Annotated in this window: 49 protein-coding genes (1 of these 49 running past the window's edge); 13 read left to right on the top strand and 36 right to left on the bottom strand. The window is 63.5% G+C overall.

Features of this window, described 5'->3' with window-relative positions; all coding sequences use genetic code 11:
- The 13 genes from Mgrana_RS07280 to dnaB all read right to left on the bottom strand — a co-directional run.
- Positions 1–513, bottom strand: the 5' portion of a protein-coding gene (locus tag Mgrana_RS07280; RefSeq protein ID WP_119356947.1) for a glycosyltransferase. 672 nt of this gene lie to the left of the window's left edge; 513 of the gene's 1185 nt are visible here — the first part of the coding sequence; its start codon is at positions 511–513; the stop codon falls past the left edge of the window.
- An 81-nt stretch (positions 514–594) separates the two neighbouring features.
- Positions 595–1776, bottom strand: a complete 1182-nt coding sequence (locus Mgrana_RS07275; protein ID WP_119356946.1) for a glycosyltransferase family 4 protein — start codon at positions 1774–1776, stop codon at positions 595–597.
- Between the two features lie 10 nt (positions 1777–1786).
- On the bottom strand, positions 1787–2938 hold the full coding sequence (locus Mgrana_RS07270; protein ID WP_119356945.1) for a glycosyltransferase: 1152 nt from the start codon (positions 2936–2938) through the stop codon (positions 1787–1789).
- Positions 2905–4092 carry an O-antigen ligase family protein gene (locus Mgrana_RS07265; protein WP_119356944.1) on the bottom strand — a complete coding sequence of 396 codons (1188 nt, stop codon included), beginning with the start codon at positions 4090–4092 and terminating at the stop codon, positions 2905–2907. Before Mgrana_RS07265 ends, Mgrana_RS07270 begins: the two co-directional genes overlap by 34 nt.
- 42 nt (positions 4093–4134) lie before the next feature.
- On the bottom strand, positions 4135–5265 hold the full coding sequence (locus tag Mgrana_RS07260) for a glycosyltransferase (protein WP_206075062.1): 1131 nt from the start codon (positions 5263–5265) through the stop codon (positions 4135–4137).
- A 13-nt stretch (positions 5266–5278) separates the two neighbouring features.
- Entirely contained in the window at positions 5279–6526 is a 1248-nt protein-coding gene (locus Mgrana_RS07255; protein ID WP_119356942.1) for a flippase, read from the bottom strand.
- Positions 6527–6790: 264 nt separating this feature from the next.
- Positions 6791–8632, bottom strand: a complete 1842-nt coding sequence (locus Mgrana_RS07250; protein ID WP_119356941.1) for a transcriptional regulator — start codon at positions 8630–8632, stop codon at positions 6791–6793.
- A 388-nt stretch (positions 8633–9020) separates the two neighbouring features.
- Positions 9021–12365, bottom strand: coding sequence for an efflux RND transporter permease subunit (locus Mgrana_RS07245; RefSeq protein ID WP_119356940.1), 3345 nt, complete (start codon positions 12363–12365; stop codon positions 9021–9023).
- Complete coding sequence (locus tag Mgrana_RS07240) at positions 12362–13645, bottom strand: efflux RND transporter periplasmic adaptor subunit (protein WP_170146422.1); 1284 nt, start codon at positions 13643–13645, stop codon at positions 12362–12364. The genes Mgrana_RS07245 and Mgrana_RS07240 overlap by 4 nt, the downstream gene beginning before the upstream one ends.
- A gap of 242 nt (positions 13646–13887) precedes the next feature.
- Positions 13888–14994, bottom strand: a complete 1107-nt coding sequence (locus tag Mgrana_RS07235) for a TolC family protein (protein ID WP_119356938.1) — start codon at positions 14992–14994, stop codon at positions 13888–13890.
- The gene (locus tag Mgrana_RS07230; RefSeq protein ID WP_119356937.1) at positions 14991–16340 is read right to left on the bottom strand and encodes a TolC family protein; all 1350 of its coding nucleotides are present in this window, start codon (positions 16338–16340) and stop codon (positions 14991–14993) included. Before Mgrana_RS07230 ends, Mgrana_RS07235 begins: the two co-directional genes overlap by 4 nt.
- Before the next feature lie 246 nt (positions 16341–16586).
- Positions 16587–17243 carry a hypothetical protein gene (locus Mgrana_RS07225; RefSeq protein WP_119356936.1) on the bottom strand — a complete coding sequence of 219 codons (657 nt, stop codon included), beginning with the start codon at positions 17241–17243 and terminating at the stop codon, positions 16587–16589.
- A 142-nt stretch (positions 17244–17385) separates the two neighbouring features.
- Positions 17386–18723 carry a replicative DNA helicase gene (gene dnaB, locus Mgrana_RS07220; protein ID WP_119356958.1) on the bottom strand — a complete coding sequence of 446 codons (1338 nt, stop codon included), beginning with the start codon at positions 18721–18723 and terminating at the stop codon, positions 17386–17388.
- Between the two features lie 281 nt (positions 18724–19004).
- Here dnaB and Mgrana_RS07215 point away from each other — a divergent pair, with 281 nt between their 5' ends.
- The gene (locus Mgrana_RS07215; RefSeq protein WP_119356935.1) at positions 19005–19472 is read left to right on the top strand and encodes an iron chaperone; all 468 of its coding nucleotides are present in this window, start codon (positions 19005–19007) and stop codon (positions 19470–19472) included.
- A gap of 8 nt (positions 19473–19480) precedes the next feature.
- Here Mgrana_RS07215 and ilvD read toward each other — a convergent pair whose 3' ends face one another.
- Genes ilvD through leuC form a run of 6 tightly spaced genes read right to left on the bottom strand, consistent with a single transcriptional unit; the run spans position 19481 to position 25300 of the window.
- Positions 19481–21145 (bottom strand): dihydroxy-acid dehydratase, encoded by a 1665-nt coding sequence (gene ilvD / locus Mgrana_RS07210; protein WP_119356934.1) that lies wholly within the window; start codon positions 21143–21145, stop codon positions 19481–19483.
- A gap of 45 nt (positions 21146–21190) precedes the next feature.
- Positions 21191–21925: an SDR family NAD(P)-dependent oxidoreductase gene (locus Mgrana_RS07205; protein ID WP_119356933.1), complete on the bottom strand. Its 735-nt coding sequence runs from the start codon at positions 21923–21925 to the stop codon at positions 21191–21193.
- A 2-nt stretch (positions 21926–21927) separates the two neighbouring features.
- Positions 21928–22980: a 3-isopropylmalate dehydrogenase gene (leuB, locus tag Mgrana_RS07200; RefSeq protein ID WP_119356932.1), complete on the bottom strand. Its 1053-nt coding sequence runs from the start codon at positions 22978–22980 to the stop codon at positions 21928–21930.
- A 14-nt stretch (positions 22981–22994) separates the two neighbouring features.
- Positions 22995–23600, bottom strand: coding sequence for a 3-isopropylmalate dehydratase small subunit (gene leuD / locus Mgrana_RS07195; protein ID WP_119356931.1), 606 nt, complete (start codon positions 23598–23600; stop codon positions 22995–22997).
- A gap of 9 nt (positions 23601–23609) precedes the next feature.
- Positions 23610–23846 carry a hypothetical protein gene (locus tag Mgrana_RS07190; RefSeq protein ID WP_240631280.1) on the bottom strand — a complete coding sequence of 79 codons (237 nt, stop codon included), beginning with the start codon at positions 23844–23846 and terminating at the stop codon, positions 23610–23612.
- Between the two features lie 29 nt (positions 23847–23875).
- Complete coding sequence (gene leuC / locus Mgrana_RS07185) at positions 23876–25300, bottom strand: 3-isopropylmalate dehydratase large subunit (protein ID WP_119356956.1); 1425 nt, start codon at positions 25298–25300, stop codon at positions 23876–23878.
- 208 nt (positions 25301–25508) lie between these two features.
- Between leuC and Mgrana_RS07180 the strand changes: the two genes are divergently transcribed.
- From Mgrana_RS07180 to Mgrana_RS07165, 4 genes are read left to right on the top strand one after another with little or no spacing between them, the layout of a single operon-like run.
- Entirely contained in the window at positions 25509–26309 is an 801-nt protein-coding gene (locus Mgrana_RS07180) for a phosphotransferase (protein WP_119356930.1), read from the top strand.
- A 51-nt stretch (positions 26310–26360) separates the two neighbouring features.
- The gene (gene miaB, locus Mgrana_RS07175; protein ID WP_119356929.1) at positions 26361–27683 is read left to right on the top strand and encodes a tRNA (N6-isopentenyl adenosine(37)-C2)-methylthiotransferase MiaB; all 1323 of its coding nucleotides are present in this window, start codon (positions 26361–26363) and stop codon (positions 27681–27683) included.
- A 25-nt stretch (positions 27684–27708) separates the two neighbouring features.
- Positions 27709–29052 carry an FAD-binding oxidoreductase gene (locus tag Mgrana_RS07170; protein ID WP_119356928.1) on the top strand — a complete coding sequence of 448 codons (1344 nt, stop codon included), beginning with the start codon at positions 27709–27711 and terminating at the stop codon, positions 29050–29052.
- Positions 29052–29705 carry an HAD hydrolase-like protein gene (locus Mgrana_RS07165; protein ID WP_119356927.1) on the top strand — a complete coding sequence of 218 codons (654 nt, stop codon included), beginning with the start codon at positions 29052–29054 and terminating at the stop codon, positions 29703–29705. The genes Mgrana_RS07170 and Mgrana_RS07165 overlap by 1 nt, the downstream gene beginning before the upstream one ends.
- Positions 29706–29724: 19 nt before the next feature.
- Here the strand turns inward: Mgrana_RS07165 and Mgrana_RS07160 are convergent, their stop codons facing one another.
- On the bottom strand, positions 29725–30306 hold the full coding sequence (locus tag Mgrana_RS07160) for a LutC/YkgG family protein (RefSeq protein ID WP_119356926.1): 582 nt from the start codon (positions 30304–30306) through the stop codon (positions 29725–29727).
- Positions 30307–30350: 44 nt separating this feature from the next.
- Positions 30351–31646: a serine hydrolase domain-containing protein gene (locus tag Mgrana_RS07155; RefSeq protein WP_119356925.1), complete on the bottom strand. Its 1296-nt coding sequence runs from the start codon at positions 31644–31646 to the stop codon at positions 30351–30353.
- Between the two features lie 260 nt (positions 31647–31906).
- Between Mgrana_RS07155 and Mgrana_RS07150 the strand changes: the two genes are divergently transcribed.
- Positions 31907–34714, top strand: a complete 2808-nt coding sequence (locus Mgrana_RS07150) for a hypothetical protein (protein ID WP_119356924.1) — start codon at positions 31907–31909, stop codon at positions 34712–34714.
- A 23-nt stretch (positions 34715–34737) separates the two neighbouring features.
- On the top strand, positions 34738–35709 hold the full coding sequence (locus tag Mgrana_RS07145) for a nucleoside hydrolase (RefSeq protein ID WP_119356923.1): 972 nt from the start codon (positions 34738–34740) through the stop codon (positions 35707–35709).
- Positions 35710–35715: 6 nt separating this feature from the next.
- On the opposite strand, the gene Mgrana_RS07140 is transcribed toward Mgrana_RS07145, so the two are convergent.
- Both Mgrana_RS07140 and ftsH read right to left on the bottom strand, forming a co-directional pair.
- Positions 35716–36198: a hypothetical protein gene (locus Mgrana_RS07140; RefSeq protein ID WP_147021184.1), complete on the bottom strand. Its 483-nt coding sequence runs from the start codon at positions 36196–36198 to the stop codon at positions 35716–35718.
- A 103-nt stretch (positions 36199–36301) separates the two neighbouring features.
- Positions 36302–38176 (bottom strand): ATP-dependent zinc metalloprotease FtsH, encoded by a 1875-nt coding sequence (ftsH, locus tag Mgrana_RS07135; RefSeq protein WP_119356921.1) that lies wholly within the window; start codon positions 38174–38176, stop codon positions 36302–36304.
- 280 nt (positions 38177–38456) lie between these two features.
- Here ftsH and dnaK point away from each other — a divergent pair, with 280 nt between their 5' ends.
- The 4 genes from dnaK (at position 38457) to Mgrana_RS07115 (ending at position 42973) form a co-directional block, all read left to right on the top strand.
- Positions 38457–40334: a molecular chaperone DnaK gene (dnaK, locus tag Mgrana_RS07130; protein ID WP_119356920.1), complete on the top strand. Its 1878-nt coding sequence runs from the start codon at positions 38457–38459 to the stop codon at positions 40332–40334.
- 79 nt (positions 40335–40413) lie between these two features.
- A complete protein-coding gene (locus tag Mgrana_RS07125) occupies positions 40414–40989 on the top strand; it encodes a nucleotide exchange factor GrpE (protein ID WP_119356919.1) in 576 nt (191 codons plus the stop codon).
- Between the two features lie 48 nt (positions 40990–41037).
- Positions 41038–41922: a DnaJ C-terminal domain-containing protein gene (locus tag Mgrana_RS07120; protein ID WP_119356918.1), complete on the top strand. Its 885-nt coding sequence runs from the start codon at positions 41038–41040 to the stop codon at positions 41920–41922.
- 103 nt (positions 41923–42025) lie between these two features.
- Positions 42026–42973 (top strand): dienelactone hydrolase family protein, encoded by a 948-nt coding sequence (locus tag Mgrana_RS07115; RefSeq protein WP_240631279.1) that lies wholly within the window; start codon positions 42026–42028, stop codon positions 42971–42973.
- Here Mgrana_RS07115 and Mgrana_RS07110 read toward each other — a convergent pair.
- Genes Mgrana_RS07110 through Mgrana_RS07095 form a run of 4 tightly spaced genes read right to left on the bottom strand, consistent with a single transcriptional unit; the run spans position 42954 to position 46956 of the window.
- Entirely contained in the window at positions 42954–44153 is a 1200-nt protein-coding gene (locus Mgrana_RS07110) for an MFS transporter (RefSeq protein WP_119356917.1), read from the bottom strand. The two genes, Mgrana_RS07115 and Mgrana_RS07110, sit on opposite strands and share 20 nt — an antisense overlap.
- A gap of 7 nt (positions 44154–44160) precedes the next feature.
- Complete coding sequence (locus tag Mgrana_RS07105; protein ID WP_119356916.1) at positions 44161–45327, bottom strand: aminotransferase class I/II-fold pyridoxal phosphate-dependent enzyme; 1167 nt, start codon at positions 45325–45327, stop codon at positions 44161–44163.
- A 51-nt stretch (positions 45328–45378) separates the two neighbouring features.
- Positions 45379–46443, bottom strand: coding sequence for a type IV pilus twitching motility protein PilT (locus tag Mgrana_RS07100; RefSeq protein WP_119356915.1), 1065 nt, complete (start codon positions 46441–46443; stop codon positions 45379–45381).
- Positions 46444–46458: 15 nt separating this feature from the next.
- Positions 46459–46956, bottom strand: coding sequence for a MogA/MoaB family molybdenum cofactor biosynthesis protein (locus Mgrana_RS07095; protein WP_119356914.1), 498 nt, complete (start codon positions 46954–46956; stop codon positions 46459–46461).
- Between the two features lie 41 nt (positions 46957–46997).
- Here Mgrana_RS07095 and Mgrana_RS07090 point away from each other — a divergent pair, with 41 nt between their 5' ends.
- Positions 46998–47600 (top strand): GNAT family N-acetyltransferase, encoded by a 603-nt coding sequence (locus Mgrana_RS07090; protein ID WP_119356913.1) that lies wholly within the window; start codon positions 46998–47000, stop codon positions 47598–47600.
- 2 nt (positions 47601–47602) lie between these two features.
- Here Mgrana_RS07090 and Mgrana_RS07085 read toward each other — a convergent pair whose 3' ends face one another.
- The 8 genes from Mgrana_RS07085 to Mgrana_RS07050 all read right to left on the bottom strand — a co-directional run bounded on the left by Mgrana_RS07085 (position 47603) and on the right by Mgrana_RS07050 (position 55621).
- On the bottom strand, positions 47603–48016 hold the full coding sequence (locus Mgrana_RS07085; protein ID WP_119356912.1) for a barstar family protein: 414 nt from the start codon (positions 48014–48016) through the stop codon (positions 47603–47605).
- Positions 48016–48423: a guanyl-specific ribonuclease gene (locus Mgrana_RS07080; protein WP_119356911.1), complete on the bottom strand. Its 408-nt coding sequence runs from the start codon at positions 48421–48423 to the stop codon at positions 48016–48018. The genes Mgrana_RS07085 and Mgrana_RS07080 overlap by 1 nt, the downstream gene beginning before the upstream one ends.
- Before the next feature lie 32 nt (positions 48424–48455).
- Positions 48456–49337 (bottom strand): N-carbamoylputrescine amidase, encoded by an 882-nt coding sequence (gene aguB, locus Mgrana_RS07075; RefSeq protein WP_170146421.1) that lies wholly within the window; start codon positions 49335–49337, stop codon positions 48456–48458.
- Positions 49334–50386 carry an agmatine deiminase family protein gene (locus Mgrana_RS07070; RefSeq protein ID WP_240631278.1) on the bottom strand — a complete coding sequence of 351 codons (1053 nt, stop codon included), beginning with the start codon at positions 50384–50386 and terminating at the stop codon, positions 49334–49336. Before Mgrana_RS07070 ends, aguB begins: the two co-directional genes overlap by 4 nt.
- Before the next feature lie 89 nt (positions 50387–50475).
- Positions 50476–51744: a Na+/H+ antiporter NhaA gene (gene nhaA, locus Mgrana_RS07065; RefSeq protein WP_119356908.1), complete on the bottom strand. Its 1269-nt coding sequence runs from the start codon at positions 51742–51744 to the stop codon at positions 50476–50478.
- Between the two features lie 156 nt (positions 51745–51900).
- Positions 51901–52635 (bottom strand): esterase family protein, encoded by a 735-nt coding sequence (locus tag Mgrana_RS07060; RefSeq protein ID WP_119356907.1) that lies wholly within the window; start codon positions 52633–52635, stop codon positions 51901–51903.
- A 23-nt stretch (positions 52636–52658) separates the two neighbouring features.
- A complete protein-coding gene (locus tag Mgrana_RS07055) occupies positions 52659–53819 on the bottom strand; it encodes an ATP-grasp domain-containing protein (protein ID WP_119356906.1) in 1161 nt (386 codons plus the stop codon).
- Positions 53820–53926: 107 nt separating this feature from the next.
- Complete coding sequence (locus Mgrana_RS07050; protein ID WP_119356905.1) at positions 53927–55621, bottom strand: long-chain-fatty-acid--CoA ligase; 1695 nt, start codon at positions 55619–55621, stop codon at positions 53927–53929.
- A gap of 146 nt (positions 55622–55767) precedes the next feature.
- Between Mgrana_RS07050 and Mgrana_RS07045 the strand changes: the two genes are divergently transcribed.
- The gene (locus tag Mgrana_RS07045; RefSeq protein ID WP_119356904.1) at positions 55768–56937 is read left to right on the top strand and encodes a M20 metallopeptidase family protein; all 1170 of its coding nucleotides are present in this window, start codon (positions 55768–55770) and stop codon (positions 56935–56937) included.
- Positions 56938–56943: 6 nt separating this feature from the next.
- On the opposite strand, the gene Mgrana_RS07040 is transcribed toward Mgrana_RS07045, so the two are convergent.
- On the bottom strand, positions 56944–57402 hold the full coding sequence (locus Mgrana_RS07040) for a DinB family protein (protein WP_240631277.1): 459 nt from the start codon (positions 57400–57402) through the stop codon (positions 56944–56946).
- Positions 57403–57494 lie beyond the last annotated feature (92 nt).

Here is a 57494-nt window from a genome sequence, read left to right as displayed (position 1 = left end):
ATAGCGCAGGCGGTTTTGCGGCACGATGTTGTAGCGCAGGGTGGCCTGCTCATCCTCGCGGTTGATGACCACCAGATAATCGGTCCAGGGTCCGGCCAGTTTTTCGATCCCCAAAAACACCAGGTTCTTGAGCGGATGGCCGCGTTTATGGAAGTGGTAGCCGTGGACGGTGTAGATGATCTTGGGCCGCCGCTGCGGAGGAATTCCCCGCAAGGCCAGCCGGGCTAAGAAGGCCGATACCGGGGTGTGGATGTGAATCAGGTCGTAGCCCCCCTCAGCGATCAGGCTGCGCACCTGATGTAGCCCTCGGAGAAAGTTCTGGGTGTCCAGAGGGTTGCGGCTCCACTCGAGGTCAAAGGTGCGATCAAAATGCAGGGGGCATTCGGTGCAGCCCGTCATCTCTGCGGCGGCGGCATCTACTTGCCAGCCCAGGGCCCGGAAATGGTCGGCGAAAGGCAGCAGAAAGTCGGTGAAAAAGCGAGCGATGTTGGCGAGAAACAATACCTTGGGCATAGGAGATCTTAGCGGTTATGACCGCCCGATGGCAGAAGCCTAGGGATTATATGGCCGGCGGGGGGCTGCGTAAATAGAAGGTCAGGCATGAAAGGCCTCGGTTTTGGAGGAGCGTCCGCTGCCTTCGCCCAGGGCCTGGGCATAGAGCTGCTCGTGCAGCCCGAGGATGTGGCGGATGTCATAGGGCTGCATGCACTCCTTGGCCCTAACCCCCATGGCCTGCGCCTCCTGGGGGTGCTCGAGCACCCAGCGCATGGTTTTGGCAATTCCGGCCACGTCCCCCACCTCGAGCAGGAAGCCGCTATCGGGGTAGAGCAGCTCGTGGACCCCCCGGATATTGGTTCCGATGACCGGCACACCCAAGCACAGGGACTCCATCACCGCGCGGGGCAGGCCCTCTTGCTGAGTAGGCAGCAGGGTGGCCACCGAGGCTTTGATCAAAGCCGGGATATCCTGCCGCCAGCCCAGAAACAACACCCTCCCCTCCAGCCCGAGCTTGCGGGTGAGGGCCCGCAGCTCCGGCTCGAGCCGCCCAGTACCGGCCAGGGCCAGTCGCGCGCTAGGGTGGTTCAGCTGGGCAAAGGCCAGCAGGGCGTCCCGATGCCGCTTGCGGGGGATGAACTCGGCGATCACGGAGAACAAAGGCTGTCCCGCGGTGAGCCCCAGCTCCGCCCGCACCCGCTCTACCTCACTCGGGGGCACCGCTTCGGCGGTGTAGCGGTTGAGATCGAGGCCGATTCCCGGCATGTAGTGCAGCCGCCCCGGCGGCACAATCCGGTAGCGCCGCGCCGCGCTCTCGTCCTCGCGGTTCATGACCACCAGGTGGTCGGTCCACCTCCCTGCAAGCCACTCGAGGCCCAGAAACACCGCATTGCTCAGGGGGTTGCCCTTGGGATGAAAGTGGAAGCCGTGGGCGGTGTAGATCACTCGAGTGCCGGTACGCTTCCGCAGATTGCGCAAAGCCAAGCGGGTGATAAAGGCCGGAACCGGGGTGTGAACGTGGACGATATCGTAGCCTTCCCGCTCCACCAGCTGCTGAATTTGATGAATGCCCCGCAGGATGTTTTTAGGGTCGAGTGGATTGCGGGACCATTGGATATCGAACACCTGGTCAAAATGGCCCCGTGAAGGCTGCCACCCGGTGGCATCGGGGGCGGCCCCGTCCACCTGCCAGCCCTGAGCCCGGAAGTGGTCGGCCAGGGGCAGCAAAAATTTGCTGAAAAACAGCGAGACGTTGGCGGCAAACAATACTTTGGTGGGCATCAATTCTCTCCTAGGGCGAAGGTTTTCCAGCCGGGGGGGCTGGGAGGGGGGCCAGTTCACGATAGAGGGTTTCCCACTGGGTGAGGATCGCCTCGAGGCCATAATGCTCGGTCACAAAACGACGGCCAGCCTCGCCCATTTCCTGCCGCTGGCTGGGGGGTAAGGCGGCGAGCTCGAGCATGCCCTTGGCCAGGGCCGGTGAATCCTTGGCGGGAACCAAAACCCCCGTAATGCCGGATTGAAGGGCCTCAGGGTTCCCCCCTACATCGGTAGCCACCACCGGTAGGCCGCTGGCCGCGGCTTCCAGGAGCACCATCGGTAATCCCTCCCAGGCGGAAGAGAGCACGAAGCCGTCCGCGGCGCTCATCACCGCGGCCATATCCTTGCGTAGCCCCAAAAACTGAACCCGTTCCCCCAGGCCCAGCTCGCGGCTTAGGGTTTGCAGCGCCCCCAACAGCTCCCCCGTACCACCGATCAGCAGGCGTGAGTTTGGCTGCTGAGAGAGCACCTGGCGGAAGGCCTGGAGCAGGTTGGGGTAGTCCTTGGCCTCGGTCAGCCGCCCTGCCGCCAGCCAGACAAACTCCCCCCCCAGCCCCAGTTCGTCCCGCAGGCGCTGGCGGGTCAGGGCATCAGGGTGGAATTCAGCGGTGTTGATGCCGTTGGGGATGAAGCGGATTTTATGCGCCGGGACAGCCCCAACCTGTACGTAGCGCTCTAAACCGGCCTGGCTGACCTGGGTGGTGAGGTTGCAGAGCGGATCGGTGAGACGATAGGCCAGTTCGCGCCAGCGCCCACCCTCGATGACGTTGTGGGCAGTACAGATGACCACCCTCACCGGGGCCAGAAGCCGCACCACACGGGCCAGCAGGTTGGCATGAACCATGTGTGCGTGCAATATGGTGGGTTGTTCCTGCCGCAGAAAGCGGGCCAGGGCCAGCACCGCCCTGGGATCGGGCAAGCTACGGCGCATCTCCAGCGAATGTACCGGGATACCCTGCCCTTGCAAAATTTCGGCATTGTGCCCCTTGGGCAACATGGTGACCACCGAAACCCGCCAGCCTCGAGCCTTGAGCCCAGTGGCCAACCGCACCACTTGGGTTTCGGCCCCCCCCAACCCCAGGGTGGTGATTAAGAAGACAAGGCTCGGCGGCTTGGCTTCCATGGCGCCTCCAGATAGGTATGCAGCACCTTCCAGTGGGTGAGAATTAGCCCCAACATCAACCAGGTTTGCTTGCGCCACTCCCAGTTTTGGGAGTTAAACACCAGCATCAAGATCACGAACACCGTGAGCCATAGCAGGCGCTCGAGGCTGGGTAGCTCGAGGATGCTCCAGACCACCCCCAGCAGGAGCAGGATAAATAGCCCCACCCCCACCAACCCCAGCTCGGTGCTCAGGCTCACAAAGAGGTTGTGGGGGGCCATCCATTGGCGAAACATGGGCTGGTCTTCCATCGAGGTGCCGAATGTTCCGGCCCCGGTTCCCAGCCAGAGGTGGTCGTTGAAGGTCTGAAACCCAGCCTGCCAGATGTTGGTTCGATCGTTGAGGGTGCCCGAGCGCAGTTCCTCGGCGATGGTGGCCAGGCGGGAGAAGTTTTCCGGAGGGACCAGAACCGGAATCAACCACAAGGCTGCCAGCCCCAGCACGGTTACCATGACCTTGAGCCGGGTCGAGGCCCGAGGTAGGGTCACGAATACGAACAGGAGCCCTGCCGCAACCCCCAGGAGCCCGGCTCGAGCAGCAGCCAGGAAGTTCACGATCAGGGCCAGTACAGGATAAAGCCGGTACAGCCAGACCAGGCGAGAGCGTTCTTTGGTGAGGGCCAGGTACCAAGCCAGAGGGATACCCAGCGCCAGGACAAAGGCCAGGTCATTGGGGTCGAAGCCGTCGGCGGCGTAGCGTTCATAGGCCACCTCACTGCCGCTGAGGAAGTTTTGGAAGGTGTTGGCGACCCCGATCAAACACCCCAGCACGTAGGCGATCAATAAACCGCGTATTTGCGCGGGGCTTTCCACTACGTTGAACATCAGGAGCATGAACAGCAGCAGCAAGATGTACTGGAAGTTGCGGTCTTGGGTATCGGAGGGGCTAATCGTCCAGAAGAAACTGGCCAGCGCAAGCAACACAAAGGCAATGGCGGGGATGTGAACCCGGTGGAGCTGCACCCGCCCCACCAGCAGCACGTGTAAAAACCCCACGCCTACGGCGGTGATCCCCACCAGGCGGCTCAGGGTACCTAAGCCCGGGAGGGTGATGATGTTCTCCCAGGGGATGGTGAACACATAGAGCCACAGCAGGTAATAGGCCAGCCTAGGCATAGCGCCTCCGGAGGGGCTGTTCGGATGGATACAGGATAAGGATCATACTGGGTGTTTTCCCTCGATCAACACTTGGGGGACTTTGCCCCGCAGCAGCCGCAAATAGGTTTCCACAACGACCCCTTGGGTATAGCTCGAGTAGACCTCGGGAGGCACCTCTCGCCTCGGCTCGGTGAGGGCGGCGGCTATGGCAGCGGCCAGAGCCGAGGCGTCTCCTACTGGCACCAGCCGCCCCCAGCGCCCCCCGTCCAAGATTTCCCGGGGCCCGCTCTTGCAGTCGGTAGCGACAATTGGAGTGCTCAGGGCCAGGGCTTCGATGAGCACGGTGGGTAGCCCTTCCCAATCCGAGGAGAGGACGAACAAAGCGGCCCGCTTGATGTATGCCAGTGGGTCGGGCACAAAACCCGGCAACTCGACGTCCGCGCTCAGCCCTAGCTCATGCACTAAGGCCTCGAGTGCCGCACGCTCTTCGCCCTCCCCCAAAATCATCAACCGGAGGGTCTGGGTTTTGCGCACCTCGGCAAAGGCTCGGATCAGGTTAGGGAAGTTTTTTTGCCGAGTCAGGCGACCTACTCCCAGCACCACTGGGGGCTGCCCAGGGGCCAGCCAGGGGTGGTTTGGGGGGGCTTCAGCCTTGAGCCCAAAATCGGGTGAAATGACCGGGTTATAGACCACCTCGAGCCGGTCCCTGATTCCAGTCAACGCGGTGAAATCCTCAGCCACCCCCCGGCTGACGGCCACAATGCGGTCTGCCCAAGGATAAAACAGCCGCATAGACAAGGGGATTAGGCGCCCCCGAAGCGAAAGGGCATGACCAGAGTCTTGGCTAGGGGTGTTGTGGATGGCCACCACCATACGGGTGGGGTTCCCAGCCAAACGGTTGGCCCACAGGGCCACTACGTTGGCATGATCAAGGGCGGACAGGAAGCCCGTAGGCCGCTCCTGCCGCAGGTAGCGGGTCAGGGCGGGGAGGCTGGCCATGACCCGCCTGGCCCCTAAATCCACGACCCGTACGCAAGGCGGAACCGAATTCAGCAGCGGACCCGTAGCCTGGGCCAACACCAGATCCACCGATGCCCCGGCTTTGGCCATGCCCTCGGCCAGGTTAAGCGTAACCCGCTCGGCCCCCCCACCCAGGAGCGAAGGGAGATACAGTGCAAAGCGTTCGTTCAAATCCAACCCCCCCTCACAACACCTTGCGCAGCCGCAGCACCACAAAGCGATAGGCCGAAGCCCAGGTTTCTGCCAGCACCACCGCCACCGCCATACCCAAGGCGCCATAGCGATGGGTCAGAACGATTGCCGATAAGACGTAGATCACTCCAGCGGTAAGGGTTGAATGCATTACCTCCCGCTCCATTCGGCGAGGATACATGTACTGCACGGAGAGCGAGGCCCCAAAGCCCACGATGGGCATCAATAGGGCCATGATCTGGAGCACGGGGATGGTGGCTTCGTATTGGCGGCCAAAGAGCAGGTGTACCACCCAGGGGGCCAGCACGATGGTCAGCAGCATCCCCGCCAGTCCCATCCCGGTGGTGACCATCAAGGCAATCCGACTGAGCCGCATGGCCGAGTTGGCATCGTGGCGCATTAGGTGGCTGATGCGAGGATAGAGGGCTTGGGTGATGGGCCAGATGATGGAGATGGCCGGACGCACCAGCTTGTCACCGTTGGCGAAATGGGCTACTTGTACCGGATTGGTCATCACCCCCAGCAAGAGGCTACCGCTCGAGGTGTAGAGGTTGTCCGAGGCCCGATTGAGAAACAGATTCCAACTCACCTTAAGGGCGACCCAGGAGAGGGCAAAGGTGGGCATGCGGAAGGGCACATTGCGGTACATCACCGCCAACTGGACGACCGCGCTCAGAGCGCTGCTGAGGCCCTGAGCAGCCAGAGCGATCCAGGCATCTTGGGGGGAGCGCACAAACAGGAAGATGCCGGCTAGCTGGCCGATGCGAGCAATCCCGTCTACCAGGGCGGTGAACCAGGTGCGTTCGATGGCTTGGAAGTACCATACCGGCATGATGGTCCAAGCCACCGCGATCAGCAGCGACCACCAGGCCAGAGCTGGCTCAGCCCGGAAAACCTCTAGGGTTGGAATGGCTACCAGGGTAGCAAGGATCATCCCCCCGGTCAGCAGGGCCTTGGCCCCCATGGTGGACATCACGATGCCTGCTACCGCCTCCTTACGTTCGCGCACACGGGCGATCGAGCGGGTGGCCGAGTAGCCAAAGCCATACTCCCCCACCACCGAGAGCCAGCCTGCGAAGCTCTGCCCGAATGCGACCAGCCCCAGGTGGCTGGGCTCTAGAACCCGGGCCAGATAGGGCAGGGTGATCAGCGGCATCGCATAGGAGAGCATCTGCACGGCATACAACGCCACGGCATTCTGAGCGATGCGGCTATTTAGAACCCGGCGAATCTGCACCATGATGGCTCCCGAGACAGATCTTTTCTAAGGGTAGCGGTTAAATCCTGCATGGCGCCTTCATTGCTCACAGCGTTAACGTTTGTTGCGCTGAGTTTACGCAGGCCATATCTTGGCAAGAGGGAAGAGACTGAGATCCGGCAGAGGCTGAGCTTAGGCTACCGGCCAGCACAGTTCCACAATACATATCCTGCAGGGTTCATGTGTAAGGTGAGCGATTTAATGAAAGGAGGGCGGGGGAGCCGCCCCCGCCTTTGGGAGAAGAGACTAGAAGCGTTTGGCGGTTTCTACTGCGCTACGAAAAAACTCATAGGCCATCACTTTGGGGGCAGCCTGAGCTTGGGCGGGGGAGGCGATGCGATAGGTGGTGGCCTCAAGGTCGATCAGCCCGCTCTCAGCGCTGCTGGTCAGGCGGATACTGGCGCCGGCGGGGATGCGGAACCACAGGTTAAGCTCCTCCTGCAGCGGCAGCATCAGGGCATTTTCGGCCAGGGCCCCGGCCTGAATCCCCGATAGGAAGATGATCCGGGCCTCTCGAGGCTCCTGGATCTCCAGGGTGAGGGGGGCGGCCCGGCCTGAAATCCCCACCCCCAGCGGATTTTCCACATAGAGGTTGCCTTTGAGATGCAAGAGGGAGGGCTCGTCGTGGGCGGCCCACATGATTCCGGAAGTGGTGGCCTGGGAGGGGGTGCGCACCCAGCGGACAAACCGGCCCTCGACCTCGAACCCCTGACCTAGACGGGCTTCCTCCAGTAAGGTGAGCTCGTTGCCTCGAGCCACCTCGGAGGTGGCAGGGCTGAAGGGGAGGTTCTCGTTCATGCCGAGCCAGGCCTTGAGGCCATAGCGGGTCCAGCCGGGGAGTCCGGTGACAAAGGTGCCCCAGTCGGCGGTGTCCCCGGCCATTAGGCGGTGATAGGCCTCAGCCATGCGCTGTTCTTCCATAGCGGACTGCAGCGCAGCCTGGCGGTGGTATTGCTGGCGGCGCCCAGGCTGTAGGCCAAGGTAGAGTACCCGCCGGCTCGCGTCATCCGAGAACTGCCACTGTCCGTTGTAGACCAGCCAGCCCCGCCGCTCGAGCTCATCCAGATAGGGGGTGGCCTCAAGGGCGTCCAGAAGCCCTTGGGAATAGGGGCCAGGGTGTACCGAGAGCCGCTCCAGGGCCAGTCGGGCTTCCAGGGAGAGCATCCGGGCCTCGAGCTGCACCTGGGCCCGTACCCGCTGAGGCAGCGGCACCTCACCGCCGCTGCTGGGCACCGCCAGCAGTTCACGCAGGTGACCGGGGGAGCCGCCCGAGGCCAGGAAAAGCCGGGCGGCTTGGGCAAAAGGCAGGTTCGAGAGCATCCCCGCTCGAGCCTCAGCCCACTGCAAGGGCGGCAGGGTGATGTAGCGGGTACGCTCGGCGGGGTAATGGCTGCGCAGCTCGAGGATCAGTTTGGGGTCTTCGCCATAGCTGCTACGCTCGACCACCCACAAGCCCTCGCGGTCGGTGATGATCCGCTCCACCAGGACCTCGTTGTAGGGTGGGCGCAGGTAGTGCAGGGCTTTGCCCCCACCCCGCGGGCCTTCCAAAAAGGGCATACCCAGGGCCTTGGCCAGAGCTTGGGCGAAGGCGGTGCGTCCCGAGCCGGGGCGGCCCATCAGGATCAGCACGGAAGGAAGGGTGATCTGGGCGGCAACCTCTTGCACCAGCCGCTCACGCCCCACGGTGCCTGAGCTGTTGGCCATCAACTGGGAGCGTTGCCCCTCGAGCCAGGCCCTGAACTCTACCGAGAGCTCTTCCAAGCCTTCCATCGGTGCACCGGGCGAAGGGGTGCGGTCTAGCCCAACAAAGGCGGGCAGTTGCAGGGGGTCTTCCCCCGCTTTGAACAGGGTGTAACCCAGGGGGGCTAGGGCTTGGCTGAGCCGGTGGAGCTCCACCCGCAGGTTTTGTGAAGCGGCAGTGTGACCCCATAGGAGATCGGCCAGTACCTCACGGCGGGTAGGCCCCTCGAGGGCCAGATAATAGAGCACCGCTAAGCCTTTGCGTTGGAGTTTGAGCTCACGCCCCTGATATTCCAGGCGGGCGGGGCCCCATAGCTTGAGTTGAATTGGACCACCGGCTTTATTCATCCGTCTCCTCTCATCTGAAATTGTGCGGCTGTGCTGAGGCGAACGGGGATTAGAGCGTATAGATAGGCCACAACCCAGCCCAGGCCGAAGGAGGAAATGCCGAGGGACCCCGTGGCCTTGGCACGCCAACGATTGGGAAGTGGGGATGAGCCTCTCAAGCGTAAACTCCTTCGTTAACCTAAGGTCCAAGGTAACACAGGCTTAGGGGAAGCTCAGGTCAAATGCACAAGCCGGAAGGGAATTTCTTCCACCTTGGCCACGTTACGCCTTGAGGTGGGCCCTCGAGGGGTTCTGAGGGAATAGTATTCGCCCGAGCGTTATGTTGCCGTTACTTGTAAAAGGGGCGCATCTAGATGCGCCCCTTTTGGGTATAGGTCTGGAGACCGATTCAGTCGGTGGCGGTTGGGGATGGGGAAAGCGGTGCAGGGGCCACTTGGGTAGCCGGACGGTTGCGCTCGAAGAGGTAAAAGGCCGCCGGTACCACAAAGAAGGTCAGGATGGCCGAGAACAGGATGCCCCCCAGAATCACCACCCCCAGCCCCTGTGCATACTCCGAACCCTCGCCGCGGCCCAGGATCAGTGGGAAGCTGATCACCAGCACGGTGGTGGTGGTCATGATGATCGGCCGGAAGCGCAGACGGGCTGCATCTACCAGGGCATCGCGGAACTCCATCTTGCCCAGCCGCTCCACTACGAAGTCCAGATAGAGGATGGCGTTCTTGGCCGAGAGCCCGATCAAAAGCAGGAATCCCATCACGCTAAAAATGTCCAGGCTGCCCCCCGAGATGAAAATGGCCAACAGCGCGCCCACGATGGCCAGCGGCACCGGGAGCAACAGATAAAGGGGGTAGCGGAAGCTGTTGAACTGAGCCCCCATCACCAGATACACCAGGAACAGGGCTAGCCCAAACACCTGGATTCCCAGGCTGCTGAGCTGGCTGGCCAGGGCCGCCTGGCTAAACTGGCTGGTGCTGGCCAAGGAAACCTGATTGTCCAGGATGCCGGCCTGGGTGAGCTTTTGCGCAAGCTGGCGTTGGTACTCGAGCTGGCTGGGTGCGCCTGGGGCTAGGTTGATGTTGAGGGTACTGGTATAGAGCCGATTGGTACGGCTGATGTTGGTAGGGGTTTGCGCTTGGATGACGCTTCCGAGCTGACCCACGGTGAGGTTGGTCTGGAGGGTGGAGGAGTAGATGGGTAGCGAGAGCAGCGATTGGGTGTCGTTGAGGTAGATGGGATCCAGCTGCACTTGGATGGGGTAGTTTAGCCCGTTGACCTGGACATTGCCAGCCTGACTGCCGCTGGTGTAGGTCTGCAGGGCGGTGGCCACGTTGCTGGCGGTCAGCCCGGTACCGGCCATCCGGCTAGGATCGGGGATGAAGCGGTTTTCCACCGTGGACTGGGTGAGGCTGGTGGTGGCCGAGAGCACATTGGGGTCGGATTGCAGCAGATCGAGGGCTTGGTTGGTGCGGGTATTCAGCAGGTCAAAGCTGGGCGAGGCCAGGTTGACCTGCAACGCGGAGCCTTGTCCCCGGAAGCCACCGCCAGCACTGATGGAAACCCGGGCCGAGGGCTGGTCCTGCAGCAGGCCGGTGATCGCGCGCTGCCATTGGGGGATCAGGCTAAAAACCCTGGCCCGCTCCTCGCGTGGAATGAGCTGGACCACCATACTGGCCCGATTGGCGCTGACATCAGTTTGCACCGTGCGCACCTCAGGGCGGGAGAGCAGATACCCCTCTATCCGGGCAGCCAGGGTGTTGGCGGTCGAGATCGTGGTGCTTGAGGGCAGGAAAAGGGTGACCTGAGCGCTACCGTTATCGCTTTGCGGAACGAAATTGAACGGAATTTTGGGCCCGATGAAGACCACGGTGAACACAAAAAAAGCAGCTGCTCCCGCCAGTACCCAGCCGCTGTAGTTCAGCAGGCTGTTCAGGCGGCTGGCATACCCCTCGCGCACGTAGGAAAGACCGATCTCCGTCCAGCCGTGCAGGGTGGTGGTAAGGGCCTCGAGGAAGGTAAGCCCGAGGTTGACCAGGTAATAGGCGATTCCCAGTGCGAAGGGGTAGAGGAGCAGCGCCAGTAATCCAACCGGGCCAAAGAGGCGCAGCAGCACGATGGCGGCAACCAAGGCTCCCAAAAGGCCCAGGAAGCTGCGCCACGAGCGCCATCCCCAGCGCAGGGAATCCGGCAGCTGGGCTACGCTATGGCCAAGGTCGCTCCAGGTGCGGGGATGGCTATCGGGGGTGTAGGCCATGCGCACGGTGAGGAAAAGCAAGGCCTCGAACCAGGACAAGAACACCGCCGCGGCCAAGCCCAGCGCGAACTGCTGGAGGAAGAACCCCGCGAAGCCCCCCAGGAAGCTCACCGGGATCAGCACCGAGAGCAAGGAGAGCGAGGCGGCAGCGACCGCGCTGAAGACCTCACTCGCCCCCTTGAGCACCGCCTCAGTGCGGCTATAGCCCAGCCCACGATACCGCTCGACGTTCTCGGCCACCACAATGGAATCGTCCACCACGATGCCGATGGCCACGATCAGGGCCAGCAACGAGACCAGGTTAAAGGTGAACCCCATCAGGCTATAGAGGGCCGGAGCAGCTGAGAGCGCGATGGGAATGGCCAGGATTACCGTGAAGGCGGTGTTGAGTCGCCCCAGGAACAAAAGCACCACGATGGCCACCACGATGGCGGTGTTGAGCAGCTCATGGTAGGTGGCGTTGATGCTGGCGGTGATGGGGGTGGTGGTGTCGTTGGAGTAGGTCACCTTGTAGCCCTGGGGCAACTGGGTATGGGCAATGGCCCGGCGCACCGCCTGGGCTACGGCTACGGCGTTGGAGCCCTGGGTTTGCTGAATGGACACCAACACCACCGGCTGCCCATTAACCCGCACGTAGTCGCTGCTGGTGCTGCTGTCTCGGACGGTGCCCAGGTCGCTCACCCGGATGCCCCGGCTCGAGTCCACCAGAATCTGCGAGAGCTGTTCTGCGTTGGTGGGGATGTTGCGGGTGGAGAAGGTCAGGGTATTGCCGTCTCGAGTAATGCTCCCGATGGGTTGATCCACCGCGCCATTGAGTATGGCTTGGGTGACCTGCTGCGGGGTAATGTTGTAGTACTGCAAGCGGCTGGGATTAAGCAGCACCTGGAACTGTCGGCTGAGCCCGCCGGTGAGGGTGACGTTGGCCACCCCATTGATGCGTTGCAGGATGTTGACCAGGGTGTTGTTGGCGTAATCGTATACCTGGGCCAGGCTGGCTCCCCCACCGGAGAGGCCAAACTCGAGGATCGGCTGGGCGGTAGGATCGAAGGTGCGCACGGTGGGCGGGTTCACCCCAGAGGGCAGGCTGCGGGCCAGCGCCGAGACCTGAGCCCCGACCTGGTTGGCCATGGCGTTCTGGTCTACCCCGGTGTTGAATTGCAGGATCACCCGGCTGCTGCCCTGGCTGCTGTTGGAGTTGATGTTGATGATCCCGGCCAGGTTGGAGATCCCGTTCTCGATCACCTGGGTAACCTGATTGTCCACCACCTCGGGGCTGGCCCCAGGATAGCTGGTGAAGATGGCCACCACTGGGATATTGGGGTTGGGAAGCTGATCTACCCCCAGTCGGGTTGCGGCGATCAGCCCAAAGGCCACAATCGCGGCGAACAGGCCGATGCTAAAGACGTATCGGGCCACCGAGAACCCCACCAAGGGGTTCACCCGGTTGAACAACTGGGTTTGGAACTCCTTGAGCGGCCTCACGGTTGGCTGCCTCCTTGAGGGGCGCTGCTGCCCTGAGGGTTAGGCCGGGTCTGGGTGGGGGTGGAGGGCTGGCCCTGGCTTGAAGAGGCTGGCTTGCCAGAAGGGGTGCCCTGACGCGTACCAGAGCCTGAGCGCTGCCCTGGGTTGTTGCCGTTCGGGCCTTGTCCATAGCTGGAACCGGGGGTCTGTGACCCCACCTTGGCTACGCTCGAGCCATCCAGAAGCCCTGGTGGGGGGTTGACGATGACCTCGAGGTTGGGGGCTACCCCGCTGACCGCGGCTTGGTTTCCTGCCTGCGCCAACACGGTGACCGTCTGCGCTTTGGCCTTGCCGTTTTCAACCACAAACAAGTAGTTGCGCGTACCGTCGTTTTGCAGCGCAGCGATGGGGACAAGGGTTCCTTGGGCCAGCCGGACAGGATAGATCAGCGTACCTACCGCGCCTGCCGGAGGCAAATTCTCCCCCAGAATGCGGGCGGTGAGGGAGACCATCTGGTTTACCGGGGCGGCCGGATGTTGATCCACCTTGATCTGGAAGGTCTGCGCTCCAGTATTAAAGCTGAGAACCTGACCCGGACGAATGGAGGTGGCATCCGTGGGAGGCACATTGAAGCGCACCTGACGTTCAGGACTGACCAGGGTGAAAGGCTGGCTGCTGCTGCCCACAGCCTCCCCTACAGCGACATTGATCGCGGAGATCTGCCCGGCAAAGGGGGCACGGATGGTGGCATTGGCCAGGTTGATCTGGGCTTGCTGAAGCTGGTTTTGAGCCTGGTCTACCGCGACCCGGAGCTGCGCCAGGGTTTCACTGCCGGCTCTTTGGTTTGCGGCCAGAGCGCTTTGGGCCGCCGAGAGATTGGCCTTGGCGGTGTCGAGGTTGGCCTTGGCGCTGTTGAGATCATTGACCGAGAGGCCGCCGAGCTGGTAGACCCGCTGGGCCGACTGGTAGCTGATCTGGGCATTGGTCAGGCTGGTTTGCGCGGCTTGGAGCTGCTGTTGGAGCTTTACGGTGGCGTCGTTGGTGGCGTTGGTTTGGGTGGTGAGGTTGATGCGTGCATTTTGCAGGGCCAGCTGGGCGTTTTGTACCGCAATGCGCAGCTGGCTGTCATCCAGCTGGAGGATGGGCTGTCCGGGTTTGACGGTGTCCCCTACATTGGCCAGGATCTTGCTCACCACCCCGGTGGTTTGGGCCGCGACCTGGCTCTGGGTAACCGGCTCTACCGTTCCAGCCGCCTGCCGCTGAGCCACCAGGGTACCGGCTTTGCTGGTGTCCGTCTGCACGAGGATGATGGCCCCCGCTCGAGCCGACCCCTGCCCTGGTTGCCTTTGAGAGCTCCCCTGGCCAAACTGGCCCCGGGTTCCGCTGCGCGAACTTCCGGCGGCTGTCGGGGTGGCTGAGCTGCTATTTCCGCGCAGTACATAGCCCCCAACCCCGGCGGCTGCCACGAGTATGGCCACTCCAATCCACTGTCCCCATCGCATGCTTGTGGCCCCCTTTCGCCCTTCAACTTGCATGACCCCTCCTATTTGGCGCTGGCAGCCTGCACCAATCCGGTGAAGTCCTGCCCGGCCGCTACCGAGAGCGCAGCCAAGGCCTTCCAGTAGCTATCCATGGCCTGCAGGGCGCTATATTGTGCGCTCTGCAGGGAAACCTGGTCGGTTTGGAGCTGCAAGGCCGATATGGTACCGGCCTTGAGCGCGACCTTGTCTTGCTCGACCACCTTTTGGGCGTTGGCCACGTTTTGCTGGGCGATGGCGATCTGCTTGTAATAGCTCTGGGCGGTTTGATAAGCGTTGGAGAGAGAGGTTAGGGCATTTTTCTGAGCTGTGTCGAGTGCCAGTTGGTTGTTGGCCAGGGAGGTTTTGGCGGCCTCCAGATTGACGGCGGGGGTGTAGTCGTTGTCGTAGAGCTTGACGTTGAGCGCTGCGGTGTCTACCGCCTGCTGGACTTGAAGCACGCTGGGTAAGCGGCTGAACAGGTCTTTGTTCAAAGCCTCGAGGTCAACCTGGACATTTTTGGGAGGCTCGGGAGCGGTCGCGGTGAAGTTCCCCAGGCTCCCTACGCCCAACAGTGCGGCAAGCTGAGCCGAGAGGATGGGAATTTGGGTTTGTGCGTTGGTCAGGGCTTGTTTGGAGCTATCCAGGGTGGTTTGGGCCCGGGCCACATCTAGCGCGGTGGCATTGCCGGTGGCTTGGCGGGCCTTGGCCACATCCAGATTGCGTTGGTTAAGGGCCACTTGGGCTTGCAGCAGCTCGACGTTCTGCTGCTCTTCATAGAGGCTTAGATAGGCGTTGACCACGTTTTGCATCACGCTCAGGCGGGTGGCTTCCAGGTTGACCCTGGCCAGGTCATAGGCTTGCTGGGCCTGGGTCAGGGCTACCACCAGCGTGCTGGGATCGGCTTTGAGCGCATTCAGTTGAATGGTGGCGTTCTGCAGGGTGGCCTGGGCGCTTTGCAGAGAAGGGCCTTGGGCGTAGGCTTGGCGCAAGACCTGGACTAAGGAGGTGGGTGGGGCGCTCTGGGCCTGACCCAAGGCAGAGGTGGAGAGCAGGAGCCCGATGCTCCAGAGCCAGGCGGCTTTTCTCCAGGTTAACGGTAGGGACTGAGGATGGGTGGATCGGATGCTCATGGGTTGGCTCCTGTGAGGTTTACACCAAGGGCGTTTTGCAGTGCGATCGCTGCGGTTTGAGCGTTGATGATGGCGCTATCGAGGTTAACTTGGGCTTGTTGCACGTTGACCTGGGCTTGCTGCACATCCACCGCGGTCCCCGTCCCAGCTGCGAGCTTGGCCTGGGCGGTTTTGAGGGTCTGGTTGGCGGTGGTGAGGGCAGCCTGCGCAATGCCCACCTGGGCTAGGGCGGTTTGGGCTTGCTGGTATTTTTGGCGCACGTCGAGCTCTGCCGCCCGCTGGGCGCTTTGTAGGGCCAGCTGGGCCGCACTCAGGGCGGTTTGGCTCGAGCGGATGCTGGCATCGCCCGAAGGGGCCAGTAGGGGAAAGCTGACCGAAAGGCCCAGGCTCAGCACGTTGGCGGTGCTGCCGGAGCTGCTGGAAACCACCGGCACCGAGGCGCTCAAGCCGGCGGCGCCGCTTTTGAAGTCGAGCCCTGCTGAGATCGAGGTGGTGGTGGTTCCTGTGGTGGGGTTGCGCACGCTGTAGCCCAGATTCACGCTGCTATCCGGAAGCCAGCGGTTGCGCTGGGCGATGCTCAGATTGTCCTGGGCATCCTCGAGCTGGGACTGCGCGATGCGCACATCGGGCCGACGGGCCTGGGCCTGGGAGATGAGGGCCTCGAGGGGCTCGGTGGGCAGAGTGGGGGCGGTGGGGGCGGTGGGGAACTCGCCCAAGTTGCTAGCAGGGATCCCTAGGGTGTTGGCCAGGGTTTGACGGGCGATCTCCAGATTGCCTACCGCGCTCCCAGCGCTTACCTGAGCGCTCTCCAGGGCCTGTTGCTGGGTCAGCAGGTCGCTGAGGCTGAGCTGACCGGTATCGTACTTGGCTTGGGCCACTCGGGTGAGGGCCTCTTGCAACTTCAGGTTGGCCTGAGCCAGGCTGTTGCTTTCCATGGCCTGACGGACCCCGAAGTACTGGCTGATCAAGGTGGCGTAGAGGGTGTTGCGGGTGCTGGCTCGAGTCAACGCAGCCCGCTCCAAAGCCCGTTGGGCCGCCCGTATGGCGTCCGCAGAAGGGGTCCAGGGCAGCACGTTGAGTGAGGCGGTTCCGCTCAAGGTCAGGTTGTTGCTGGTGCTGCCGCCGGAGTCCGCGAGGGTGTAGCTGGCCCCCGGGGTCACCTGCAGGCCGCTGGCGGCCTGGGCGGCCTCCAATGCGCGCAGGGCGCTTTCATAGCTCAGGTCAGCGCTCCGCCAGGAAGGGCTGTTTTGCAGGGCTTTGAGGGCCGCCTCGAGGGTCAGCGCCTCCTGCGCCCACACCGGACAGGACAAGGCGAAGATCAGGGCAAGCCAGCGGGCAAGTTTCAAGTCGTTACCTCCAACACCTGTAGAGTCTGGGGTTCACCTATGTATTCCCAGGGAACGAAATATGTAGATTCCGTGTATTTCATGAAGGTTTTTTATACCGCCTAGGATAAACCGAAACCTTGGCTCATCCCAATATTGTTCTAAGGCCTTTGGGCCAGGGAAGGTAAAGGTTTGAAGCCTATCCCAATAGGCAGGATAGGCTTCGGACTCCGCGATGGACGGTGGATTTCTATACCGATGGCCTCATCACCGGGAGCGGTGTCCGCCGAAGAGCCCAAAGTTGGGATCTTGCTGAGCCTTGGCCAGAATCTGATCGGCCTGGGCCTGGGTCAGGCGACCGGCGCTCACCATCTGGCTCAGCCGACCCTTCAGGGCGTTGATGACCGCATCCTTAACCACCTGGGGGTCAACGTTTTTGCTCTGGGCGATCTGGGTCAGGGTTTTGCCGCTGCGGAGCTGGCCCACAAGGTCCGGTACAGAGGTATTTAGGGCTTTGGCTGCGGCCTCGAGGCCGGCTGAGGGCCCGCCCCTGAACCCCTGCCGCTCCATGCCAAACCCCCGTCCACCCCGCTCCATGCCTGGCCCACCAAACCCCCGCAGGCCAAAGTCACCGCTTTGGATTCGCTGCTTGGCTCGCTCGGCCTGGGCTGGGGTCAGGTCTTTGTTCTTCAGGGCCTCGTCTACGGTGGCGATGCCTACGCTTTGAAGGGCTGCCTTGAGCTTGGCTACGTCTACGCCAAGGGCCGTGGCCAGCTTTTGCAGGAACACCTCGCGGTAGTTGGTGCGCTGGGTTTGCTGTGGACCGGGCTGCGCGGGCGGGCTGCTTTGGGCCAGGGCGTAGAGCCCACCCCCCAGGCCCAGGCTAAGCGCCGTAAGACCGATGTATAGGGTGCGTTTGTTCATTGAAGTTCTCCTCGTATGGGGCGGAGTACCGCTCCCAGCCTCAGTCTGGCCAGGGTCGGTTATCGGGGGGTTACGAGGGGGTGAGGGGAGGATGGGGGCTCCCCCTAGGGTGGCTGGCACGCGGTGAGGCCTGGGCTCGAGGTCAGATCTCGTCTTTGGCCAGGTCGTTGAAGCGCACGTGCTGGGCATGGAATTGCAGCTCTGCTGTTCCGGTGGGGCCGTTGCGCTGCTTGCCCACGATGATCTCGGCAATCCCGGCCTTTTCCGAATGGGGGTTGTAGTAGTCGTCGCGGTAGATGAACATCACCAGGTCGGCATCCTGCTCGATGGAACCCGACTCGCGCAGGTCGGAGAGCATGGGGCGCTTGTTGGGCCGGGCCTCCACCGCCCGCGAAAGCTGCGAGAGGGCAATCACCGGAACCCCCAGCTCGCGGGCCAGACCCTTCAGCCCCCGGGAGATCTGGGCGATCTCCTGCTGGCGGTTCTCCCCGCCGTTCTTGCCTCCTCCGGGCCCAGACATGAGCTGGAGGTAGTCAATCACGACCAACCCCAGCGAGTGTTGGCTGTGCAGTCGGCGGGCCCGAGCCCGCAGCTCCATCAGGGTTAGGTCGGAGGTGTCGTCAATCAGGATGGGGGCCTCGGCCAGCCGCCCAGCCACATCGGCCAACCGGGAGAAATCCCGGTCAATCAGGGACCCCTGGCGCAGCCGGTTCATGTCCACCCGGGCCTCGGAGCAGAGCATGCGGGTGACCAGCTGGATGGCCGGCATCTCCAGCGAGAAGATCGCCACCGGGAGGTTCTCCCTCAGGGCCACATTCTGGGCGATGGTCAGGGCAAACGCGGTTTTCCCCATGCTGGGCCGGGCCGCGATGATGTTGAGGGAGCCCGCGGTGAGGCCACCGATCATGCTGTCGAGCTCGCGAAAACCACTTCGCACCCCATCGGGCTGGCCTTTGTTTTCGTGCAACCACTCGATGTGCTCGAAGGTCTCGTGCACCAGTTCGCGCATCGCCTGGAACTCTGACTTGGCCCCTTGGGTTGAGACCTCCAGCACCATCCGCCCTGCGCTGTCGAGGATATCCTCCAGGCTTCCCACCTCATCGTAGGCCATGCGCATGGCCTCACCGGCGGCCCCGATCAACTTGCGTAAGGTCCATTTTTCCGCGACGATCTGCCCGTAATACTCCGCGTAGGCTGCGGTAGGGGTGGTTTCGGACAGCCCCACCAAGTAGCTATACCCGCCGATCTCTTCGAGCTCGCCTCGAGTTCGTAACTCCTCTGAGAGGGTGACCAAGTCCACGGGGTCTCGCCGCGCCCGCAACAGGCTCATGGCCGCCCAAATTTTGCGGTGCGACTCCTTATAAAACGCTTCTGGACTGAGGAGACCCTCGAGCCGATCGAGCACCTCGCTGTCGAGCAACACGGATCCCAGCACGCTGGCTTCGGCGTCAAGGTTGTGCGGGGGAATGCGACCTTCGATCTGGGTGGTTGTCATGGCTTCCTCGTGGGCGGGCTCCTGGGCCACTGGGTTGAGGATGGCGCGCAGCTTTGATTCTAACGGTGCGGGCCCTGGTGAGCCTTTAGGGTTGTTCAATCTATCGGACAGAAGGCGAGGCTGCAAGCCCACACCCCACCAACCCAGCCTAAAGGGGCTTCCGTCCGCCTGGGTTCTGGGATACAGTATGCCTTGAACGTAAGGAAAGTTTGCAAAATGCTTTTTGCGTAGCCAACCCCAAGTGTTCTCGAGGTTAGGAGGTACGGATGCCCCAGAAGAGAGACCTGAAAACCCAGCCTGGCACCGGCAAAGCGGCCAAAGGATTCAGCCCTGAGGAGCGGGCCGCAATGAGAGCGCGGGCCAAGGAGCTCAAGGCGGAAGCCCGCGCCCACCAGAGCAAGGCCGAGGGCGAGCGGGCGGTGCTCGAGGCCATCGCGGCCATGCCGGAAGGGGATCGGGCCTTGGCTGAGCGGCTTCACGCTCTGATCAAAGCCCATGCCCCCACCCTCTGGCCCAGAACCTGGTACGGAATGCCCGCCTATGCCCAAGACGGCAAAGTGGTCTGCTTTTTTCAAAGCGCGGCCAAGTTTGGCTCGAGGTACTCAACCCTTGGATTCAGCGACGCCGCAAAACTGGACCAAGGAGCCCTCTGGCCGGTGGCTTTTGCCCTACAGGCCCTGACCCCTGCGGAAGAGCAGAGAATCGTGGCCTTGCTGCAGCAAGCCCTGTCCTAAGGGCTGTTTTACCGGGGTTTGTGCAGGATAGCGCCTTGGCTTGCGCTGCTCACCAGCGCTGCGTAGCGCGCGAACAGCCCGCTTTTGTAGTGGGGCTCGGGGGCCTGCCAGCGCTGGGCTCGCTCGGCCAGCTCGGCCTCGGAAACCTCCAGGTTCAAGGCGCCGCTGTCGCAGTCAATTGAGATCAGATCTCCGTCTTGCACCAGCGCGATCGGGCCGCCCACATAGGCTTCAGGAGCCACGTGGCCGATCATCAGCCCACGGGTACCCCCGCTGAAGCGCCCGTCGGTGACCAGGGCGACATGGGGGCCCAGCCCCTCGCCCACCAACGCCGAGGTCACCGAGAGCATCTCGGGCATCCCAGGGGCACCCTTGGGGCCCTCGTAGCGAATCACCACCACATCGCCCGGCTGGATGCTTTTATTGAGCACCGCTTTCATGGCGGCCTGCTCCCCGTCGAAGACTCGAGCCGGGCCCCGGTGCACCTTGGTCTCGGTGCCCGCCAGCTTGAGCACCGCCCCCTCGGGGGCCAAGGTGCCCTTGAGGATGCGCAATCCCCCCTCGGGCTTGAAGGCCTGCGCTACCGGCACCACCACCTTCTGGCCGGGGGTTTCTCGAGCCTGGGCGGTTTCTTGCCACAGGGTTTTGCCGGTGACGGTCATCTGGTCCCCGTCCAGAATGCCCCCTTCGATCAGGCGGCGGATGATCAGCGGGATGCCCCCAGCCTCCCAAAGCTCCCAGGCGGTGTACTGACCCCAGGGGCGCATATCGGCAATCACCGGAACCTTGCGCGAGATGGCATCGAACTCCTCGAGGCTCAGATCAATCCCTGCTTCATGCGCTACTGCCAGGATGTGCAGCACGGCATTGGTGGAGCCCCCGGTGGCGGCCACCGCGGCGATGGCGTTGGTGAAGCTCTTTTTGGTGAGGAAGCTTCGGGGGGTGCGGTTGTTCCGGATTGCGTCCGCCAGCACCTCCATGACCCGGTAGTTGGCCGCTTTCTTCTCTGGGGCGATGGCCGGGATGGTGTTATACCCTATCGGCGAAAACCCCATTACCTCCATCACCATGGCCATGGTGTTGGCGGTGTACTGCCCCCCGCAGGCTCCAGGCCCAGGAACCGCGCGGCGCTCGAGGGCGTCCAGCTCAGCCTGATCAATCTTCCCGGCGCTATACTGCCCCACCGCCTCATACATCGAGACTACGGTGAGGTTTTTGCCGTGCAGCTTGCCTGGGGCGATGGTTCCACCGTAGAGCACCACGCTGGGCACATCGGCCCGGATGACCCCCATCATCCCGCCGGGATTGGTTTTGTCGCAGGCCCCCAGGGCGACCATCCCATCGTAGAGGTAACCTTGAGCGATCAGCTCGATGCTGTCGGCAATCACCTCGCGGCTGATCAGCGAGGCCCGCATCCCCACCGTCCCCATGCTGATGCCATCGGCGATGGCCGGTGCGCCGAACTCGAAGGTATGCAACCCTACCCGCTTGCCCCCCTCTTTGAGGTCAGCCGCAGCCTCGCGCAGGTTAAGGTTACAGGGCATCCCCTCGGTCCAGGTGTTGACAATGCCCACCCAGGGGATCTGGAAATCTTCGTCCCCCACCCCCACAGCGCGGAGCATGCTGCGGGCCGGGGCACGGTCGGGGCCTTTACGGATGATGTCTGAGCGCATAGAAACCTCGTTGAAAGAAGGCCGGGAGGTGTTCAGTTTTTGGCCTTAAGCATCGTTATACGTGGCTATCTTACCGTGAAACCGACGGGGCTCACCAGCCAGAATCCGCACCAGGGCGGCGGCGGTCTCTTCTGGCTGGATCAGCCGGCCTTCGCGTTGAAATCCCTGGAACATTTGGGCGATCTCGCCCTTAGCCGCGCGGCCTTGGCGCTGCATCTCGGTGTCTACGGTGCCGGGGCTATAGACCAAGGTGGTGATCTCGGGTGCTTCCTGAGCCAGATTGAAGGCCAGATAGTGCTCGGCGGCCTTGGCTGCGCCGTAAGCCCCCCAGCCTACCCTGGGGTGGTGGGCGGCCCCTGAACCCACGAACACCGCGATCCCCGACCCCTGCCGCCGAAGATTGGGGAAGGCGTATTTGGCCAACAAAAACCCAGCCTTGACGTGGGTTGCGAATACCTGGTCGAACTCGGCCTCTGAAAGCTCCCACAACCTTGGGCCAGGGTGCAAAACCCCAGCATTGTGGATGAACCCGGCGAAGCCGCCGATCACCTTGGCCGCTTTAACTGCAAACTGTGCGGTGGCATCCTGCGCGGCATCTCCAACCACGGCTCGAGCCTGAACCCCCAAGCCTTGAACCTCGCGGGTAACCTGCTCCAGGGCTTCCTCACTGCGCGCGTTGAGCACCAGATTGGCCCCGGCGCGGGCCAGCTCGAGGGCCAAGGCCCGCCCGATGCCCCGGCTGGCCCCGGTGAGGATCAGGGTCTGGCCGCGCAGCTCCATGTTCAGGCGGCAACCCGTTGCAGGGCGGCGATGACTTCCTGCGCAAACGCGCCCGTGCTGGCCTTGCCCCCCAGGTCGGGGGTAGGGTTGGTCGAGAGGGCTGCGGTTACGGCACCCTCCACCCGTTTGGCGAGGTCGGGGCGGTTCAGGGCATGGGTCAGCAGCATGGCCGCCGAAAGGATGGCCGCGGTGGGGTTGGCGATGCCCTTGCCGGCGATGTCGGGGGCCGAGCCGTGGACGGGCTCAAACAGGGGCGTTTGCTCGCCCAGGCTGGCCGAGGGCAACAGCCCCAGCGAACCCGGCAGCACGCTGGCCAGGTCGGAGAGAATATCGCCAAAGATGTTGCCGGTTACTACCACATCGAAGCGGCTGGGCCGGGTGACCAGGTGCATGGCCATGGCGTCCACGTACTGGTGCTCCAGGGCCACATCGGGGTAGCTTTGGTGTACCTCGTCCACGGTCTTGCGCCAGAACTCGCCGACCTCGAGTACGTTGGCCTTGTCCACACTGCACACCTGGCCCCGTCGTTTGCGAGCGGCCTCGAAGGCCACCCGGGCGATGCGCTCCACCTCGGGCTTGCTGTAGCGCTCGGTGTTCCAGCCCTCGGCCTCGCTCATGCCACGGGGCTCACCAAAGTAGATGCCGCCGGTCAGTTCGCGGATGACCAGCACGTCCACCCCCCGGGCAATTTCGGGCTTGAGGGGGGAGAGCCCCTCGAGGCCTGGCAGCACTTTGGCGGGGCGCAGGTTGGCAAAGAGGCCGTGGGCCTTGCGCAGGGCCAGCAGGCCGGTCTCGGCCCGCAGGTGGCGGGGCACGTTGTCCCACTTGGGGCCGCCGATGGCCCCCAGCAGGATGGCGTCGGCGGCCAGGCAGCCCTTGCGGGTCACCTCGGGGAAGGGCTCGCCATGAGCGTCTATGGCATTGCCGCCAAAGGGGAAGGCTTCAAACTCGAGGCCCAGACCAAAAGCCTGGTCTGCCGCTTTGAGCACGTCTACCGCTGCATAGGTCACTTCGGGGCCGATGCCGTCTCCGGGAAGCAGGGCAATCTTGGGCATGCGAATCCTTTCGTCTAGCGCTGTACGGCTTTGGGCAGGCGGGCCGAGGCTTGCTCGAGTAAATCGCCAGCTTCCAAAAGGTCGGCGATGGGGTCCCAGCGTCCGGCGACCAGGGCTTTTTGGGCGGATTCGGGGAGCCGCACCTTGAGGATTTGGTCGGCGTAGTAGACCTCTAGCGCCTCCACATCTATGGTCACCATCATCTCGGGGTCGGCTTCTACGGCTGCCGCCAGCGCTTCGATCTCGGCCTTATCCGCCGTCACGCACGGCATTGAGAGGGCCGTGGAGTTGCCAAAGAAAATCTCAGCAAAGCTCTCGCCAATCAGGGCCCGAAAACCGGCGCGGTAGATGGCCTGCGGGGAGTGTTCGCGGCTGCTGCCGCAGCCAAAGTTGGCCCCGACCAGTAGGATCGAGGCGCCCTTGAAACGGGGGTCGTTCAGGGGGTGGGGCTTCAGAGAGCCATCCGGGTTGAAGCGTTCGTCGTAGAAGAGCGCCTCGCCCAGCCCGTCAAAGGTGACCACCTTCAGGTAGCGGGCGGGGGTGATGCGGTCAGTGTCGATGTCGTTGCCCGGCACATGTACAGCACGTCCGGTGACTTGGGTGATCTTTTCCAGGGCCATTCTGCCTCCTTAATCCTTGCTTGAAGCCGGATGGGATTCTTCCTTATCCCTAAACACGCCGATCAACATCCATACTCCCCACAGCGCAGCCGCGGTAGAGAGGAGCAAGCCTAGGGCAAACACCAACCAGCTTTGGGCGGGGGCGGTTTGTATCAGCCGTAGCCAACCTGCCAGTGCCAAGATGGCGGTGGTTACTGAAACCCCAACCAGGGCAATCCCGCCCAGAATTTTCCAAAAAGGCTTCACGCTGCCAAGCTACCACGCCTTGCCAGGGACTAAGCGCCCACCAGCTCGCCCACCCCGAACACTTCCCGTGCGTCGCTCACCGCTCCGGTCACGGCGGCGGCCACCACCATCACCGGCGACATCAGCACGGTGCGCCCGGTGGCGCTGCCCTGGCGGCCCTTGAAGTTGCGGTTGGAGGAGGAGGCGCACAGTTCGTCTCCTACCAGCTTGTCGGGGTTCATGGCCAGGCACATGCTGCACCCGGCACCCCGCCACTCGAACCCGGCCTCGATGAAGATCCGGTCAATCCCCTCCTCTTCGCAGGCTTTGGCTACCGGCTGGGAGCCCGGTACCGCAATGGCCCGCACGCCGGGGGCCACCTTGCGGCCCTTGAGGTACTTGGCGGCCTCGCGGAAGTCCGAGAGCCGACCGTTGGTGCAACTGCCCAAAAAGGCCACATCCACCTTCACCCCTTTGATGGGCTGGCCGGGGTTTAGTTTCATGTGCTTGAGGGCTTCCTCGAGGCCGGCCCGCTCGGCCTCGGGGTAGAGGGCGGGGTCGGGGATGCGGTCGGTGATGGCGCAGCCCTGGCCGGGGTTGATGCCCCAGGTCACGGTGGGGGCGATGTCCTCAGCGTGGATGTTCACCACGTCGTCGTAGGTGGCGTCCTTGTCAGAGGCCAGGGCCTTCCAGCGCTCGACGGCTTTGTCCCACTCGGCGCCCTTGGGTGCGTAGGGGCGGCCCTTCAGATAGTCGAAGGTGGTCTGGTCGGGGTTGACGTAGCCGATGCGGGCCCCACCCTCGATGCTCATGTTGCAGACCGTCATGCGCTCTTCCATGCTGAAGTTATCGAAGACCTCGCCGCCGTACTCGTAGGCGTAGCCGATGCCCCCGTTCACCCCCAGCACCTTGATGATGTGCAGGATCACGTCCTTGGCGTAGACCCCTGGGCGCAGCTGGCCGTTCACGTTAATCCGGCGCACCTTGAGTTTGCTCACCGCCATGGTCTGGGTGGCCAGCACATCGCGAACCTGGGTGGTGCCAATGCCAAAGGCAATAGCCCCAAAGGCCCCGTGGGTGGAGGTGTGGGAGTCGCCGCAGGCGATGGTCATGCCGGGCTGGGTGATGCCGTTTTCCGGGCCAATCACATGCACAATCCCCTGAAGCCCGGAGCTCACATCGAAAAAGGTGATGCCGAAATCCTGCACGTTCTTGCGCAGTTGGCGGATCATCTCGTCGGCCTGGGGGTCGGCGAAGGGCTCCTGCAAGCTGTGGGTGGGCACAATGTGGTCTACCGTGGCGAAGGTGCGCTCGGGGAAGCGAACCTTGAGGCCCAGGTCGCGCAGCATCCCGAAGGCCTGGGGGCTGGTGACCTCGTGGATCAGGTGGGTGTCGATGAAGAGCTGGGTTTGACCATTGGGCAGGGTTCGGATGGCATGGGTTTCCCAGACCTTCTCATACAAGCTCTTTCCCATCATGCTTCCTTTCTGCGGCTAAAAGCCCCCGGAGCGGGGTTCCGGGGACTTGGATGCCGTTCGCCTTAGGCCCACCGGATGGGGGAGCTGGGCGTTAGCGGAATGAAGCCGCGCATTGGCCCAAGTCTACCGTTTGGTATACCAAACGTCAAGCCGGGGTTTGGGGCCTTTGCGGATGGAGGTCCCACCCTGGGTTAGGCTAAGGGGGATGCTGCTGACGCGGCTGGGGGCCGGACGTGAAGCGGAGGTGTACGCCTGGGGCGAGCACCATGTGCTTAAGCTGTTCTGGCCTGAGTTTTCCCGAGCCGATGCGGAGTGGGAGGCCGGTCTCATCCGGCAGATCTGCCTGATGGGGCTGCCCAGTCCCAAGATTGAGGATATGCTCGAGACCGACGGGCGCTGGGGAATTGTTTTGGAGCGGGCGGAGGGGGTACCGCTGACCCAGTACATCGCCGGGGATCCCACCCGGATGCGCTTTGCCGCCCAGATGCTGGGGGTGTTGCACCGTCAGATCCACGCCCGGCCTGCTTCGCAGCTTCCCCGGCAGCGAGAACGGCTGGTGCGCAGCCTCGAGACCAGCCCCCTTACAGAGGAGCACAGGGCGGTTTTGCTGGCCTATCTGCAGGCCTTGCCCGAGGGCACCTCGCTGTGCCACGGGGATTTTCATCCCGAGAATGTGCTGGTGGGTGGGAGCGGGGTGCAGGTGGTGGACTGGCCCAATGCCACCTGCGGTCACCCGGCTGCGGATCTGGCCCAGAGCGCCCTGCTGATCCTCCACAGCGCCCTTCCCGAAGACCTTCCGGCCCGGGCGGAAATCCAGAGCGGGCGCGAGGCCTTCTTCCGGGAATACCTGCAGCACTATGCCCAAGGCCCGACCGCTGAGCTCGAGGCCCAGATCGCCCAGTGGCTGCCCCTTTTGGCCGCGGCCCGGCTGCGGGAGGGCATCGAGGAGGAACGCCCTGGGCTGCTGGGCTTGATTGAGCGCGGATTGAACCCCAGCGGGGCCTAGCGTATCCTGACCTTTGGCCCCGGAATCCCTCCGGCCCGCCTCGAGGTTCGCATGAAAACCAACATCATCACCTATGGCTGTCAGATGAACGAGTACGATACCCACCTCGTGAAAAGCGAGCTGGTATCGTTGGGCGCGGAATTTGTAGACACCTGGCAGGAGGCCGACTTTGTGCTGGTCAACACCTGCGCGGTGCGCGGCAAGCCCGTCGAGAAGGTACGCTCTCTGCTGGGTGAGCTGCGCAAGGCCAAGGAAAAACGGCCCCTGCTGGTGGGCATGATGGGCTGCCTGGCCCAGCTCGAGGAGGGCCAGCAGATGGCCCGCAAGTTTGAAGTGGATGTGCTGCTGGGGCCGGGGGCGCTCACCGAGATTAGCAAGGCTATAGAGTCCAGACACAAGTTCTGGGACCTCTCCTTCCGCGAAGAGCTGACCCACCACCTGCCCCCTGCACCCCAGGGGGCCCTCTCGGCGTTTGTAAGCATCATCCGGGGTTGCAACCACCACTGCACCTATTGCATTGTGCCCACCACGCGGGGCCCCGAAGTGAGCCGCCACCCCGACCTGATTCTGCGGGAAATTGAGCAGCTCAAAGCTGCCGGGGTGGTGGAGGTCACCCTGCTGGGCCAGAACGTGAACTCCTACGGCAAGGACCAGCCCGGCTTCCCGAGCTTTGCCGAGCTCTTGCGGAGGGTGGGCCAGATGGGCCTTCCCCGCATCAAGTTCACCACCTCCCACCCGGTCAACTTCACCGACGACGTGATAGCCGCCATCGCCGAGACCCCACAGGTCTGCCGCTACATCCACCTGCCGGTGCAGTCGGGCTCGAACCGCGTCTTGCGCCGCATGGGGCGGGAGTACCGGCGCGAGTGGTATCTGGATCGCATCCGGGCCATCCGCGAGGCCATGCCCGATGTGGTTCTTTCTACCGACCTGATTGTGGGCTTTCCGGGCGAGACCGAGGAAGACTTCCAGGAGACCCTCTCGCTCTACGACGAGGTGGGCTACGACTCGGCCTACATGTTCATCTACTCCCCCCGCCCCGGCACGCCGAGCTACAAGCACTTCCAGGACCTGCCCCGCGAGGTGAAGGTAGAGCGGCTTCAGCGGCTCATCGAAAAACAAAAGGACTGGAGCTACCGGCAGAACCAGCGCTGGGTGGGCCAGACCGTAGAGGTACTGGTGCGCGGTGCGGCCAAGGACGAGAGCTACGCCGAGGGCCACACCCCAGGCAACCACCCCACCCTGGTCCCGGCAGCCCAGGCCCCCCGTCCGGGGCTCTACCCGGTGCTGGTCAAGCAGGCCACCCCGCACATGCTGTTTGGGGAGGTGGTGGGGGCCCAGGAGTTGGCCACCCTGCCGCTGATGATGGCCTAGCGCGGCTTGGCGCTATGCTGTTGGCATGCTGGATGCCCTAAAAGCCGCCCTGCCTGAGCGGGTCAGTACCGCCTCGAGCGACCTCGAGGCGCACTCCCACGATGAAGGCTATCCGGCCCGGACTCTGCCCTTAGCGGTGGTCTACGCCCAAAGCCTGGACGAGGTGCAAAAGGCCTTAGCCTGGGCCCGCGACACCGGCACCCCGGTGGTGCCCTTCGGGGCGGGGACCAGCCTCGAGGGGCAGCTGCTCCCCCCAGGGCCTGCCCTTAGCCTGGACCTCTCGCGCATGAACCGGGTACTGGAGGTCCGGCCTGAGGATTTTATGGCTACGGTCGAGCCGGGGCTGAGCCGTGAGGCCCTCAACGCGTCGCTGAAGGGGACTGGGCTTTTTTTCCCGGTAGACCCTGGGGCCAATGCCTCCCTGGGCGGGATGGCTTCGACCAATGCCTCTGGCACCACCACCCTGCGCTATGGGGGGATGCGCCCGAACGTGCTGGCCCTGCAGGTGGTGCTGGCCAGCGGTGAGGTGCTCGAGCTGGGCCGTGGGGTGCGCAAGACCAGCGCCGGTTATGACCTCAAAGACCTATTCATCGGCGCCGAGGGCACCCTGGGAATCATCACCCGGCTCACCCTCAAACTGCACCCCCTGCCCGCCCAGGTGCACACCCTGCGGGTTTTCTTCGAGCACCTCGAGGCCGCTGCCGAGGCCGCCTATACCCTGCTGGGCTCGGGGTTGCCGTTGGCTCGGCTGGAGCTTCTTGACGAGCTGAGCCTAAGATCCATCAACCGCTATTTGGGCCGTGATTATCCCGAGCAGCCCGCACTGTTTGTGGAGTTTCACTCCTCGACCGGCGAGGCCCTGGAGGCTGAGTCCCAGTTAGCTGTGGGGCTGATGCGCGAAGCCGGGGCGGTGGCGGTGGCTGCCGCTAAAACCCAGGAGGAGCGCAGCGCCCAGTGGGAGGCCCGGCATCAGCTCTACTGGGCCCAGGTGGCTCAGCACCCAGGGTGCCGTTTCATGATCACCGATACCGCGGTACCGATCTCCCAAATGCCCGCGCTGGTGCGCTATGCCCAGCACTTGCTGGCAGAGCTGGGCCTCAGCGGGAGCATCCTGGGGCACGTGGGGGACGGTAACTTCCATACCCTGGTGGCGGTGGATGAGCAGGGGTATCCCCAGGCCGAGCGCTATGCGATGGGGTTGGTGGAAAAGGCCCTCGAGCTCGGCGGGACCTCCACCGGTGAGCACGGGGTGGGGCTGCGCAAGAAGAAGTATCTAGCCCAGGAACACGGCCCGGCGCTGGAATGGATGGGGCGGCTCAAGCAGCTTTTCGACCCCCACGGGCTGCTCAACCCCGGTAAAATCGTCTAATGGCTCTGGATGCGCTGCTCTTTGACCTAGATGGGACCCTGCTCGAGACCGAGGAAGGCATTCTGGCGTGTTTCCGCCAGACCTTCGAAGCCCTGGGCTTGCCGCAAAAGCCCGACCTCGAGCTCCGCCGCTATATCGGCCCCCCGCTGCAGGCCGCCTGGAATGAGCTGGTCGGGGCTGAGCGGGCTGAGGAGGCCATAGCCCTCTACCGCGACTGCTACGAGACCTTTGGCAAACTTCGGGCCCGCCCCTACGACGGAATTCCGGAAGCCCTGGCCCAGCTTTCAACCACCCATCGGCTGTTTGTCGCCACCTCCAAGCGCCACCCTTTCGCCCTCGAGATGGTGGAGCATTTTGGCCTGGCCCGCTATTTCTCCGGGGTGTACGGTCTGCGACCGGAGAAGCTCGACGAGGACAAAACCGCCCTGATCGCCCGGGTGCTCCACGACCAACGGCTCAGCCCCCGCCAAGCGGTGATGATTGGGGATCGCAAATACGATCTGATTGGGGCCCAGGCCAACCGTGTGGGGACGGTTGGGGTGTTGTGGGGCTACGGCAGCCAGGCTGAGCTCGAGGCCCACCATCCCATGGCCTTGTGCCGACGGCCCCACGATCTGCCAGGGCTGATCGCTAAGATGCCCCCCAGGGTCTGATGGGTCCCCTGAGAGCGGCTCAGCCGGGGGGTGCGGCGACCACGGCTGCGATGAGTCGGCCAGGCCCGTGAACCCCCCGCACCATGATCTGCCCGATGTCCGCGGATTTGCTGGGCCCGGAGTGCAGTCCCAGGGCTGCGGGCAGGGCATCCCGCAGGGCCGTGAGGGCCTCGAGCAGGGTTCCATACAGGCGTTCTTGGGGGACGAAGACCACGTGGGTCGGGGGCAGGAGCTGGGCTCGGCGCCCATCGGCACTGCTCAGGATGACCGTCCCGGTCTCGGCGACCGCCCCCAGGGCCCAGGAAACCCCTAGCGGGGCTTCCTCGGGCGGCAGCTGGGGGAGGTCGGGGCGCAGGGCCTCGGGTAGTTGGTGCCCCAGCGCGACCCCGGAGTAGCCCTGGGCCAGCTGGGCCAGCCAGGCTCGAGCCGCATCCAGGTCGGGCAGGTAGAGGGTCTCACCGCCGTTGCTGCCCAGCCGCTCCTGGAAGAGCCGGAGGGCTTCCTCGGGGGATGGGCTCGGTAAGGTCAGCGGGGGGGGCAGCTCGAGCCTGGGACGGTGCTCGAGGGCCCGGTGGATGCGCCGGAGGATGGGGTCGCGCATGTCTACCAGTCTTCACCGGGCCGGGGGAAAGGTCAAATGTCCTTCTAACCGCCGAAACAATCGTAGCTAGGCCACCGGGTCACGCTCTGGGCGGCGTCCTCGAGGCTGCGTTTCAGCTCAGCGATAAAGCTCCAGTCATTCCAGGGGCGGCTGTTGAAAAAGGCTGCGCTCACCACCCCATTCGGTAGGCGCAGGAGCAGCGTGCGGGTTCCGGCCAAGGCCCCGTCGTGCGACCACTCCATGGCTCCATTCTTGAGCTGCACCTCCCAGCCCAGGGCGTAGTAGCGATCCCGTCCGGCATATTGGGGTAGGTTGGGGCGCCGCAGCATCTCGGCCAGGGCCTCCGGTGAGAGCGGCGACGGGGTGGGGCGCAGGCCTTCCAGGCTCACCACCAAACGCACAATGTCCTGAGCGGAGGCCACCAACCCACCGTTGGCCTCCTGGGCTTCGAGGTAGAAGTCCCCATAGGGCCGCGGGGCCTGCTTTCCGTCCAGGATCGAGGCCACCAAGGGGGCGTTGGGGAAATCGTAGTAATGGACCTCCCCCGGCCAGCGGTCGGTTTCGCGGGTGCGGGCAAAGCGCACATCCCGGATCCCCACCCTGGCCAGCATTTCGGTGACGTAGGCTTGGTAGCTTTGGCCGCTCAGCCGCTCGATGACCTGCCCCAGCGCGGCATATCCGATGTTGGAATAGGCCCAGCGGGTTCCTGGGGTGAAGCTCAGGTTGCGGCTCATCAGGTAGCTGAGCAGATCCCGGCTCGAGAGCGTATCGGATCTGCCCATGGCCTTGGCCACATAGTCCAAAGTGGGGCGATACATTGGATCCCCCGCGGCGTTGCGGTTCCAGCCGGAGGAGTGCTGGAGCAGGTCGCGCAGGGTGATCTGCTTGATCCGGGGGTCCCCCAACTTCCCGCCGTAGGGTTCCAGGTCGAGGAGGTTGATCAGCTTCTCGGCCAAAAAAGCCTTCAGGGAGGGGTATCGGCCTTGGCGCACCAGGGCCTCGCCCAGGTGCAGGGTGGCCACCGCGGTAACCGGTTTGGTCAGGCTGGCAAGCCGAAACAGCGAGGTCGGTTGCACCGCTTCCTTGGCGGCAACATCGGCCCAGCCATACCCTCGGGAGAGCACCAGCCGCCCATCCTTGGCCACTGCCAGGGCGGCACCGGGGATTTGATATTTTTCCAGCAGCCGGGTCATCACCCGGTCGTAGCCCTCGAGGCCGGGGGCCGAGTAGCCGGTAAGGGGTTTGTGGTCTTTGCCAAAGCTTTGGGGTGGGGGAGGGATGCAGATGGTTTGGGCCAGAGCCAGGCCACCCAGCATCCAGATGAAGGAGAGCCAGCGCATACCTCCGCTCGAGCATTTCGTAAGGGGGTGAGGCAAGCATGAAGGAAGGCTCGAGCCCCCCTCATGCAGCCTCCCAGGCCGGGCGGGGTCGGTTCCCGTTCAAATGCCGTGGGGGATGAGCCTTGAATGCTGTAGCCTAATCCCAGGCGGGCAACGTTAGCCCCGGCCAGCGAGTGGGATCTTCCTGGGCGGGTGGTCTAACCAAAAGCGCGGGCTCTTGCGCTTATTGTGGTCATACGCCTAAATGCCAGAGGCCCCCGATGGACACCACCGTCAAGCGCTACCTTCGCAACCAGTTTCACCTTGATACCCCCCTTTCCCCAGGGCGCTTTGAGGCTGAGCTGGCCCGGCGCATCGGCAGCCCTACCCGCCGAAGACCAATTCTGCAGGCCTGGAGACGCTATCTGAGTGGGGAAGAGGGTTTGGATGGGGTACAAGCCTTTTACCGTGAACTCCTCAGCTACCCTCGGGAGAGGTTGGAGGGCCTGATCTATGCCATGCACCTGCCCTTTATGGAGTTTTACCTGCGGGAGCTGCCCCGGTGGTTGCCCCAGCAGGGGCGGGTGCTCGAGGTAGGGGCTTTTACCGGGGTCCTGGTCAAGCTGCTGGAGGCGGCCCGGCCAGAGCTGGAATGGCACGCCTTGGAGGGGGTTCCTGAGGCGGTCCGACTGGGCCGGGAGCGTACCGGCGAGGGGGTGCGCTGGCATCAGGGGTGGTTTGCGGGGGATCTGTCTGGGGAGGAACTCCCCCCGATGGACGCGGTGCTGCTCCTGTCGGTGTTGCCCGAGGCGCATCTGGGCGAGGTACCCGCAGAGCTGGACGATGCAGCGTTTGCGGCCCATTTTCGCCTCGAGGACTCCTTGCGGAGCCTACGGGGTTTGCTCAAGCCTGGGGGGCGGGTGGTGTATGGGCATGGGCCCTTTCTGGGCAAAAACCCTGGAGCCGTGGCGCGGATCTTGGAGCGGATGGGCTTTGAGGGGGTGAGCCAGAGCGGGGAGGGGGAGTACACCCTGGTGCTGGGGGGGATGCCCGAGGAGCTGCTCGAGCCCGGCCTGCCCAGCTCACCTGAGCCGGCCCTTCACCGGGCGGAAAGCCCGGAGGGGCCGGTCGTCCTGGGGCCGCCCGGTCTGCCCGAGACGCAGGCCTGGGGGCTGCTCGAGGAGGGGGCTTATGCCGAGCTCCTCGCGCGCATCCCGGAGGGGACCACAGGGGAGCTGGGCCTCCTGCGGGGGCGGGCCTTGTTGGCACTCTCGCGCTTTGCTGAGGCCGACGCCGCTTTAGCCCTGGCAGGCCGACCGGAAGCGGAGGACCTGCGCCCCCTATGCTGGGCTGAGCAGGGGGACTACCGCCGGGCCCTGACCCGCTTGGAGGAGCTCAGCAGCCGGGGTGGGCGTTTCAAGCTGGCTTTGGGTAAGGCGTACTTGGGGCTGGGGCGCCCCTCCGAGGCCCTGCGCCAGTTCTTTGAGTGCGGCCTGGGGGAGGCCGAGGTCTACCTGGCCACCGCCCTCGAGCGCCTCGAGGAGCGGGTCGCGCGGTCGGTGCGGGAGGGGGACTGGAGTGAGGCCAGCCGCCGGGTGGAGTTTGCCGAGGACCTCTCGCCCCACCTGCTCTCTCGAGGCCTGCTGAATTGGGGCTTGCGGGCGGCATTGCAGCAGGGGTTGTGGGCCCGGGCGGGGCGGTATGCTCAGCGGCTCTACGATCTGGGGGAGGCCTATGGGGCCCTGGGGCTGGCCCTGGCGGGTTTGAAGGTGCGGGGGCCGGAGGCGTTAGACCAGGTGCCCCTGGAAGCCCTCAAGGAAGTCGAGCCCTACCTCACCGATGCGGTGGCCAAGGCCGAGGACGCGACGGCGCTTTTGGCCTTGGGGATGCTGCGCCACCGTGAGGGGCGACACGCTGAAGCCCTGCGGCTGCTCGAGCGGGCTGCGCGGGAATCGCGGGATGAGAGCGCGGGAAGTGCTTATCACCTGCTGGCCCTCTCCAAGCGAGCCCTGAACTACTCCACGCCGGAGGTGTTGGGAGACCACAAGCGGGCCCATGCCCATAAGGCCTATACCGTCTCCGAGCTGTATGCCCTGGCCCAGGAGGCTCTGAAGGCCGGGGAGCCGGTGCTGGCCCGGGAGTTTTTGGGTCGGGTGCGGGACGGCGGGCTGGATTTGCTGGATACCCAGATTGACGAGCTGTTGCGCCTGGTTGAGACCCTGGAAGGCCCCTGGGAGGCCTTTCGCATCCTGGTGGGGTGGCTCGAGCGCACCCTAGACCCGCCGCTGGAGTACCTCGAGCAGGCCTATCGCCTCTCCCGCAGCTTCAGCCAGAGCCATGAGGCTGAGACCGTGCGAAGGCAGTACCTGGCGGCCCTCTACAGCGCTGGACAGGCCCTGGGGGCCGAGGGGCTGCTGCTCTCGGAACTGGCCCAAACCCCGGATGCGCTCGAGGTGATCTACGATCTGGCCGAGCACTACGAGCGGGTAGGGGCCTACAGCAAAGCGGCGGAGCATTGGCGCAAGGCCCTGGAGATGGCCTACTACGCCGAGAAAGACCTGGAGCTGGCCCGCGAAATCCTGCGCAACCTGCTGTTCCTCAACCCCACCGATCCCGAGCTGGGGCTCTACCTCGAGGAGCTGAAGGCCACCTCCCGGGCCCTGGCCCAGCTCGAAGGGACCGCGGATGCCCTCGCGGCGACCACGCCAGAAACCCTGATGCGGGGCACCCTGCCGCGCTTTCATGGGGAGTACTTGGTGGTGGTGGGGGGGCATACCCAGCTTCGCAGCCGGATGGTGCCCTACCTCGAGGCCCAGGGCTTGCGGCTGGATTGGTTCGATTCCGATGGCAATACCGCTGGCCGAGAGGTGCTTCGCCGGATTCAGAGCCGGCTGGAGCGGGCTCACGGCATGATCATCATCTCCAGCTATGTGGGGCACGATCTATCCGAGCCTGTACGGCTCGAGGCCGAGAGCCTGGGGGTACCGGTATACATTACCCCTGGGCGGGCTCGGGGCATCACGGGGTTTTTACGGGCGGTCACCGAGTTCGCCCCGCAGTTGTTCAAACGGGCCTTGCGTAGCGGATAGCCCGGCCTCGGTATAGTGGTCCTATGACCCCGCCGCGCAAGATCCTGATCGACACCGATCCTGGCGTAGACGATGCCATGGCGATATTTCTGGCCCTGGCCAGCCCTGAGCTCGAGCTATTGGGGCTAACCACGGTTTTTGGCAACGTTCAAACTGACCTGGCCACCACCAACGCCCTGCGCCTGCTGGAAATTGCCGGGCGCAGCGAGATCCCGGTAGCCCAGGGCGCCCGAGCCCCGCTGGTTCGGCCCTTTGGCGGCCCGGTGCCTTTCATCCACGGTGAGGACGGGCAGGGCAACACCTTTTTGCCCCCGCCGCAGAAGGCCCCGCTGGGCCTGAGTGCCGCGCAGTTCATCATAGAGACGGTGCTGGCTCATCCAGGAGAGGTCACTCTGGTGCCGGTGGGTCCCCTGACCAACCTGGCTCTGGCCTTGCGGCTCGAGCCCCGCCTGGTAGAGGCGGTGGCCGGGGTGGTGCTCATGGGGGGAAACGCCCTGGTCCCAGGCAACGCCTCCCCCGCGGCCGAGGCCAACATCCACAATGACCCTGAGGCTGCCGATGTGGTATTGGGGGCCGGCTGGAAGATCACGATGGTGGGGTTGGATGTAACCCAGCAGGTGTTGATGACCGACGCACAGATCGCTGCGCTGGCAGCGATTCCTTCGGCGATGGCCCGACACCTCAGCCGCATCGTGCCGTTTTATCGCGAGTTTGCCCGTCGCCGGGGCAATTGGGGGGGGATCCACCTGCACGACCCCACGGCCATCTTGTACCTGCTACACCCTGAACTCTTCACGGTGCAGCAGTGGCCGATACGGGTGGAGACCATCGGGGTGGGGCGAGGCAAAACCTGGCCCAACCCCCAGACCGGGAGTTCAGAAGAGCGAGAGGCCCTGCGGCCCTGGCAAGGACGGCCACCGGTAGGGGTTTGTGTGGGGGTTCAGGGGGAGGCCCTGGTGGAGATTTATCTCGAGCGCCTGCGCCACACGGTCTGAGGGATCCTATCGCAGGGCGGTAGCCTTAATGACCGTCACCGCCAGCAGCCACAGGCCGGACCAGGCCAGCACATAGTTGGGCCACCGCCCGGAGAGGATCAGCAGCCCGAGCGCGGCATCGTTGACCGCGATGAGGGCAGTAAAGGGGGCAAAGTTGTGGACGAACTGCCCCATAAAGCTGCCCTGCATCAGCTTGATGAAGGAATTGGGCTCAACCACCGCCACCACGCTGTTGACCAGGAACACCCCAGCAAAGCCGATGCGAAACAGCCCGGTCATCAAGCCTGGCTCGAGGGGAGAGGAATCCCTGGCCTCGGGAGCCGCCTCCAGCAAGGTTGGCCGTACTTCGGGCTTGACGCTCTGGCTCAAGGCCTCCTGCACGTCCGCTTTAGGCCAACCCCGTCTCTCCAGCACCTGGCGAATCTGTTCCGGGCTCATCCCGTGCTCGAGCTTGCGCTGTACATATCGGAGTAAGTCCGCGGTGACCATATTCCAGGCCCATTCTGTCCCTGGTTAGCCCGGCCCCGCAACGGCAAACGACCCAGCCCGGTTGACCTTCACTTAATGTAACGCGGGCCTGGCCCTAGCGCCCTCAAACCCCGCCCAGGTTGGGCTTGATCTTGGGCACGATGCGGGGGGTCTCCTTTTCGTCTTTGGGGGCTTCTTCGGGGGCTTCCTCGAGCCGCTCCCCCTCCACCACCCGCAGAAACTCCTCGCTGTTGAGGGTTTCAAACTCGAGCAGGGCTTGGGTGACCCGCTCGAGCACGTCCCGGTGCTCGGTGAGCAGCTTATACACCTCATCGTGCTGTTCTTGCAGCAGCTTCTGTACGGCCTCGTCAATCCGCTTGGCGGTTTCCTCGCTGTACTGCCGGGTATCGTACCCCCCCAGGTAGGTGTCTTCGCGCACTTGATACGCGACGAAACCGAAATCAGGGTGCATTCCCCACTCGGTGATCATCCGCCGGGCCAGGTCGGTGGCCTGCTTGAAATCGTTCTCCGCCCCGGTGGTCACATCCTCGAAGACCAGCTCCTCGGCCACCCGCCCAGCCAGCGCTACCCCGATCTGGGCGGTGAGGCGCTTTTTGGAGTAGTGCAGGCTGTCTTGACGCTGGGGCATGGCAAACCCCATGGCCCGTCCGCGGGGAACGATCGTGACCTTATGGGGGGGGTCGGCATGCTCGATGTAGTGCATGGCCAAGGCATGCCCGGCTTCATGGTAGGCGGTGATTTCCCGGTCCCGTGGGGTGATGACCAGGCTCTTTTTGGCCGGCCCCATGATCACCCGATCCGCCGCCTCCTCCATGTCCTTCATGGTGATTTTTTTGCGGTTGTCTCGAGCCGCCAGCAAGGCCGCTTCGTTGAGGAGGTTTTCTAAATCCGCCCCCACAAACCCCGGAGTGCGCCGGGCCAGAAGGGCCAGGTCCACGTCTTCGCCCAAGGGTTTGCCCTTGGCGTGAATCTTGAGGATTTGTTCACGCCCCCGCACGTCCGGGGCGTCAATGGCCACCTGGCGGTCAAAGCGTCCGGGGCGCAGCAGGGCTGGGTCCAACACATCCGGGCGGTTGGTGGCGGCCATGACGATGATGCTGGTTTCCTTCTCGAAGCCATCCAACTCGACCAGAAGCTGGTTGAGGGTTTGCTCCCGCTCGTCGTTGCCTCCCCCTACCCCACCCCCGCGCCGCCGCCCGACCGCGTCGATCTCATCGATAAAGATGATGCAGGGGGCGTGTCGCTTGGCGGTATCAAAGAGGTCGCGCACCCGGGCCGCGCCCACCCCCACGAACATCTCTACGAAGTCCGAGCCGGAAGCCGCGATGAAAGGTACCTTGGCCTCTCCCGCTACGGCCCGGGCGATGTGGGTCTTGCCCGAGCCTGGAGGCCCCACCAGCAATACCCCCTTGGGAATTCGGGCCCCCATTTCGTGAAAGCGGGCCGGGGACTTGAGAAACTCAACAATTTCCTTCAGCTCGTCCTTGGCCTCCTCACAGCCCGCCACATCGCGGAAGCTGGTTTTGGGCGCCTCGGTGAGCACCTTGGCTCGGCTCTTGGTGAAGCTGAAGGCATTATCGCCGGAAGGCCCCCGGTTGCGGGAAAAGTACCAAAAAATCGCGAACAATAGCCCCACCAACAGGAGGGGAACCAGGAACCCCATAAGCGGGTTTTCCCGCTTAGGCCCGACCACCTCCACGGAGATGCCCTTCTGCCCCCACTCGCGGATGGTATTGGTATCAATCGCGCTGGGGGCAAAGGTGACAAAGCTGCTGTCGTCTTTGAGGGTACCGTTGATTTGCCGACCATCTAGGGTGAGGGTTTTCACCCGCCCCTGGTCAATCTCGCTCAAGAAGGTGGTGTAGAAGATTTTATTGGAAGGGGCCTGGTTGGTAGAGGTAAGGCTGAATGCCCAGGCGATTAGGATCGCCGCACCCAGTACGAACCAGAGATTGATATTGAGCGGCAAACGGTTCATCGTTCTTCTAGGGTACACCTAAAAATTAAGCCAAAGGTAGTCAAGCGTACCTATGGCCAGGTGGGATAAAGGTGCGGCTGGAGCGGCCTCAGGCCAGACTCATTCTGGGGGGGAATCCTTCCAGACTCGAGCAGACCCCGGCGACTCGAGGCTGCTCTACTTGATAATACTTCACTCAACTCTATTGACATGAGTGCTGAGAGAAGCTATCCTAGGGCCTAGTGGGCCTGTTTAGCGTGTCTGTGTGAAGAAACAAGCACATGCCCCTGTGAGGTGGATCATGGCCAAAGCCGTAGGAATTGACTTAGGAACGACAAACAGCGTTATCGCGATCATGGAGGGCGGCAGCCCAGTGGTGCTGGAGAACGCCGAAGGGGAGCGCACCACCCCCAGTGTGGTGGCGTTTAAGGGCGGGGAGCAACTGGTGGGTCGGGTGGCCCGGCGCCAGGCGGTGCTCAACGCCGAGGGCACGGTCTTCGAGATCAAGCGCTTCATCGGGCGGCGTTGGGAGGAGGTACAAGAGGAAGCCAAGCGCGCCCCCTACAAGGTGGTGCAGGGCCCCGATGGCGGGGTACGGGTGGACATCGCGGGTAAGCTCTACACGCCCGAGGAGATCTCGGCGATGATCCTGCGCAAGCTGGTAGAAGATGCCAGCAAGAAGCTGGGGGAGAAGGTCACCAAGGCGGTAATCACCGTTCCGGCCTACTTCAACAACTCCCAGCGTGAGGCCACCACCAACGCCGGGAAGATCGCGGGCCTCGAGGTGCTGCGCATCATCAACGAGCCCACCGCGGCAGCCCTAGCCTATGGGCTGGACAAGAAGGGCGATGAGACCGTGCTGGTCTTCGACCTAGGCGGCGGAACCTTTGACGTGACCGTGCTCGAGATCGGCGACGGGGTGTTCAAGGTACTCTCTACCGCAGGGGATACCCACCTGGGCGGTTCAGACATGGACCACGCCATCGTGGACTGGCTGGTGGAGGAGTTCAAGAAGGAATCGGGTGGGGTCAACCTCAAGGCCGATCGTCAGGCCCTGCAGCGGCTGATCGAGGCTGCTGAGAAGGCCAAGATCGAGCTTTCCAACGTCACCGAGACCACCATCAGCCTGCCCTTCATCGGCCTGGACCCGGTTTCCAAAACCCCTCTGCACCTCGAGCGCAAGCTGACCCGGGCCAAGTTCGAGGAGCTGATTCAACCGCTGCTCAAGCGGGTTCGTGCCCCGGTGGACCAGGCCCTCAAGGATGCCAACCTCAGCGCTTCGCAGATTCAAGAGGTGTTGCTGGTAGGAGGGGCGACCCGGGTTCCGGCGGTACAGCAGATCGTCAAGGAGATGCTGGGTAAGGAGCCCAACCGCAGCGTCAACCCCGATGAGGTGGTGGCCCTGGGGGCCGCCGTGCAGGCGGGGGTGCTGACCGGTTCGGTCGAGGACGTGGTGCTGTTGGACGTGACCCCGCTCTCGCTGGGGGTCGAGACCAAGGGTGGGGTGAGCACCGTGCTGATTCCGCGCAACACCACCGTGCCCACCCGCCGCTCGGAGACCTTCACCACCGCGGAAAACAATCAGCCCTCGGTGGAGATCCACGTGCTGCAAGGTGAGCGCCCGATGGCCGCGGACAACAAGAGCCTGGGCCGCTTCCGGCTGGATGGGATTCCGGCCATGCCTGCAGGGATGCCGCAGATTGAGGTCACCTTCGACATTGACGCCAACGGCATCCTCCACGCCACCGCTAAGGAGAAATCCACCGGCAAAGAGGCCAGCATCACCATCCAGAACACCACTACCCTCAGCGAGCAGGAGATTGACCGGATGGTAAAAGAGGCTGAGGCCAACGCCGAGGCCGACCGCAAGCGCCGCGAGAGCGCCGACCTACGGAACTCTCTGGACACCGCCCGGATCCAGGCCGAGCGGGTGATGGGCGAGAAGGAAAGCACCCCCGAGGCCAAGAGCCGCCTCGAGGCCGCGGTGGCTAAGGCCAAGAGCCTGCTCGAGGGCAGCCCCAGCGACGCTGAGGTGCGCAGCGCCACCGAGGAGTTGGTTTCTGCTCTACAAGCCTATGAGCAGGGGGCTACGGTGGGGACCACCGGCGGTACGGGGCCGAGCCAAGGCGGCAACAAGCCCGACGATGTGATTGACGCGGATTTCAAGCCGGCGGACTAAGCCGGACGGGGAGGGTTGGGGGTGTGAGATCAGCCATGCGCTCGACCCCCAACCCTATACTCTGGATGAGGTTGTGGGGATGGAAAAGGATAAAACAGCGCAAACCCAGGTGGAGGCCAACGGCTCCCAAAATGCTCAACCGGCTCCGGAGGGAGAAATTCCCGAGGTAGAGCGGCTCAGGGCAGAGCTCGAGGTGCTCCAAGCGGAACTCAGGGCGGCTAAGGAGAAGTACATTCGCCTCTACGCCGATTTTGACAACTATCGCAAGCGCAGCGCCCAGGAGCTGGAGAGCGCCAACCGCGCTGGTAAGTTCGAGGCGGTGCGTAGCCTGTTGGGAACCCTAGATGACCTCGAGCGGGCCTTGGGGTTTGCCCAAGCCAAGCCTGAAGACCTGATCCCAGGGATCAAGACGGTACTGGAGAATTTCGCCCGCAACCTGAAGGGCCTGGGGGTGGAACCCGTTCCTGGGGTGGGCACGCCCTTTGACCCCAGGATTCACGAGGCCATTGGAGCAGTGGAGGGCGAGGAAGGTAAAGTGGTGCACGTGTATCAACAGGGGTTTCAGTACGGGGAGGCGTTGGTGCGTCCGGCCCGGGTAGTGGTGGGCAGCGGGGTGAAGGAGGCGCAGGGCAACGGGCAAAGTGCGGAGCGCTAAACTCGGTTTTACCCTTCGCTATTGGCCCGGCGGCTTGCGGCAATCAATATGGCCTACAAAGACTACTACGCCATCTTAGGGGTTTCTAAAAACGCCTCCGAAGAGGAGATCAAGAAGGCGTTCAAGAAATTGGCCCGCAAACATCACCCGGACGTGAGCAAAGACCCCGGAGCAGAGGAGCGGTTCAAGGAGATCAACGAAGCCTACACCGTGCTTTCCGACCCCGAAAAGCGGCGCTTCTACGACCAGTACGGCTCAGAGGCCGCCAACCGTAGCTGGCAGGGGCCTCCCCCAGACGCAGGCAATTTTGGTGGATTCAGCGGCAACATCGGGGACTTCTCTGAGTTCTTCCAGTCGCTCTTCGGTAACCTGGGGGGCCGCGGGGGGACGGGCTTTGGGGGGCTCGAGGATTTATTCGGGCAGGCCGCCCGCCCCTCACGGCGCGGGGCTGACCTCGAAGCCGAGCTCCCGCTTTCGCTGGAGGAGGCCTATCGTGGCGGGGAAAAAACCCTTTCGATTGGGGGCGAGCGCCTGACCGTACGCATCCCGGCGGGGGTGCGGGAGGGGCAAAAAATTCGTTTGGCGGGCAAGGGCAGGGCTGGGGGAGACCTGTACCTGGTGGTTCGCCTACAGACCCGAGCCGAGATGCGCCTCGAGGGCGACGACATCTACGTTACCGCCGAGGTCCCGGCCCCCATCGCGGTGGTGGGGGGAAGCGCACGGGTGCAGACCCTGGATGGGGCGGTGAGCCTCAGTATCCCCAAGGGGACCCAGAGCGGACGCCGGCTGCGGCTTAAGGGTAAGGGCTGGCCGCGCAAAGATGGAACCCGCGGCGATCAGTACGCCGAGATCAAGCTGGTGGTTCCCACCCAACCCACCCCTGAAGAAGAGCGGCTCTACGGGCAGTTGGCCGAGCTGCTCAAGGTTAAGTAGGCTTGTAAGGGCCGGTTTCTTAAAAATGAGCTTATGATTTGTGCCCTGCCTCGAGCTTTGCACTGGGTTAATCGGCCAGACTCAATTTTGAGGAGGCCAGATCATGAGCGTGAGCGAGCGGCAGGACCTGTTCCGTTATGTGGTTGAGGAGTTCGCCGAAGACTACCGCGAGGGGGAGATTGACCGCCGGGAATTCCTGCGCCGCACGGTGATTTTGGGCGGGGGGGTGGCGGGGGCAAGAACCCTTTTGGTTTCCCTAGGGATCACCGGGGTAAGCGCGGCTGAGTTGGCCCAGGCCCAGCAGGCCAACCCCCAGGCCAGCCCGCCGGAGGCCAAGCCCAAAGTGGATCCCAACGACCCCTCAATTCAAGCCCAGATGCTGACTTATACGGCTCGAGGCTTTGAGCAGATGGCCTACCTGGCCCGGCCTGCGGGGGGAGCCTCGGCCCCGGGGGTCCTGGTCATTCATGAGAACCGGGGCCTCCAGCCGCACATCCAGGATATCGCCCGTCGTTTGGCCAAGGCCGGGTACATTGCCCTGGCGCCCGATCTGGTCTCTAAGGTTGGGGGTACGGCCCAGTTCAGCGATACCGCCCAGATCTCGGCTTACTTGGCCCAGACCCCAGCCGAGGAGCACATCGCCAACCTACAAGAAGCCCTGGGGGTCCTCAAAAACACCCCAGGCGTGCAGGCGGACAAGCTGGGGGTGGTGGGGTTTTGCTTTGGCGGGGGCCTGGCCTGGCGGCTGGCGACCGAGGCCCCCGAGCTCAAGGCGGCGGTGCCCTTCTATGGCCCTGCGCCGGATCTGGCCAAGGTGCCCGCTATCAAGGCTGCGGTGCTAGGCATCTACGGCGGCAACGATGCCCGGATCAACCAGGGAATTCCCGCCCTCGAGGCCGCCCTCAAAGGGGCGAACATTCGCTACCAGATCAAAATCTACGAAGGGGCCAATCACGCCTTCAACAACGATACGGGCCCCAACTACAACCAAGCGGCGGCGGAGGATGCCTGGGCGCTGACCCTGAACTGGTTCAAGACCTATCTGGTTTGAGGCGGCTCCGGGGCTTCTCCCTCACGTTCCAGAGAAGAGTAGCCCCCACCCCGAACACCGCGGCCTGGGCCACCCAACCCAGGCCATAGCTGCCGCTCAGCTCCACCAGCAATCCGAAGAGCGGGGGGGCCAGGGCGATGCCGATGGAGGTAAACACCAGACCAAACCCCACCACCTGACCTTCTAGCCCTGGCGGAGAAAGCTCGGTCAGGAGAGAGAAATGCAGCCCCTGCCAGCCCAGCGCGGTGGCCCCGTAGAGCACCACCAGGGCAACCTTGGCCCACAGCGGCGTACCGGTAGGCAGCCAAGCCAGAACCAGGGCACTCAGGCCGGCCAGCCCCACCATCAGCACCAGCAAGGGACGCCGGGCCCCACCGGTGTGGTCTGAGAGCCACGACCAAGCCACCCGGCTCAGGGCTCCGGCGAACTGGGCTGCGGTCAGCAGGGCCGCCCCGGTGAGCTCGGGCAGCCCAAAGCGCTCTTTCAGGAAGAGGATCAGGTAGGTGATCATCACGAACTGCCCCGTGGGCAGCGTGACCCCGGCCACCGCGGCCAGCAGGATATCGCGCTCGCGCAGGATTTGCCGAAAAGGGGGCTTGGGGAGGTGAGGGCTGGAATTTGGGGGAAGCGGTTCGTAGTAAAGCCTCGAGGCCACCCAGGCCGCCAACACCCCCAGCAGCGCCGCGACCCCCGAGGCCCAGCGCCAGTTCAGGCTGTGGGCCACGGCGGGGAAAATTGCGGCGGCCAGGGTTCCCCCCAAGGGCACGGCCATCTGGCGCAGCCCAATGACCAACCCTCGGCGCTGAGGCGGGAACGACTGGGCCACCGCCTGCGACCCTGCCGGGGTAGAGGAGGCCACCACCAACCCCACCAGCACCAGCAAAGGCACAAAGCTGGAGGGGGTGTGGCTCAGCAGGGCGATCAGTATGGCCAATAAGGCCGCGGCCAGCGCCCCTGCGATCAGCAGGGTACGGCTGCCTAAGCGGTCGGTGAGCCAGCCGGCTGGAAGAGCCCCCAGCATGGTGCCCAGGTAGATAAAGGTATTGAGCAACCCCACCGCTGCGAGCGAAAGCCCGAGGTCGGCGCGGATGTAGGGAGCCAAGGTGGGATAGGCCTGCCCGATGGCCGAAACCGCGGTTCCGGCGATCATGGCGGCGGCAAGAACAGACCAGGGCGACATTGGAGGTTTAGTCTCGAGCTTTCCGCCGGATGAACCCCCCGATGCGCTCGGCGGCCTCGAGCAGCACGGCTTCCGGCTGGACCAAGGCCAAGCGCACCCGCCCCACCCCACCGGGGCCAAAGGCCCGCCCAGGGGAGAGGGCTACCCCGGTCTCGGCCACCAGGTGGGTGCAGAACTCGAGGTCGTTCAGCCCTAACCCCTGGGGGAGCTCAGCCCACAGGTACATGCAGGCTTTCGGCAGCGGAACGCTCCAGCCCTGAGCCTCTAGGGCCGCCACCATGGTTTGGCGGCGGTGGGCCCAGGTCTGGGCATCCCGCTGTAGGCGCTCGGACGAAACCTTCAGCGCAGCGATCCCCATGCGCTGGATGCCGAGATAGGGGTTGAAATCAATCGGGGCTTTGAGGGCCTCGAGGCTGGCGATGGCCTCGGCATGGCCCAGGGCAAATCCCAGGCGGAACCCGGCCAGGTGGTAGCTCTTGGCAAAGCTGAACAGTTCTACGGTGCGTTCCCGGCCTCCCGGTAGGGCCAAAGGGGAGACCGTGGGTTCTAGAGCCTGGTCGAGATAGGGGTTGTCATGGATCAGCAGCAGGTCATAGCGCGCGCAGAACTCGAGAGCCGCCTCGAAGAACGGCCTGGGGGCCAGGGCTGCGGTGGGGTTGTTAGGGTAGTTGAGGAGCAGGGCCTTGGCGCCTCGCGCAACCGCTTCGGGCACAGCGGAGAGCTCGGGGAGAAGGTCAGGCCCCAGGGGCATCAGGTGGGTCTGGAGCCCGGCTACACTGGCGGCCCCAAAATAAGAGGGGTAAGCCACGTCACACAGGATCAACCCGTCCCCTGGGTCGGCCACCGCCATCAACAGGTGGGCCAGGCCTTCCTGGGAGCCAATCAGGGCCAGGGCCTCTCGGTGCGGATCGAGCTCGAGGCCGAAGCGCTCCGCATACCAGCGGGTGGCTGCTTCGAGCAGCGGCAGGGTACCGGACTTAAGGCAGTAGCCGTAGGTCTGGGGGTCGTCTACGGCCGCTTTCAAGGCCTCGAGGGCTTCGGGGGGCGGGGGCAGGTCGGAAGCCCCGATGGAGAGATCTATAACCGCTAGACCCTGGGCTTTAGCCCTGGATTTCGCCCGGTCCATCTCGAGAAAAACCCCCCCGCTCTTCGGGGTGCGCTGCGAACGGAACATGGCCTTTAGGCTACCAGCTTTCGGGCCCAGAGGCTCGCCCGCCGCCAGGAGCTAGAGCGGATGGGAGGCTTCGGCTTCGAAGTGGGCTGGATCGGTGGTGTTGAGCAGGGCGGTTTGGTAGTCTACTTGCCCGCTGCGGTAGAGCTCGAGCAGGTGGGCGTCGAAGCTCTGACAATCGGCCAGGCTAGGGTCGTGCAGGAGCTCCTGGAAGCGCCCATTGGACTCGGGGTGTTTGAGCACTTCCCGCAAGGCCGGGCCCATCAGCACGACCTCCATCACCGCGACCCGCTCCCCAGCCGTGCTGGGGATCAGGCGCTGGGCGATCAGCCCAACCAGGCTTTCGGCCAGCACGATGCGCTGGGCCATGCGCTCTTCCGGGGGAAACAGCTTGAGCAAGGTGTGGATGGCCCGCGCGCTGTCCGGTGCAACCAGCGTGCTCAGCACCAGGTGCCCGTTCTGGGCGGCATTCAGGGCCGCTGAAGCGGTGCTGACGTCGCGAATTTCTCCGATGGCGATCACATCTGGGCGCTGGCGCTGGGCCCCCATCAGGGCGGCCTCGAAGCTGACCGCGTCGCTGCCGATTTCCCGCTGAACCACCGCGGAGCGCTTGCTCTTGTGCAGATACTCGATGGGGTCCTCGATGGTGAGGATGAGCTTGGCCTGGGTGGTGTTGATCTCATCCACCAGTCGGGCCAAGGTGGTGCTTTTGCCGGCACCGCGAGGCCCGACCACCAGCAGCAATCCCCGGTCGAGGTCACGGAAGTGATGCAGGTACTTCTCGGGGAGGTTGACCTGTTGAAGGCTTGCCTCCTGCGGCCCTATGACCTGGAACACCACGCTGGCTGAGCCGCGCTGGTAGAAAACGTTGGCCCGCAATCGGCTCACCCCAGGAAGGCTATAGGCCAGGTCCACCTGGCGGTAGACCTCGAGCCGGGCTTTTTGCTGGGGGCTACAGAGCTGCTGCACCAGCGCCGCGGTGCTGGTGGGCTTGAGCTTGCGCCCCCCCACGCTTTGCAACTGACCCCCTATCCGGGCCAGCACCGGCATCCCGGCGTGAAAGTGAACCTCGGAGGCGCCTTTTTGCAAGAGATGGGAGAGCAGCTCGCTGAAATTCATAAGATGCGGGCAAACTTACGAACTGCGCGCGGGGGAGGCCAGGCTTCTGCCGGTGATGCTCTCCACCGCGTTCAGCACCAGGGGGAGGGCCACCTCGAGGGCGGCGGTGGCTGCGCTCTGACCCCCCGGTAGATTGAGGATCAGGGTTTTGCCCCGGCTGCCGGCTACCCCTCGAGTTAGGGCGATGGAGGGCTCATTTTTGAAGGTCATCAACCGGATGAACTCGGGGATGCCGGGGACGGCCTTCTCGAGCATCTCGCTGGTGGCCTGGGGGGTGTGGTCTTTGGCCGAGAGGCCAATGCTGCCCACAGTGAGGATTAAGTCCAGGCCATCCCGGTCGGACCACAGCCGCAGCACCCGCTTGATCTGGGCGGCTTCGTCGGGCACTGTGTCCACCGCCACCACCTCGTAAGGCCCATAGAGCAGGGTTTCGCGCAAAGCCGCTACGGTGGCGTCTTCGTCCGCACCGCGCGCACCGTCGCCAGAGACCGTCAAGATGCCGACCCGAATCACAGCTTCTAGTCTATGCCACGGAAATGATAGCGTTGGGTTATATGGGTTTAGCCGACGTTACGGATCCGCTGTGGCACCGGGCCGTGGTTTTGCAAGGGCGGTTTTTCCGCCTCGAGCCCCTGACCTTGGCCCATGCCCAAGACATGCTCCCCTACTATGAGGCCGGGATGGTGCAGTACATGAGCTACGCCCCCCAAGCGCCCACCCTCGAGGCCATGGCCACCTACATCCAGCACCTGCTCTCGGCCCCAGACCGGGTTAACTGGGCCATCGTGGACCCAGGCGAAGGGCAGATGGTCGGGCGCACCGGGTACGTGCGGGTAAACCCACAGTATCGCCAACTGGAGACCACCACCTGGATTTTCACCCCTTTCCAGGGGGGAAAGGCCAACCCGGAGAGCAAGTTTCTGCTCCTGCGGCACGCTTTTGAAACCCTGGGGGTCATCCGGGTGCAGTTCCGCGCTGACGCCCGCAACCTGCGCAGTCGCCGGGCCATTGAGAAGCTAGGGGCGGTGTACGAGGGGGTTTTGCGCAAGGATCAGATCTATCCCAGCGGTGTGATCCGCGATACCGCGATCTACTCGATTCTGGATGAGGAGTGGCCGGGGGTGAAGGCCCGGCTCGAGGCCCGCCTATATCCGTGAGCTCAGGCCTCGAGGAGCACCAGTTTGAGCGGGGGGGCCTGGTCGGCCTGGCGGGCCTGACTGGCCTCGCGCACGATCTGGAGAAAGGTCTGGGCTTCCTGAGGAGCCCGCTGCTGCAGCAGCCCGAAGTCTTGGAATACCAGCACATACCCCCGGGCGGGTTTCCAGGAAAAATCGGTGAGCATGTCGTATAGGGCATCCCAGTTGAAGCCGAAATAGGCCGGCATTGCACAGCTCTGGTAGAGCGCGTGCAGCAGGGTGGGCTTGTCGAATACCGGGGCGCGGTCCACCCGGGCGACGAAGTAGCCCTTATCTGCGAGCTGCTCGAGCGCGGGCAGCGAGGCCGCAGGGAGTTGCAGAATGGCCTCTGCGGCGGGGTTTTCCACCTGCTGTAGCCCTTGGGGATCCTGCATCATCACCGTACCCGTATGAAGGTGTTGTAGTGATCCGGCGTGTAATACACCTCGCCCTTGGCCCCTATCACCAGCCGTTGGGGGCCGACCGAACTCAGACCAGGGGTGCGCACCACATACTCCCTGTAGTATCCCCTGGGCTGGGCCGGCAATCGCCCTTCGCGGTTAGCAAACACGGTGCCATCGTCGCGGTGGGGGTCGCGTTCGCCTCGAGCCACCCGCTCCAGAACCGGCCCCAGATCCACATCGCCCTGATAGGCCAGCCGGCCATTCAGGTCATACACCCTAACCCCATGCACGATCAGGCTCGAGCTCGAGGTGGGGAGGGGAGAGGGGGGCTGGTTGCGCAGATACAAAAACCCCAGCAGCATCAGGGCCGCGAGGAGAAAGCTAACCCAGACCCGCTGCATGGTGACCCCAGCCTACACGATCCCGCGCGGGGCTAGGCCCGCCGGGTTTTGCCGTCCAAGGTTAGGAGGGGGCCATAGAGCTCGGGTCGGCGGTCGCGGAAAAAACCGAACCCCGCGCGGAAGCTTCGGGCTTCTTCTAGGTTGAGGTCGGCGTAGAGGATGGTCTCTTCCTCTCGGCCCGCTTCGGCCAGCTTATTGCCCATATAGTCGGTTATAAAAGAGCTGCCGTAGTAGGTCTGGGTTTTGCCTTCCACCGTCTCCGTGCCCACCCGGTTGGCGGCTCCCAGGTAGCACAGGTTGGCCACCGCGTGCCCGATCATCACCCGTTGCCACATCTCTTTGGTATCCACCCCACCGGACTCGGGCGGCTCGCTGCCGATGGCGGTGGGGTAGAGCAGGATTTCCGCTCCCAGAAGGGCCATGCTGCGGGCAGCCTCGGGGTACCACTGATCCCAGCAGATGCCCGCCCCTACGCTGCCCACCCCGGTGGCAAAAGCCTTAAACCCCGTATCCCCGGGATTGAAGTAGTATTTCTCCTCATAGCCCGGGCCATCGGGGATATGGGACTTGCGGTAGATCCCCAAAATCTCCCCATCGTGGTTGATCATGGCCAGGCTGTTGTAATGCGCCTGTCCGGCTTTTTCGAAAAAGGAAAGCGGCAGCACCACCCCCAGCTCCTTGGCCAGTTGCTGAAAATGGGGCAGGAAGGGGTGGTGGTCTACCGGGTTGGCGCAAGCGAAGTAGGTTTCACGCTCGACCTGGCACCAGTAGAGGTTCTCGAACAGCTCAGGCAAGAGGATCAGGTGGGCCCCCTGCTGGGCCGCCTGGCGGACCCTCGAGCTGGCTTTGTCTACGTTGTCCTCGCGGACCCCCGACATGCTCATCTGGATGACCGCCAATCGGAGTGCCATCATTTCTCCTTTCCCACCGAAGGCGCGCTGGCCGGAAAGATGCTGCCCTCGGGCTGCTGCTGGGTAACGCAGTGAAAGCTGCCCCCACCGGTGAACAGAGCCTGGCTTTGCAGCCCGATCACCTGGCGGCCTGGAAACAGCGGGCGCAGGATCTCCAGAGCCCGCTCGTCATTGGGGTCGCCGTACTGCGGAACCAGTACGGCCCCGTTGAGCACATAGAAGTTGGCATAGGTCAGGGGCAGCCGGGTTGAGGCCTCGAGCCAGCGCGGGTGCCGAGGCAGCGGTAACCGGACGATGCGGAATGCCCCCAGGCTTTCCAGGATCTCCAGGTTTTCCTGCAAGGGCCCCCAGTTGGGGTCGTCGGAATCCTCGCAGATGGAGGTCACCACCGTGGAGGCGTCGGTGAAGCGGGTCAGGGTATCGATGTGGCCATCGGTGTGATCCCCCTCAAGCCCCCTTCCCAGCCAGATCAGGTGGTCTATGCCCAGGTAGTCGCGCAGGTATCCCTCGAGGTCCTCTTCGTTCAGGCCTGGGTTGCGCCCCGGAGAGAGCAGGCACTGGCGGGTGGTGATCCCGATCCCCAGGCCGTTGACCTCGAGGGAACCCCCCTCCATCACAATTCCAGGGTTGAAGAGCTGGGCCCCCAGGATATGGGCCATCTGCCGAGGAATTTGGTTGTCCAGTTGGGCGGGATACTTCCCCCCCCAGCCGTTGAATTCCCAATTGACCAGGGCCACCAGGCCGTTCTTGCGGACAAAGAGGGCGCCGCTGTCGCGCAGCCACAGGTCGTCGTGGGGGATCTGGTGAAGGCGAACCTCACCGCTCAGCCGGTGCCGGGCATCGGCCTCGGACTCCGGGTCGTTGACCAACAGGTGCACGGGCTCGAACCGGGCCACGGTATTGACCAGGGCTGCAAATTCCTGCCGAACCGGCTCCAGGTAACCCAACCACTTTTGGTCGTCATAGGGCCAGGCCATCCAGGTGGCCGCGTGCGGGGCCCATTCTGCTGGCATGGCAAAACCCAGCGCTCTAGGGGTAAGCACCTTCTCCACAAAAGGCAGAGTATAGCAGGTTTGAGGGGAAGTGCCAGGAGGCTGGCCAAAGGTAAGCCCAAAGCCCCCCCACAGGACTGGGGGATGCGTTAGGTTTGGCTCGAGCCCCCGCGCTTTTTCACTGTCCACGAAACCAGGGCCAGACCTATGGCCGCGGCCACCACGCTGCTGCTGAGCACCCCGATTTTGGCCTGGTCGAGCAGGCTTTTTTCAGCGAAGGCCAGCGCGGCCACAAAGAGCGACATGGTGAACCCGATGCCCCCGAGAAATCCGGCCCCAACCAGCATGGGCCAGGACACCCCGGCGGGCAGGGCCGCGATGCCCAAGCGTACGGCCAGCCAGCAGATCAGGAAAATTCCCAGCGGCTTACCCAGCAAGAGCCCCAAAAAAGCCCCCAGCCCAACCGTACCGAACCCTGCCCCGGAGAGGTTAACCCCGGCATTAAAAAAGGCGAACACCGGCAGGATTAAGTAGGTCACCCAAGGATGAAGGAGGTGTTCTAAGCGGTGCAGCGGGCTTTGCGCTTTCCCCAGAACATGCTCCAGTTCCCCCAGCTCGGCCTCGAGCAGCTCGGGGTCTTTGTGGGCCAGCTCCTTGAGCTGCCCCCCCAGATCGGGGATGGCTACTGTGCGGGTCAACGGGATCGCCAGGGCCAGCAGCACCGCAGCCACCGTAGGGCTGACCCCAGACTCGAGGGTGAAGAACCACATCAGGGCGCCGATGAGCATGTACGGCCAGAGCACCCGTACCCCAAGCCGCCCGATCCCCAAAGCCAGCAGGAAAAAGCCCAGGGCAATTAAGAGGGCGGTGAAGTTCAGGCCTGAGGTATAGAAAAAGGCGATCACCAGGATGGCTCCCAGGTCGTCGGCGATGGCAAAAGCGGTGAGAAAGACCTTGAGCCCAAAGGGCACCCGGTTGCCCAGCAGTGAGAGCACCCCCAGCGAGAAGGCGATATCGGTGGCCATCGGCACCCCCCAGCCGGAGGCTCCAGGGGTTCCTGAGTTGAACCCCAGGTAGATCAGGGCTGGGGCCACCATCCCCCCCACTGCGGCCAGGATGGTCAGCAAGGCGCGGCGCAGATCGGAAAGCTCGCCCAGCACCACCTCACGCTTGATCTCGAGGCCCACCAACAGAAAAAAGAAGGCCATCAAAAAATCTTTGATCCAGCTCGAGAGGCTCTTCTCGAGGGCAAACTCCCCCACGCTTAGGCGGACTACGGTCTCCTTGAGCCCGGTGTACCACCCATAGCCTCCAGCGTTGGCGATCACAAAGGCCAGTACCGCCATCGCAAAGAGGAGGAACCCCCCCTTGGCTTCGCTGTTCCAAAACGCCTCGATCGGCCGCAATAACACCTTCATCCCATCCCCCCTATACAAAGGGTGGAGACCGTTGTCAGTCTCCACCCTTCCGGCTTTTGGAGGCCGGACCCCCGCTGCCGAGCAGCGCCGCCCCTATTACATTGGCCCAGGGCCCCAGTAAATGTTATTGGGCCTACAATCCGGTCTAGGCTGAGTTCAAACCCCCAGCCGTTCCAGATAGTACGGCAGCATTTTGCGCCACCAGGGCCAGTCGTGGTCTACGTCGTGCCCCCAGTAGTCCACAATGGCTGGGATGCCCTTCTCGCGCAGAAGCTGCTCCATCTCGTGGGTATCGCGCAGGCACTCCTCTTCCCAGCGGCCCTGACCGACCACAAAGGCAATCTTGTGCTGACGGTAGAGATTTAGATAGTAGGGGTCGTCTAGGTGGCGTAAATACCACAGCGGGCTGTTGTAGTAGGCTTCCATTCCCCCCGCATCCCCCACAAATTTCCCTACCTGATAGAGCCCCGAGAGGGCGATCAGCCCACCAAAGGTTTCGGGATGGCGAAAGAAAAAGTTGGCGGAGTGAAAAGCCCCCATGCTGCATCCGGTCACCCAGAGGTGCTCTAGGCCGGTGCTCTTGCGCACAAAGGAGACCGCCTCGTTCATGATGTAGGCATCGTAGTCGTTGTGGCGGGCTGCGCGTTGCTGGGGAGGGAGGCTCTGGTTGGTCCAGCTTTGCCAGTCAATTCCATCCACGCAGAAGAACTTAACCCTCCCGGCCTCAATCAACCCAGAACAAGCCTCGATCATGCCAAAGCCCTCGAAGTCATAGAAGCGCCCATTCTGGGCCGGGAAAACCATCACCGGTTGCCCGTAATGGCCGTAGAGCTTGAGTTCCATCTCATGGCCCAGAGCCGGGCTGTACCAACGGTGGTATTCAATATGCATAGTTACCCCTACCCACCGGGTGTTTATGCCCGTTCTTGAATGCCCTGGGCGGCCTCTAAAAGGGTTTTTAGGTCAGGGTGCCGGAGGATGTAGCCATAGTTGCCAATTGCCCCGGCAAAAATACCGTTGATGCGCTCATGGTGGGCAATCAAAGGGCCATACTCCGCGACCACCTGTTCGTGCGGGCGCTTGTAGTGAATATGGTCCTTGCGACCCACATAGGTGCAGAAGTAGGGATGCTGAGCCTTTTGGCTGATCTTGCCGGTACTCAGGAGGTTGGCATACTCGCGAAAGATGTCCATGTCGTTGGCGTAGTTGAACATATCCACCGATAGACCGCCTGGGGGGCGCATGTTGACCTCGAGCGCCACCAGGGAGCCGTCCTCCAAGCGGAAGAACTCGAAATGGAAGAAGCGTTCCCTCACCCCAAAGGCCTTGACGATGGCCCGTCCAGCCTCACGCAGATCCTCGGGGATTTCCCGCACCATGTAGTAATAGATGTCGGTATCCTGATTGACCACCTCCATGACGCCTTTGGAATACTCCATGCTGCTGTCTAAAACAATGTTTCCTTGGATATCGGTGAGGCCATCGTAGGTGATGATCCGCCCAGGGACGAACTCCTCTACGATGTAGTCCACCGGGGGTTTTTGGGCGATGTATTCCTTCAGCTCATCGTCGCTGGTGATTTTGTAGGTTTTGGCGGCCCCCACCCCGATATCCGGCTTGGCCACCAGGGGGTAGCCCACCTCATCCACGAAGTTTTGCAGCTCCACCGGGTCGCGGCATACCTTCCCACGGGCCACCCGCAGCCCAGCCTGGCGGAACAACTCCTTCATCACCGACTTGCGCTTGACCTTGTCCATATCGGCAGGCCGCAGCCCAAAGATGTTGAAATCCTCGCGCAGTTGGGCTTCGGTCTCGAGCCAGTACTCGCTCATTGAGTCCAGGCGCTCCAGTTTGCCGTACTTGTAGGTGAAGTACCCCAGGGCCCGCACAAGCTCTTCATAGCGGTGGAGATCCGAGACCTTGTAGTACTCCGTGAGGGCTGCCTGAAGCTCAGGGCGCAGCTCATGGTACTCGGCATCCGCCAGCCCCAAAACGGTATGGCCGGCCTCCTTCAGGCGGGCCGAGAACGGCCAAAAGTTGGGGGGAAAGTGGGGGGAGAGAAACACGACATTCATGCGGTGACTCCTCTCGAGGGAATACTGGGCAACAGTATACGTTCTAAAACCCTTGCCCTGAGCCTAGGGGGTATTGACCCTCAGCTCAGGGCGTGTAACCGCGCGACCTACCCGGCCTTTGGAGCCTGTGTCCCCACCTGCTCCTTTGCGGCCATCTCCCGCAACTCCCGCCGCAGGATTTTGCCCACGGCGCTTTTGGGCAGCTCACTGCGGAACTTGTAGATATGGGGGACTTTATAGGCCGCGAGCTGTTGGCGGCAGAACTGATCCAACTCGTCCGCTGTAACGGACTGGCCGGGTTTGAGCACCACAAAAGCGGCCACGGTCTCGCCCCGGTAGGGATCGGGAACCCCCACGACCGCGGCCTCCTGCACCGCCGGATGGCTATAGAGCACCTCCTCAACCTCGCGCGGGTAGATGTTGTAGCCCCCTGCGATGATCAAGTCCTTTTTGCGGTCCACGATATAGAAGTAACCGTCCTCGTCCATGCGGGCCATGTCCCCGGTGAGCAGCCAGTCAATCTTGAGCACCTTGGCCGTCTCCTCAGGTTGGCCCCAGTACCCCAGCATGATGTTGGGACCACGCACGGCCAGCTCTCCCACCTCGCCAGGAGGCAGCTCGCGCAGGGTGTCGTCCACCACCGCGGCGTCAACCCCGGGTAGGGGTAGCCCCACGCTCCCGCGCTTGCGCTGGCCGCTGACCGGATTGGAGTGGGTGACCGGGGCTGCCTCAGTAAGGCCGTACCCTTCCAGGAGCCGTCCGCCGGTGAGCTTCTCAAAGGTCTCGATCACCTCCAGGGGCAGGGGGGCTGCCCCTGAATTGCAGATTTTGACCGTCCCCACCTTGCGCCGTTCAATCCCGGGGAAGTGGTTGAACCCCACGTACAGCGTGGGTACGCCAGGGAAATGGGTGACGTGATGCCGCTCAATGGCCTCGATACAGGCCGCTACCTCAGGGCGGGGGAGCAGCACCAGCTTGTACCCCAGGGCCAACCCGTAGTTCATGGCCACGGTCATGCCGTACACGTGGAATAGGGGAATCGCGGTAAGCATCACCCCTTTCCCGGCCATGGCCCGGCTCTCGGGCGACCAGGCGATGGTCTGGTAGACATTGGAGACCAGGTTGCGGTGTGAGAGCATGGCCCCTTTGGAGATCCCAGTGGTGCCGCCAGTGTATTGCAGCAGTGCCACATCGTCGGGTTTGGCCGGGTGGGGCTGGGCCAAGGGGGTGCTGGCTTTGAGGGCCCTCTTGAAATCTGTGCGCTTGGGGTGAGGGGGGAGTGTAACCCAGCGCTTCTCCCGGCGCATCTTGACCGGGTAGAGAAGGTTTTTGGGGAAGGGCAGGTAGTCTTGCAGACCGGTGGTGAACACCCGCTGCACCGGCAGCTCGGCCTCGAGCTCGGCATACCGCGGCCAGAGGAGATCCAGGATGACCAGGGTTTCCGCGCCGGAATCCAGAAGCTGATGGCGCAGCTCGCGCGGGGTATACAGGGGGTTGACGTTCACGCAAACCGCGCCGGCGGCGAGGATTCCATAGAAGGCGATGACGAACTGCGGGCTGTTGGGCAGCATGATGGCTACCCGGTCACCGGGCTTGACCCCTCGTTCTTGCAGCAAACCCGCAAAGGCAAGGACTTGTTTCCAGAGGTCTTTGTACTTGAGGGTATACCCCAGAAGGTCCAGCGCCAGGTGTTCGGGGTATTGCTGGGCGCTGCTCTCGAGGAGCTGCCACAACGGCGCCTCGGGGTATTCGATATCGGCAGGGACCCCCGGATCGTAATGGTTGAGCCATGGTCGTTGCATGGGTTGAACTCCTTTGGTTTGCCTACAGTGTAGCAAAGTTTATACCGGGTTCAAAGGAAGGCCGTCGGGCTGGCCTAGACAGGGCTTGGGGGCCCTCCGGTGCTTTCGGGTTGACGTCAGCGGCTTAAGGGAGTTGACTGAAAGGCATGAAACTTGAAGCTGCTGTTGCCGAACTCACCCCCAGCCTGCTCGAGATGCGCCGCGACTTTCACCGCCACCCTGAGTTGGGGTTTCAGGAATTCCGCACCAGTGCCAAGCTGGCTGAGTTCTTGCGGGGGTTGGGGCTCGAGGTCACGACCGGGGTGGCTCAGACCGGGGTGGTGGCCCGGCTCATGGGGGCTAAACCGGGCAAGACCGTGCTGGTGCGGGCCGATATTGATGCTCTGCCCATTCAGGAGGAGACCGGGGCTGCGTACGCCTCACAGACCCCTGGGGTTATGCACGCCTGTGGTCACGATGGCCATGCCGCAGTGGGGGCGCACGTGGCGGCGCTGTTGGCCCGGATGCGCGACCAGATCGAGGGTGAGGTGCGCTTTGCCTTCCAGCCGGCGGAGGAGATCGTCTCAGGGGCCCGCCCGATGGTGGAAGCCGGGGTGCTCGAGGGGGTGGACGCGGTGGTGGGGCTGCACCTCAACAGCCAGCTCCCGGCGGGAAAAGTAGGGGTGCGGAGTGGGCCCAGCATGGCTGCCGCCGATGCCTTCACCCTCACGGTACGGGGCAAGGGCACCCACGCGGCCATGCCGCATATGGGGGTGGATACCGTGGCGATCGCTGCCCACATCATCCTGGGCCTACAAACCTTGGTCAGCCGCGAGACCGACCCCATCAGCACCGCGGTGATCACGATTGCCACCGTTACCGCTGGGGATGGAGCTCACAACATCATCCCGGAGGTGGCGGTGCTCAAGGGGACACTGCGCACCTTTGATCCGGTCCTGCGGGATCGGCTGATCGAGCGCATCGAAGCTCTCTCAAAGGGGATTGCGGCCGCGATGAACGGTGGGGTTGAGATCGCTTGGCGGCAAGGCTCGCCCGCCGTGGTTAACGATGCGGCCCTGACCGAGCGCTTCCGGGCGATGGCCCAGAGTGTGGTGGGTCAGGAGAACCTCCTCGAGACCCCTCCGGTCATGGGGGGGGACGACATGGCCGAGTTCTTGCTGCGCCGCCCAGGGGTTTATTTCTGGGTAGGGGCGGGCGACCCTGCTTCGGGAAAAGACAAACCCCACCACCACCCCGGCTTTGACATTGACGATGAGCGGGCCCTGCCCATCGCCACCAAACTGCTGGCCCAGGCCGCGCTCGAGTTCCTGCGCTGAGGGGGGCTAACCCGGCAGCCGGAAAAAGGTGATGAAGTGTACCGAGGGGGGTTTTAGCCCCAACAGCCGAAACTGGGTAGCCAGCTGGCCCCGGTGGAAGTGGGCGTGGCTGGTGAGGTGGAGAACGATCTCTTCCACCGAGTTGGTGGAATGACCCCCACTGTGGGTGTAGGAGACGGGGGTTTGGGGGGAATGCTGCTCGAGCCAGGCCTGGCGCCGGAGGGCCAGCGCCTCCCAGCTGGGCTGTAGGGCAGCGATGCCCTCCTCAGCCGAGGGGGGTGCGGCGTGTTGGCCGTCGCACCGGGCCTGCCAGGTTAGCTCGGCGCTGACCATGTGGGAGGCCGTGGCCAGGAGGCTGGGGAAGCTCCCGCCCACCTCAGCGCGGGCCTGATCCGGGGAAAGCCCCGTCAGCGCGGGCCACCACTGCTGCCAGAGCCAGTCATTTGCTGCCACCAACCGTAACATTTCCTCTTGTGTCATGGCGTTTTTCCTTTCCCCTAGAATCCAGACGCCTGAGGCGGTTGCGCTCGAGGTGCAGTCCATAATACGCCACTACC

The organism is Meiothermus granaticius NBRC 107808 (assembly GCF_003574355.1).
In the GTDB taxonomy this organism is placed as follows: Bacteria; Deinococcota; Deinococci; order Deinococcales; family Thermaceae; genus Meiothermus; species Meiothermus granaticius.
This window is presented reverse-complemented; position numbering and strand designations above follow the sequence as displayed.

Coding starts and splice junctions, on each gene's coding strand:
- Mgrana_RS07275 (WP_119356946.1), bottom strand. CDS start 1,776: ATGCCCACCAAAGTATTGTTTGCCGCCAACGTCTCGCTGTTTTTCAGC.
- Mgrana_RS07270 (WP_119356945.1), bottom strand. CDS start 2,938: ATGGAAGCCAAGCCGCCGAGCCTTGTCTTCTTAATCACCACCCTGGGG.
- Mgrana_RS07265 (WP_119356944.1), bottom strand. CDS start 4,092: ATGCCTAGGCTGGCCTATTACCTGCTGTGGCTCTATGTGTTCACCATC.
- Mgrana_RS07255 (WP_119356942.1), bottom strand. CDS start 6,526: ATGGTGCAGATTCGCCGGGTTCTAAATAGCCGCATCGCTCAGAATGCC.
- Mgrana_RS07250 (WP_119356941.1), bottom strand. CDS start 8,632: ATGAATAAAGCCGGTGGTCCAATTCAACTCAAGCTATGGGGCCCCGCC.
- Mgrana_RS07235 (WP_119356938.1), bottom strand. CDS start 14,994: ATGAGCATCCGATCCACCCATCCTCAGTCCCTACCGTTAACCTGGAGA.
- Mgrana_RS07225 (WP_119356936.1), bottom strand. CDS start 17,243: ATGAACAAACGCACCCTATACATCGGTCTTACGGCGCTTAGCCTGGGC.
- Mgrana_RS07215 (WP_119356935.1), top strand. CDS start 19,005: ATGCCCCAGAAGAGAGACCTGAAAACCCAGCCTGGCACCGGCAAAGCG.
- ilvD (WP_119356934.1), bottom strand. CDS start 21,145: ATGCGCTCAGACATCATCCGTAAAGGCCCCGACCGTGCCCCGGCCCGC.
- Mgrana_RS07205 (WP_119356933.1), bottom strand. CDS start 21,925: ATGGAGCTGCGCGGCCAGACCCTGATCCTCACCGGGGCCAGCCGGGGC.
- leuB (WP_119356932.1), bottom strand. CDS start 22,980: ATGCCCAAGATTGCCCTGCTTCCCGGAGACGGCATCGGCCCCGAAGTG.
- leuD (WP_119356931.1), bottom strand. CDS start 23,600: ATGGCCCTGGAAAAGATCACCCAAGTCACCGGACGTGCTGTACATGTG.
- leuC (WP_119356956.1), bottom strand. CDS start 25,300: ATGGGAAAGAGCTTGTATGAGAAGGTCTGGGAAACCCATGCCATCCGA.
- Mgrana_RS07180 (WP_119356930.1), top strand. CDS start 25,509: ATGCTGCTGACGCGGCTGGGGGCCGGACGTGAAGCGGAGGTGTACGCC.
- miaB (WP_119356929.1), top strand. CDS start 26,361: ATGAAAACCAACATCATCACCTATGGCTGTCAGATGAACGAGTACGAT.
- Mgrana_RS07170 (WP_119356928.1), top strand. CDS start 27,709: ATGCTGGATGCCCTAAAAGCCGCCCTGCCTGAGCGGGTCAGTACCGCC.
- Mgrana_RS07165 (WP_119356927.1), top strand. CDS start 29,052: ATGGCTCTGGATGCGCTGCTCTTTGACCTAGATGGGACCCTGCTCGAG.
- Mgrana_RS07160 (WP_119356926.1), bottom strand. CDS start 30,306: ATGCGCGACCCCATCCTCCGGCGCATCCACCGGGCCCTCGAGCACCGT.
- Mgrana_RS07155 (WP_119356925.1), bottom strand. CDS start 31,646: ATGCGCTGGCTCTCCTTCATCTGGATGCTGGGTGGCCTGGCTCTGGCC.
- Mgrana_RS07150 (WP_119356924.1), top strand. CDS start 31,907: ATGGACACCACCGTCAAGCGCTACCTTCGCAACCAGTTTCACCTTGAT.
- Mgrana_RS07145 (WP_119356923.1), top strand. CDS start 34,738: ATGACCCCGCCGCGCAAGATCCTGATCGACACCGATCCTGGCGTAGAC.
- Mgrana_RS07140 (WP_147021184.1), bottom strand. CDS start 36,198: ATGGTCACCGCGGACTTACTCCGATATGTACAGCGCAAGCTCGAGCAC.
- ftsH (WP_119356921.1), bottom strand. CDS start 38,176: ATGAACCGTTTGCCGCTCAATATCAATCTCTGGTTCGTACTGGGTGCG.
- dnaK (WP_119356920.1), top strand. CDS start 38,457: ATGGCCAAAGCCGTAGGAATTGACTTAGGAACGACAAACAGCGTTATC.
- Mgrana_RS07125 (WP_119356919.1), top strand. CDS start 40,414: ATGGAAAAGGATAAAACAGCGCAAACCCAGGTGGAGGCCAACGGCTCC.
- Mgrana_RS07120 (WP_119356918.1), top strand. CDS start 41,038: ATGGCCTACAAAGACTACTACGCCATCTTAGGGGTTTCTAAAAACGCC.
- Mgrana_RS07115 (WP_240631279.1), top strand. CDS start 42,026: ATGAGCGTGAGCGAGCGGCAGGACCTGTTCCGTTATGTGGTTGAGGAG.
- Mgrana_RS07110 (WP_119356917.1), bottom strand. CDS start 44,153: ATGTCGCCCTGGTCTGTTCTTGCCGCCGCCATGATCGCCGGAACCGCG.
- Mgrana_RS07105 (WP_119356916.1), bottom strand. CDS start 45,327: ATGTTCCGTTCGCAGCGCACCCCGAAGAGCGGGGGGGTTTTTCTCGAG.
- Mgrana_RS07100 (WP_119356915.1), bottom strand. CDS start 46,443: ATGAATTTCAGCGAGCTGCTCTCCCATCTCTTGCAAAAAGGCGCCTCC.
- Mgrana_RS07090 (WP_119356913.1), top strand. CDS start 46,998: ATGGGTTTAGCCGACGTTACGGATCCGCTGTGGCACCGGGCCGTGGTT.
- Mgrana_RS07085 (WP_119356912.1), bottom strand. CDS start 48,016: ATGATGCAGGATCCCCAAGGGCTACAGCAGGTGGAAAACCCCGCCGCA.
- Mgrana_RS07080 (WP_119356911.1), bottom strand. CDS start 48,423: ATGCAGCGGGTCTGGGTTAGCTTTCTCCTCGCGGCCCTGATGCTGCTG.
- aguB (WP_170146421.1), bottom strand. CDS start 49,337: ATGATGGCACTCCGATTGGCGGTCATCCAGATGAGCATGTCGGGGGTC.
- nhaA (WP_119356908.1), bottom strand. CDS start 51,744: ATGAAGGTGTTATTGCGGCCGATCGAGGCGTTTTGGAACAGCGAAGCC.
- Mgrana_RS07060 (WP_119356907.1), bottom strand. CDS start 52,635: ATGCATATTGAATACCACCGTTGGTACAGCCCGGCTCTGGGCCATGAG.
- Mgrana_RS07055 (WP_119356906.1), bottom strand. CDS start 53,819: ATGAATGTCGTGTTTCTCTCCCCCCACTTTCCCCCCAACTTTTGGCCG.
- Mgrana_RS07050 (WP_119356905.1), bottom strand. CDS start 55,621: ATGCAACGACCATGGCTCAACCATTACGATCCGGGGGTCCCTGCCGAT.
- Mgrana_RS07045 (WP_119356904.1), top strand. CDS start 55,768: ATGAAACTTGAAGCTGCTGTTGCCGAACTCACCCCCAGCCTGCTCGAG.
- Mgrana_RS07040 (WP_240631277.1), bottom strand. CDS start 57,402: ATGTTACGGTTGGTGGCAGCAAATGACTGGCTCTGGCAGCAGTGGTGG.